The following is a 47,293-nucleotide window of genomic DNA, read 5'->3' as shown; positions in this document are numbered from 1 at the left end:
TTTGAAGCGTGAGTTTATTTACTGCAACCCTAAATTCAAAACCAAACAAGAAGCGTTTGAGAAGTTGTACCGCTATCTCGAGTTCTTTTATAACCGAAAACGATCCAACAGTACCCTTGGCTACATGTCACCGATGCGCTTCGAACAGGAGTACTACAGACACGTTGCCTGAGTTAGGGGGGTCTACTTTCTTGACAGAAGAGCATTTTCCGCTTTAGCGCGAGGCCAGGCGCCGCTGCGCGAGCTGTAAAGCGGATTTTCCGCTTTAGCGCGAGGTCGGGCGCTGCTGCGCGGGCTGTAAAGCGGATTTTCCGCTTTAGCGCGAGCCCGGGCTCAACTCCTCCAGCTTACTTTTTAGCCTGAACTCCCTTAAAAAGCACATGCACACTATCGATGATAAGTACCGCTGCAATGAAATACACGATGCCTTCCGTTAAGCTGCTCCATATGTTGTTTACCGTTTCAAATCCATTGCTGTTGGCAACGATTAGACCCGATTGAACCATTTCGTTCATAAAATCAGGATTCCACACCGCTTGATCCTGGAATACGATAAGTGCTATTACAAAGGAGATGATATTGAATAGTACAAAGTACGCCGAAAGCTTTATCGACCATTTTTTTGTAACCAGCTTCAAACATTCTCTCAAAAGGCCAATCCCAAGCCAAACATACACAAACGGCAAATATTGCTTAAAAACCGCTTCATTCAGAAAAGGGACAAACGTCCTCTCACCTTCTGCAAACCTATGCAATCCGAGCAAATCCCTCGAGAAAATAAACAGCACCATAAACAAAACAGCAAAGATGATTCCCGTGATAGCTTCACTCGATTTAATCTGCGTCTTGGGGTTAGGGATCGGCTGCAGCTGAGAGGGTTTCCATGCTCCTTTGGCTGCATTTCCGATCTGAGCCACATTAACGCCGGCATATTCCATTAAGGCAAAGATGATCGTAACCCATGCAAATCCTTGGATGCTGACTGTAATTAAATAACCGAGATAACTCGTGAACTGCTCAATCACGTTCATAGGATTCAAGAAGAATTCAATCGCGAACACAACACTTAACCCGATCCAAATGGAGTAAGCCACAACCTTCAGAACGGTGAGATACATATCGAATATCTCGGGACTGATCAAATATCGCTTAGTGCTTCTGTACTTGACAGCCAGATCATAAGGATCGCCTAGCTCAAGAAGAATCTCCTCCACATGCTGCTGCGTTATTACCTCTCCGTCCGGAACACGTTCATCCAGCATATCTTCAATTAAGCCGCGCACTTCCTTCTCGATATCCGCTATTTGCTTCTCAGGCAATTTGTGAGTCACTGCGTATACATATCGATTGATCATTTCCATACTAGCCGTCTCCTTTGCGATCAATTAAGCCTTCTAAGCCGGTGACCATGCTTCTCCACTCGACACATAGCTGTTCATATACTTCTTTCCCTAAGGGGCTAAGCAAATAGTATTTGCGGGGGCGAGCTTCATTCGTATCCCAACTGCTCTCGAGCAGTTGTTGCTTCTCCAATCGGCGCAGCAGCGGATATAACGTACCAGCATCGATGTCGAAGCCTTTGTCCTTAAGAACCGAAACCAACGAGTATCCGTATTGCGGCTCGAACAATTGACTGAGCACCCCGATAATAATCGTCCCGCGCCGTAACTCCTGCATTAGCCCATTGATCACTTCATTCGTATCGCTCATAGTATCAACTCCTGCACTTATTATACTGTGTTACACACACTATTGTAAATACCACTATATAGTTCAATTTTTATTATTAACAAAAAAAAAGGCTTAAATACCTTCTGATCAGGTACTCAACCCTTTTAACGAAGCTTGCAAAAATGATTAATGAGACCGCCACCGAAGCTGCACACATCAGCTATAACATTCCATACGACATATTTTGGCAATCATTTCCCCAAAACTAGTAAATTCGATCCATCTTTCGCCAATGAATGGAAATTATATTTAACCCACTTTATAATGTTAACTATATATCGATAAGGAGGTGGTCTCACAGAATCCAGGTTTTCGACGAACAATTGGAAGCGCCTCCATATGAACCTGCAGCTTAGATAAGCTTCCTCAATTTATCGAATCATGTGATATAAAAGGAGGAAATGAAATTTGATGATCCCTAGGACTTACATTCCTACAATGGCTTCTCGTGTTTCTCTGGTACTCATCCTTGCACTGCTTTTCAGTTCGGTAACGTGGACCCCCCTACAACTTCGAGCTATTGCTGCACCGCTGGAACTTAACATGGATTTTGAAAATTATAATACGGGGCCCTTGAATGGACAACAAGGTTGGTCAGCTGACAGCAAAACGACAGTCACCACGACGAATAGTCATAGCGGGACTCGCTCCGTACAAGTCAATGACGATGATAAGACGAAAGCTTTTGGACCTTTTAAAAATTTCACTCCCCTTTCGCAAGGCACTGTGGAGTGGTGGGCAAAGACGGATACCACGGCTAGACTGATCACCCAAATTCAAAGCTACAGCTCTTCTGGTACCCTAACGGCGGAATGGATGGGCTTCAACAGCACAGGCAATTTCGTCTACTACGATGGACCAACCAAGGTTGATACTGGTCCTGCTTATCAGTTGGATAAGTGGTACCGTTTTACGGTGTCGCTGGATGCGGCAACCCATACAAAGACGATCATCATCTCGGATGAAAATGGTCCCCTCTTCACCAAGACAGGTGTAGCGTTCCGTGACCCGGGAATTACCACACTGAACCGAATCCGGTTCTCTACGATCAGTACGGATGTAGGGACCTTCCACATCGATGACATCCGCATCCATGATCGGATTCAGAGCGATATGTCGCAATTGACCGGGATTTCCCTTGTTGACCGGGACTATACTTTATCAGTAGGACAGGCTGTGTATATGCAAGTTATAGGCCAGTTCTCTGATGGGAGCGTGAATATGATTCAACACAATAATCAATTTACATCCAGTCATCCCGAAGTCGCTATCGTGGATACAAACGGTATGATCCAAGCCGTAAACACTGGAGAAACAACAGTATCAGTAACGAATAGCGTGTATTCCACATCGGCTAACATCGTTGTGTACGGGCCAGGCGAAGCGCCGCCTTTCAAACAAATCACTCCTCGAGCGCTGCAGAAGGAAACCGATCTGACTGCACTCACGATTCTTACTCCTGCCGATGCAAGTTGGAAGCAAGCAGGTGAGCAGTTAGCCCAGTTGCTTGAGACGAAGTGGAATATTCATGCTTCTGTGGTGACTTCCGAGACCGAGCATATTGGGGATGGATGGGCAGGCAATGCGGTCGTTCTCGGCAATTTGGGCAACAATCCGCATTTGGCTCGCTTATACGGCTTGTACTTGTCCTACTCGGATGCAGTACACCCCGGTAAAGGCGGGTACCAGCTGCAGACCCTGGTTAACCCATTCGGAAAGGGAGGCAACACGCTCCTGATCGGAGCCACCGATCTTCCAGGCTTAACTGCGGGATTGGATCGGCTTTCTAGCACGATAGCGACCCTCTCATCTCCGATGCTCCCCTGGTTATCGGAAGCTGTGTTGTCGGATGACGCAGCAGCAGCCCTGCCTTTAGGCAAAGAACCGACCGAATCTGACTTCCAGCAGGCGATCGCTGAAGCGGACGGGATGATTGCTAAGCTCGTTCCGAACAGTACCGATGAGCTTGATGCTAATTACTTGCTGCAATTGTTCGGCAAAGTTACGTATTACGGCAAGTTATTTCAGCTAACGAACCATGACAAATACGGTCAGATTTATAGGCATTATTGGAAAGGCTACGCTTCCTTCTTGAATCGGTTCCCTCAAGTAGCACAAGCTCAGCTCACCTCGGTGAGGAATATGTGGACCAATGGGTACGCCACGATAGGGAGCTATACCGTTATGGAGGCTTCACCCGTATTCAACGAGCTTGATCGTAAGCAGATTGCGTCGGCGCTTTATTTGACCTATGAAGCCAATACCCGCGACGGGTACTTGACCAAAGCTCCTGCTACCGGAGCCCGTTACAATCATGACGTATTTCCTGCGCTCTCGATTATGTTCGGCGCGTCTTATTTCAAAAAGTATTACTCCTTCCCGGAATCGCAGAGTTGGTATGAGTTAGGCGACCGGATCTTCACGGGTAATACATCGAACATCAACCTGGATGAAGGCTCTGATTATTTGATGCACGTTCCGGGCGTTACTTTAGAATATGCAATGGCGACAGGCAACACCAGATTCCTAGCCAAAGGCTTGCGGCCTAGCGCGGATCTTAACGTAATGATGATTGACAACCTTGGAACGATGTCTGGCGGCGGCGACGTTTATCCGTTCGGACGAAGCAGCGCTTACTCCTGGAACCATTCACAGGTGCTGAATGCTGCCTCCTGGTTCTTCGGAGAACCGCTGTACCAATACATGCTGGAACGAACGAAGAACGGGCCCTTCGATGGCCAAAACATGAGTGATCTGGACTTCCCCTACCATCGTTTCCTGACCGATCAGACGGTCACTGACGAGATGGATGGAACTTATCCGATGGTTCAATCCTACCCGGTCGAGCAGGGTGTTTATGACGAATTACAAAGCGATACGTCCGAACCGTTGGATGTCCCGATTGAAGAGACGTTCCACAAGTTAGCCTTCCGTGAAGGCTATGATTTGAATGACAGTTATTTGATGCTCGACGGTTTCTCCGCCGGTAAGCATGGCCATATGGACGGCAACACCATCATCAAATACAGCGCCAATGGCCGCATCTTCATCGACGATCGGGATTACATTGAGAAAGCTCCTAAAAACCACACTGGGATGCTGGTAATCAAGGATGGCGTGCAGGAAGCCAAGCCGCCGCTGACCCGTTTGAAATGGGCTGCGGATGCTGACGGTATCGGTGTGAGCCGGAGCGAAACGCCGAATTACAATGGCACCGACTGGAATCGGTCGATTATTAGTCCGGGAGGCCGCTTTTACCTGATTTATGATGACTTAGTGATGAAAGAGAACGGGCGTTACACGTTGGAGAATACATGGCAGACGCTTGGCGGCTTGAAAGTGACCAAGGATCGGTTCGATGTAGAACAGCAGGGTGTCACGATGAGCATTCATAGCCTGGATGATTCAGACCTGCGTGAATATGAGCGCTATGGCCACTTTGTGAAATACTGGAAGACCATTTACCCTTATCCTTACGCGGATGAAGAGCATGTGCTTCGTGAAGTGAAGGAAGAGAAGGAATACGCCGCAGGAGACACAAGCCATTTCATCAACGTGCTATCAAGCACTGGCGAGAACAATCCTGCAATCAAGACCAAACGGCTTAACGAAGACACGGTTCACATTGAAGAGAACGGCAAGGAGTGGTATGCCTCTTGGGGGCCATTGGTTGCTGGACAATTAGCTTCGAACAGTAAATTCTCTCTGATCGGTGATGATGAAGTGCTCTTGGCCGAGGCAACCCGAGTCCGTATTGGAGACGCAACGTTGCAGTTCACGGAGCCTGTTCTGCTGAAGCTGAAGCCGTCGACAGGGGATTGGGAAGCGTACCGTCTGACTAAGGGGATGACCCGTTACGATGACAACGGCAATCCCATCTCCGACGGGACGCTTGATACTGGAACCGTTACTCCGGATCCAAAGCTCATTCGTGATCTCAAGGACGAGCTGAAAAAGAAAGAGAAGTCGATCGAGTGGAAGAAACCGAAGGGTGAGCATGCCAATCCGAACGACAATTGGCACAAGGAGCTTAGCTTTGGGGAGGCCGTTACTAGCTCGACAACAGGAGACGTGGATGGCGATGGGAATCCAGAGCTTGTACTTGGAGGCATCCAAGGCAAAGTGCAGGCCATCGGAACGAACGGTCAGCCGCTCTGGACGTTCCAGAGCTTGGGACGGGTTAACGAAGTGACCGTCCAGGAAGTAAATGGAGCACCTCTCATCTTCGTAGCTACTGAGAATTGGTTCGTCCATGTTCTTGATCCGAATGGAACGGAGCGTTGGCACACGGAGATCCCGAACACGCCTGAGCGCCGCGAGCAGAAAGGGAATTTGATCGGTGTAACGAACATTCGCGTTGCCCATGTCAACGGTCAGGATCAGGAGCCTTGGATTATGGTAGGTACCCAATTCCGTTATTTGTACGGATTTGATCTTCAGGGAAGCCTGCAGTACGAGGATATCGCTTATTTCTACGGTATTGAGGATATGGAGTTCCTTGATCTGGATCAGGACGGCAAGGATGAAGGTTTTCTAGGCTTGGAGTATTATTACTACTCCATTTGGAATGAAAGCAAGCTGACCCGATACGGTGGAACAAAAGCACCAGGACCAGGTTTCAAGGTAGTGGAGCCGCTTGAGACATGGAGCGGCAGTGCACAACCTGCAGTTGCATACGGGACAAAACAGAACAAGGTGCATCTGATCCAGTACAAAGGATCTCCCAAGGAGCTGTGGAGTCGGAACGTAGGCGGAGAAGTCAACGATATTCAAGCCGGAGATTTCGATGGCGATGGAGTGACCGAAATCCTTGTGGCTTCAGATGGCTTCCAGCTATACCTGCTGAATGCAGACGGGAGCGTACGGTGGAAAAAGACGCTCCATGACCGTGTTTTGCGCGCGGAAGCGGTCCAAACCGCAAACGGGGTACAGTATATGGCCGTAACCGACAACGGCGGTGTATACAGATTAAATGAGCAGGGCGAAGTTGTAGCGAAGGATGTATTCGAGGATCTTGTTCAAGGTGTTCATTCCGGAGCTGGCGCGGGGCAGTCGTGGATTGTCCTGGAGAACGGGAGCGTATATCGCTCTAGATAAAAGGTACACGAAGAAAGAGCCATGAGGGTTCATGGCTCTTTCTTGCATGCTTGCAGGGGCTTATGTCAGTTACGATAGTATCCTCCCTTCCTCGTCAAATCCAGCTATTGCGCTTCAAAGCCTTCCATCCAATTTGCCGCATCAGTTAAGTACCTGCCAGGCACCTATTATACGTTCACATCCCCATTTTGCGTGAATTAGGTGCTTCCGAGGTACCTATTGCTGCGTTTAACGTCTTCCATCCCCTTATCTGACTAAAATAAGTACCTGAAAAGCACCTATTGTAAGTTCACATCCTCATTTTGCGTGAATTAGGTGCTTCCGAGGTAACTATTGCTTCATGGTTTTCTGCACTGGTTGCTGAATAACAATTTCATTCCTGCCTATACATACTCTTTATTACAAATGGTTAAAGTAACAGCATGGTTGTACTCTTAACCAAGGAGGGGATTGCTATGGAGAACACACATGAATTTGTAGAAAAATTGCACGAGACACAGGAAAAACAAGAGAAGAATAAAGAGCATCAAGGAAAAGGCAGCCCAGAAAAACAGTTGTCTAATAAACGGCACAGCACTAATAAATAATTCAAAGGATACCGGAGGTCATCAAGATGGGAGAAAAAACAGAATTTCGTCCTGGAGAAGAAGCACCTAATACAGCTCACTATATTGAAATTGGCGAGAATGATGACATCATGCACATTAACAATCCTAAGAAAATCAGCATGAAAGCCGGCGACACGTTTCCTAACACATCCAACCATAATCGTAAATGGACTAAGATGGAAAGCAATTAATATAGGTATTTAATTACGAGGAGTTGAGAAGAACTGTGGCGAATAACAAAAACATGAATCCAGTGTCCGGTCAAACGGTTGAAGAGGATGGCGTATATTCAACGGAATGGGGCCGTGAAGAGCTCCTGAAGCGCGGAGACAAATTCCCGAGCGATCTCATGCTGGGAAATACGGAATGGAATCTGGAATCCCTTCCTACCACTGAACAGCAGACAGTTCTGGAAGATGAAAGTCTGCCTTTGAGAAAAAAGCATGTTCATGTCAGACGAGATAGTAAATGATGCATAATTCCCCCTAAGCTTCGATGCTTAGGGGGAATCACCATTTACAAATGACACACTTACTGCTGGCGAGCGCTACGAAAGCTAGTTAGCATTCACATTACCGATTCGGAATGTATGCGCACCATTCCAACTTATGGAAGGATAAGCCGTCATTCGGGAGCTGCCATCAGACAAGATCTCCCATCCTGGATCCATATTGTTCAGAATGATCAGAGTGTTGTCGCCATCTTGACGGATTTCTTGAATCGTATAGCCATGCGTTTTGCCATCGGGATGATCAACTACAACCGTGCGGCCAACCAAATCTGCAGGTACGGTTGTCTGGGTGACCAATGCATCTACGGCATCTCCATCCAATTTACGCATAACATCTGTGATCGTGCCCGTAATGGTTCCTTCTCCCACCACGGTTTGATTCCCCTTACGCAGAAGGCTGCCTTCGGATAGCATCATCTTGGTAACAATGCCATTCTCCATCCGGATCATCCCGTATTTGCCGACCAGCTCCATATCGCCGACTTTCAGCGTTCGGTCAGGATTGGCTGAGCTAAGGATAATATCAGTCGTCGTTCCATACTGAATCTGCAGCGCCACATCTCCTTCGACCGCTTGCTCCGGCGTAAGCTTTTCCACAGATTCGATCTTTGGCCCCGTGCCTTCGTACGCTTCCATCACATTAATGAACGTACTCGTGAGGTCCGTGCCGCTGCGGCGTACTACAAGCTTAGGCATCCAATATTTGACTGCCTCCGTGTTGATGTCTTTGGCAGTGCCGGACAGTCGGGTTGCGCGAAGCGATGGTGACTTCCCAATAAACAACTCGTTCCCTGCTCCCGCATCGACAAAGCCTGTAATACTGAGCTTGGCTTTTTCCGTTCCGTTCTCTTCGGTTTCGAGGGTTATCTTGTAAGTATCATCCGGGATTTCCGCACGCTTCACATCTTGCACATAAATATATCCATAATAATGGCCCTCAGCCGAACCCGTATCATTCTCCGATTCCGGCATAATCACATCCGTGCCTTCCGGCAGCAAATAGTCGCCATAAGGCTGCATCGGCAGATCCGTTATGAACTCACCATCCCGGTTAGCGTCACCGCCTAACGTGTATTCGTGTCGATTCCCTCCGGATACACGGAAGATGTCCACGACATACCCGTCGCTTGCATCTGCTTCGTTGCCGAATCCAATCATCCACGGCTCACGGCTGTACTCATCCGTTACCGGATATGCACTATCCTGGCTAGCCTTCACGATCTGGACGCCGTCATCGGACTTAATGAAGGATTGAATCTGGCCTCCGTGCTTCCCTTCCCCATCCAACGTCATATCTTGACCATCCACAACAACAGTATTGTGCGCCATAGTCGAAACCGTCCATTTTCTGAAGAACGTATGGGTGTATCCTATATCAGGGAGAAGCTCCTGTCCTTTGGCGAACAAAGTCAGGTTTAACGGATCGAATTGATTATGCCCATATTTCGGTACAAAATTCAGGTACATCTGCTGCTGAGTTGAACCTGCGCCCTGTGTTAATCGGGATATCCCCGAGAAAGGCAATAAATACGAGCCCAAATCCGTCCTTGGCGCATTCGTCTTCTCATTCGCCCACGTATCCATAACCGGAACATAGCTGCCATTCGGATACGCTACTACGTCTTTCATTGTCTGGGCGTTGTTCAAGGCCGGATAAGTCCCTTGCATATCCAGATTGTCCAGACGCTGGCCGTTACGCGGTGAGACATAACCTGCCGGGTCGCTCCAGCCTTTGGCCTCATTCATACTTTGCAGGAGCCCATTGGTCGATTGATTATGATAGGATAGCGTTACTTCTTTCCAGAAGCCATCTGACAAGAAGTTGTTGGCCGCGAAGTCCTGCATCAGATCGACAGCTTCATGCATATAAGACGACACACCGGATGCTTTGGCCATACGGATGAGGCCAAGCCAAGTCGTATATTCCATGTTGTGATTCAACACAGGGAATGAACGGACGAAATCGAAGGAAGGCTTGAAGACTTTATCCACAAGCTTTTTCTCCACATCCTCGCCAATCTCCTGACTGAGAAGCTCGAAGGCATTCGTCTTGCGCACATCACGGTATGCATTGATCAAATAACTCATATTCGTCATTTCACCCGTATACCAACGGTACCAGACACCGCCCCAATAGTGGTAAGGGGGTCCGCTGATTAGCGGGTAGTTGGTCCAATAATAATCATTCGTCGGCATGTATCCTGCATACACGTCTGCCCATCGGTTAAGCAGCCTTGCTGCGCCAAGAGGATCCGTTGCTGCAAGCTTGCCCGTTTCCCTCAGAGCATAGTCCTTCTGGAGATACCAGACGTGAGCACTGATGAAATATTTGCGTCCTTCTTCATCCTCATAGTACGGATAATCCACTGTCTCACCAAGAGGGTTCGTGACCGTCAGCTTCTGCGTCTCTGGATAAGTCGCGTTCGGGTATACCGTTCCGGTTGTTTTGGATACGATTTGGTCGGGATTGTTCACGCTCCAGTTGTACAGTTGGTACGGACGCAGCCCTGGGTTCTCCGGCAATCCTGTGAAGATGAAACCGGTATTCTCAGGAATGAGCTGCATCACATTTTGCACTTGCTGGGAAGCCGGGGCCGAGGACACCGGTTGCTTCTGCTCTGCAGGAGGCGCCTCCGTCGATAGCGAGTCTCCCGCGGCGATAAGTGCGTCACGGTCAAAGCTGAGCTCGAAATATTGATACACACCGTTTCCTTGCCTGAAGCCGGCTTGAAGTCGGTACAACCCTCTAGCAAGCGGCTTTGGATGGCTGAAGGTTACGACTGTGTCCTGATCCTGTTTTTCAATTGCAGGCTCCTCTAATTTCGTCGACACGCCATCTGGAGAGACCCAGGATAGATGAATCTCCGTCCCGCTATGAATAGCGCTGCCCTTCATACGGAATTGTTTGGTTTGGCAGTCCTGGTAGACAAGACTCCAATTGCTCGGACTCCAGGCATTCGCACGGCTGCCGTCTACACCAGACAGAGCAGGCAAACTGGAGAAATAGATCGGCGCCATACGAGCTTGGTTTAGCACATGCGAAACTAGCGCGTAGGAAGTTCCTCCTTGATCGGTAATGTACGAATTACGAATCGGCACCCAAGAGCTGAACGGCTGCGAATTAATGCCGTAATAGCGCAAAACGTTGAACATCCATTGATCACCAACTGTTACAGCGTCCACTCCAAGGGATGCGATCGGAATTCTCGCCTCAAGCGTCCAGGAATCGCTTCCCTGAATAACTTGAACCTCGGCTCCTGTCAGATCCGTCGTTACTCCTCCCCAGTTCGTGCTAATGGTACGACTGCCTGACACAATAGGGATATTCAGACGATACACGGCGTCCGTTACACGGCCCGGTGCCAACAGCACTTCGACCTTCTCAGTCTCGGGTGCAGGACGTGTCTGATCCTTGTGTCCTTTCAGGCCTATATAAAGATTGTCTTCATCGTGGAGAAGCGAAATCTCTGTATCCGAGGATGCGGGTTGATTATCGAACATAGTCAAGAAACCGTCGGCTTGAAAGGCGGATTCCCATATGGATTCCAGATTGCCGTCTACAGTAGGACTGTTCTTGGACTCCGGCACAACACCCCATCGGTCTGCATAGCTTTGTACCTCAGCTCCTGGAGCTTGTCCAGCAAGTCCTTTTCCTTTGCCTTTCGATTGTTCGTCTCCAGCCGCCCATACAACTCCCTCTAGCAGCATCGACCAGACGATCAAGCAAATGACAGCCACACGTAACCTTCTCTTCCTCAGCAACATTATCCACCTCCATCGATATCGATCGCAGGCTTGGGATGTAAGGGCTTTCAGAAGAGTGAATCCGTCCTCGCTCACGATCGTAGTGTTATTTAACCATACTCACTAGGAGAATACATCGAACTATGTATCCATTCATCACCTGTATTATACCTATATTATCGTTCTGTTTTCGACAAATTCTAGCAAGTGGGCGTTATATTCAGATCAAGACCACAACATTTACACCCAGGACAGCATCTTTTCATTGCTTTCTTTTTTCCAACTATGATTAAATGAGCAGTAACGAGCTACTAGTATGGAATAGGGAGGAATTGAGATGAGAACCATTAACCTGGGGATGATTGGAAGCGGAGATATTAGCAACCGTTTCTTCGAGCAAGCCGCTAAGCTGGAAGGGGTTCGTTTCGTTGCTACTTGCGCAAGACGGTTGGAGAACGCAGAAAAGAAGGCAGGCCTATATGGAGTGACCCGTTGGTATGATAATTATCACACAATGATGGATCAAGAAGAGCTGGATGCCGTTGTGGTGACGACCCCCCATTCCGTACATACCGAACCCGTGCTTGCTGCCCTTGAGAGAGGACTTCATGTGCTGAATGAGAAGCCGATGGCTACTTCTTTCGAGGACTGTACCCGTATGGTGGAGCTGGCCGAAGAGAAGGGCAGAATCTTCATGAATTTGCCTTATGATCTGAATCCCGCTTTCCTGGCCGCTTCCGAGTTTGTTGACGAGCAGTACATAGGCAAAATCACAGGTGCCGAAGCCCAGCTCTCCCTGCCAGGACCTCCAAGGGACAACTGGTATTATGACAAATCCATCGCCCACGGCGGAGCGGTTCTCGATTGTATGGTGTATCCAGTCAGCCGTCTGGTCGCCTTGCTCGGACCTGCGGTCAGCGTTATGGCGGAGGCCAATACGTTGATTCCGAAACGGATCGTCGGCGGAGGCAAACAAGTGAACAGCGATGTCGATGACAACGTGACCGTAATCGTCGAGTTCGCGGGCGGACAGCATGCCGTTATCCGCACCTTATGGGGGATGTCTTTCCTCCAGAATAATACGATAATCTATGGTCGCAAGGGTACCGTCGCTCTGAACGACAGTGGCTTCCCGCTGGTTGTGCATTCTCCGGGACTTGCTCTGCCTGATGCCGAACAAGTGACTTGGCGCGGCGTCAAGGATTGTTATGTTCCGCATGACAAGATCAGCTCGATTCCGCAGGAGGATATCATGACGCATTTTGTCGGCTGCCTTCGTTCCGAGGAACAGCCTGTCCAAACGGGCAGACAGCAGCTGCACGTTCATGAGATTATGTTCGGCGCCTACCGCTCCGCGGAATCAGGTAAGCGCTATGAGCTCACTACTACTTTTACGCCTTGGAGTAAATTGCAGCCAGGTATCTTTGATACACGGAGTGAGTTTCTTTGAGTGAGAGAAGCTTTGCTAATAGTGAGGTAAATGTTACTGTTTAAGTCCGCGGAGATCAGTTAGCCACTTCTAGTATAGGTTATTTGAGTGGAATAGAAGGCTATTGCTGAGATAGCAAGTTTTACTACTGGTTATTTGGCCTGGTTTGAGGAAAATCGGTTCACAGTGCGGAAATAAGGGATAGTCAGATAGGCTACTTAGTGCCTGAGTGGTAAACTGGCCGAAATAGACAGCAGTAACATGGCTTATTTGTAAAAGAAGCGGGCAGATGAAGAATCTAGCTAAACAGCATGAGAAGGAACTGCAAAACCTGCAGTTCTGGCGTCTATTTGAGATATATCATTCTTATAAATGAGATAAAGTGTATTATTTATGGTAGTAATTGTGACAATTCGATTTGAGCAATATAGGAAGCATATTATTATATTTTTATCAGATGAATTCCTTGCTGTCAGGAATCATTACTTGATCAATCCAATCTTGAATTGACGTAAAAAGAGTTGCAATAGGCCATCGAGGGTCATCTTCCATATTGCTCTTCCATGTTAAAATGCACTTGAACTACATCTCCTTTGCCAGATTGGGCAAACACATTGTAAACGGCTTTTAATTTAGAACTGCATTCTACAGATGCAGGCAAGTTTGTGATCTTCTCTTGATATTTTTTTATATGTCGCAATGCGGGATAATTGGCCTTAATGAGTTCTTAAGTTACTGGTTGAACCTGGCACTTTCCGGCACGATCTGACTTGTCATCGCTCGATACGTGAATGGCCGTATGACAGCGCCCGTTGCGGTCTTCCTCCCGCTCGACGGTGAAATAGTTTCGCCAGCGGCCTCAGCGAAATTAGATCTTCGGTGTGTTACGAACGTTGATATGTTTTCATGACATGCCCCATCAACGTTCATAAAACCACGCTGTATCCAACACCGCCACGCGTAGATCAATAAGATCCTGCATGCGCGATGCCAGCGTATATTCACAAGTCCAGTAGTTCACCACCGCCGTACCTTGTGAGGTGAAGCGGCAGCCGGGATTGGAAAAGGCGCGGCTGGAATCATCTTCAATGTTGCGGATGTGTTTCCACGTCTTGCCTTCATCATCAGACCATCAGCACCCTCCCATCGCGCGTTTCCTCCACGTGCGGCTCCATCACTCCCCGCATGGGGAGTAGGATTCGGTTTTTCGACTCTTGCCAGGTCAGGCCATCGTCGTCGCTGAACAAAGCCGCACCTCCATGCGCAAATCCTTGGTCACCATCGCTCGTAGGATAATTAGGATGATCAAGCGGTAACAATAACCGCCCAGAGTTCAGTCGTTTCACTACCGCATTGCACAAACTAAAAAACTGTCTTGCAGCAAATTCATTGCGGGGTTTGAAGGTCTCCCCCTCGTCGTCTGATTCCCATACATAAAGTGTTGTGATAGATGGATGCAGGGTATGTTTACGAAAGAACAACAGTAGTGAATTTTGATCCCTCATTCATGGCATATTTTTTGAATCAAGGCTTATATAGTTTGATCAATGCCTGTTTTAAATTCACCTTTTCGTGCATTCAAGGATGGAGTCACCCACTTCATAAACACACGAAGGGGCAAAGTGCCAGAAAAGTTTGACGGATCCAGTTTTTCTCGCTGACATCACCGAAAGCCAATTATTTCAGGCGGTTGTCCAACCAGATGTAGCGACATTTCGGTAGTCATCCCTTTAATAGACGATTCGATCTTCCCCGTTGTTATGCTTTACCCATGGTTCATAAAGGTCGCCGTATTTTCCTCTCAGCTGTTTGAAATCGTTTTGTAGCATTTGGATCATTTTTGTCGTATCTGCGCCGTTCAGTATATAGTTCATTCCTGCTTCAAAAAAAGGCTGGCACATTTGCAGGGTCGAGTCCATATGAATACCGACGCCTTTATTTAATTTCCTGCAGCGCTTGATGACATTGACAATGGTTTCAATAAATTCCGGATGTTCGTACTCTTCTGGAATCCCCATGGAACAAGTAATGTCATGCGGACCGAGGAATACACCATCGACTCCGTCAACCGAAATCAAAGATTCCAGCCGGTCAATCGCTTCCACGCTTTCAATGCCAATAATCAGATATAAGTCTTTATTAAACCGCCTCATATAATCGCTTAATTTAGGGTTCGGCTGACGCGAACCGGTGAGCATATCTTCCAAAAATTTCCCCTTAATCGGGCGATACTTCACAGCCCCCACCAATTCCTTGACCTGATCGACAGTTTCCACATACGGTGCCACGATTCCTTCTGCCCCGCCTTCTATCATCATATTAGCCCAATATTTATCCGGATAAGGAATGCGCACCATTGGTGAAATGCCGTTGTCAGTATAGAGATTACACATCGCTGCCACTTCCGACCGATCGATTGGAATATGTTCCGTACATATAAACACAAAATCCAGATCCATTCCGGTACTCCATTTTGCAGAAAGCGAGTTACCGTGACTAACAATATGTGTTCCGTAAACCCTTTCTCCCCGGGCCAACCGCTCCTTCATGAGCTCGCCTCGCATCGTAATCATCCCTTTTCGTCGAATAGTATTAAAAGTTTGGATTCAAAAATTCATTGTAAAGTCCGAGTAGAACCAAACGCACCCTCCCTCCAGTAACTTTAGCGACTTTATCGTGTAAATCTATCCTTTCCAGTGATGGCTACAATATTTCTTCCCCTCATCGCCAAATCGTACGGTTACCTGTCTACACATAATGTCAAGAGCAGAATGATAATGCCGTTATAAGGGCATCCTATAGTGCTTAACCCCCTCCTAACAACGCTTTCATTATGGCACATTTGTGTAGCAGTGAACATGAATTCTCCACGAAAAAGATGACCTATTCTACGATTCATTTGATGCATTGGATATCCAAATCGTTCCGCTGCACATCCTGGATACATCCCAATATAGTATAATTCAAGTGACTCTGTTCACAATGATATTCAGAAGGGGTTCTCTTATGCAAAATTACGATCATCAGCCGGCTGCGGAAGTGCTTTCCGCCTACTACGCTTACTACCGTAAGCCTTTTCAAAGAAAAGGGATATTTACTTTCCAAAATTATTACATGAGGCTGCAAGTGGAAGGACAGTGCAAAGTTCTGGTTAACAATCAATGGCAGGTTATGAAATCCGGGGATTTACTCATGTTCCGACCGGGGGAGATCACCGAATTCTGGTTCGATCCGAACTATAGCAGGACTGAAGAATCATGCAACGCCAATTATTATATTTTTTGTCAGGGCAGTTGGCTGGAAACATGGTGGAATGCAAAAAAACGCCCACAAAAAGCGAAACTTACGCTGAATGAAAGCTTGCTGGCAATATTTAAAGAAATTGTACTGGAACAGTATAAAATCAGGGATAACTGGAGCGAAGCTTCCGGCTACTTGCTGCGAACGCTGTGCATCCACATCGACCGCGCTCTGGAGACAGCGCATTACAAATCAAAACATCAGTTGCTCATCGCACAGCGTATTAAATATTTCATCAACGAATTTGCTTTCTCAAATTTCAAAGTAGAGGATGTGGCACAGCATGTCAACCTGGGCGTATCGCAAGCGTCCCACATCTTCAAAACTACCTTTGGTGTAAGTATGATATCGTACGCGCTGGAGGTGCGATTATCTGTTGCCCGCAACCAAATGAGGAACACCAACCTTACACTGGAAGAAATCGCGGACATTTCGGGATTCGGCAGTTACTCGTACTTTCATCGGGCGTTTCACAAAAAATATGGCATCTCACCGAGGAATTACCGCAGTTCCGTCGTCATGATGCCTCTGGAAAATATAGCAAACCAAATTGAAGTAGGAGACGACTGACAAGCTTTCCATAATCTTTTCAGCGTCCTATGCTTAATTCTGTAAAGGATTTATATTGATTAATTCAACTGAAGTTAGGACAGACGAATGCTTGCATTGACCTGCCCTTTCCTTATCATATGCATAACTTCGATTCCCGAGACAACGGCTCAATCTCATCGAATCTGCAGGAATAATCTATCACTTCTCCCCTGTTAAAAACCATCCGCTCTGACAGAGAAATCTTGTACAGGAATAGTAGCTGTACAGCCATCCGGCATATTCACAACAATGCTAAATTCGGTGTTCAACTCAAGGAATGCATGCACTGCTCCTTGCACCATAAAGCGGTTATTTGAGTGAGGAAGCTTCCTGCTTTACCACTTCCGCTCCACCTATTATTCTCACAAATATCGGTTGAATGGGTGCCGTTATAATTCGCATGCACTTGATTGCTATAACCTTGGGGAAAATATACGTCTGAGAAGACGATACCATGGCAATTTTCCAAATAATAATTTTGCGGATCGACAATTCCTCCATTAAAGAGAATAATCTCTCTCAAAAGGCTCCGATCTCGGAAAATTAACTGCAGCTTTTGCAGTTAAAAGAGATTCACGAACACACCTATATCCCTTAACCTGAGAGCCTGCATCCTCTCAATGAGGAAACAGGCTCCACTTACTTTTCAGCAGAACAGAACTCTACTTTAATTAACCATAGTAATATTTTTCCCGTAAAAGATCTCGTCCATTTCCCATTTAACGCTTTCAGTTATATCCGCCTGTTCCTCCGCGCTCAGTTTATCTTTGGTATACCCGAACAAATAATTGTTCAGATCGAATTCCCTCAGCTTACATTTGGTATGGAAAATATTTTCCTGGTACACATTCACATCGATCATGTGATACAAATCGGAGATGTCATCAGGGATATAATTCTGGATGGAGCTAATCTCATGGTCGATAAATAGCTTATGGCCGCTAATATCGCGTGTGAAGCCCCGCACTCGGTAGTCCATCGTCATAATATCCGTATCAAAGGAACGAATCAGATAGTTCAACGCTTTGAGCGGAGAAATTTCCCCGCATGTGGATACATCAATGTCTGCCCGGAACGTGCTAATCCCTTCATCCGGATGATACTCAGGATAGGTATGGACCGTTATATGACTTTTATCCAGATGCATGAGCACCGTTTCTGGAAGTGGACCTGGCGATTCCTCCAACGATTCCGTCGTAACCTCTGCAACTGGACCTTCCGATACCAGCATAGTCACACTGGCTCCTTGAGGATCATAGTCTTGCTTGGCCACATTTAATACATTCGCACCGATGATCTCCGCCACACTACGCAGTATCGCAGTCAATCTCTCCGCATTATACTGCTCATCGATATACTGGATGTACGCTTCCCTCTCGGCTCTCGTTTTGGTGAAACAAATGTCATAGAAATTGAAGCTCAGTGACTTCGTCAAATTATTAAAGCCATGTAACGTGATGCTTTGCTCCGGCGTTAGTTTCATACTCCAACCTCCCGTTCTAAACCTACTATTTCCATATCCTGTATAGACAATTCATCCACCTTTTCTTTTAACCAATTTGATGAGGGATAGAAACATTTTCATTCACATGCAAGTATGCCCAAACAGGCTAAATCCCTAACCGATTTGGAATTTCTAGCCTGCAAAATAAAAATCGCCTTCCTTCAAGCCCATTCCAGGCAAGCGGTTAGCGATTAGATGTATGATCTTATATACGTTGCCAAGCAATTGTTCCCCGGATCTACTTGTCCTTCTTTTCTTCACTTTCCTGCTCTTCCGATTCACCCGCAGAGTCGCTTGCAGCAGTGTTACCCTCATCTTGCTTCGTGTCAGAATCCTGCTGTGATGCTTCATCAGGCTCTTGCTGCAGTTCAGCAAGCTCCGCAGTCGTCTCGTCAGCAGCCTCTGACTCTGACTCAGGCTCATGCTCTTGCTGTGACTCCAGGGACTCTTCCCGTGTCTCAGTCAGCTCCTCTTGCGTTGTTTCAACCGCTTCCTGGCCCGCCGTTTCTTTCTTGATACCGTTGGTGTTACTTACCAGGGCCGTCAGATTCGCGATCATCTCCTGCATATGCTCCAGCTGTTCCGTTAGCGCATCGACTTTCTTGTTCAATTTCTTGATCATTTTCTTCTCGCCCATGGTCGGTTAACCCCCTGTTAATAAGAAGTAGTTGTTCATAGCTTAAGAATATCACACTTGTCCTGGGATTGGCTAAAAGATAAGACGGTCGCTTAACAGTGCCCCTCATCGCATCCCACAGAGTTACCTTTATGATTGCAAAGCTTCATACCCGTCCATGATCAGCTCCAGCCTTCCGGTCTCCGGATCCATTATGAAGCCGTGTACCGGAATCGTCTTGGGAACGAGCGGGTGTCGGCGAATCATATCGATGCTGTGCATGACACCATCCTCGACTTTGTCGAAGCCCTTAAGGAACCGCTCCATACGTATTCCCGAATTTTCCAGCGTCTCCAGCACCACCTCGGAAATTCCGTTGGCTTTGAACTTCTCCACCAAGGAGTGTGCGTCCAACTGAGTCATCCCGCAGCCATGGTGACCCACAACGAGTACCTCGCAGGCCCCCATCTCGTGAATCGCGATCAGAATGCTGCGCATGGCGCTCCCAAAAGGCTGCGTCAGAATCGCACCTGCATTCTTGATAATTTTGGCATCGCCGTTCCGCAAATTAAGCGCTTTGGGAAGCAGTTGAACCAACCGGGTATCCATGCAGGTCAGAATGACCATTTTTTTATCCGGATACTTGTCAGTCAAATATTTCTCATATCTCCGGTTCTCCACGAATTGCTCGTTATACTCCATCAATTCACTGATTGTAGACACGATTGTTGCTCCTTTCATCTGCCGCTTGATTGAATTTAACTAATCCACCTTATCGAACCTGACCGCATTGATCTGTTCCTTTGCTTTTACCGCTGCCTCTAATATAGATCTGCGCATATCCGTTTCGGTTATTTTGTTCCCATCCTCTTGTTCGTTCCTATAAGAGTAAAGGATCCCCCTCGAGGAGGATACGATTGCGCCATTGCCATTGTCATCAAAAAATACACGTAAGTCCTCTGCCTTTCCTCCCTGAATCCCAAACCCGGGAACAAGGAATATCGAATGAGGCAGCGTTTCTCGTATTTTCTTCGCTTCCTCGGGGTAAGTAGCTCCAACAACTGCGCCAATAAAGGAGTAATTGTGGATTCCAATGGTCTCATGGGCTAACTTTTCAATTTGCTCCGCCAATCTGAAGTACAGTAATTGTCCATTCTCCAACTTAAGGTCTTGTATTTCGTATGACGAAGGGTTGGATGTCTTCAATAACAAGAATATCCCCTTCTTATTCTCCATTGCCACTTCAATAAAAGGCATATATCCATCACTGCCTAAAAAGGGATTAACGGTGACCATATCACCCGAAATGGGTCCATTTCCCAAAAAAGCATGAGCATATGCGGTTGAAGTTGAGCCAATATCCCCTCTTTTGGCGTCGTTAATGACAATTAATCCTTTTGACCGCGCATAACGGATTGTTTGTTCCAATGCCTGGATGCCGCAACTCCCATACACCTCGTAATAAGCAAGTTGGGGTTTGACAGCGATCACATGATCAGCGACTGTATCTATAGTGATTTTATTAAACTCGTAAATGGCATCCGCAATACTTTCACTAGAAGAGGAGTCTATATTTTTCATTAAAAAATGAGGAAATAAGCTGACATCAGGGTCTAACCCTACAACCAATACACTATTCTTCTTCCTGCCTTCCTCTATCAACACATCAGCAAAATTCAGCATTATAGTTCTCCTCTTGGTTATTTGATCCATTGTCCAGTATAGTTTAGGTTCATATAAGAGATCAACAAAAAAACCACCCCATGGCTTGCTGCCTGAGGTGGGTTATTGTCTTGATTCAATCCCAGCATTTTAAAAAATGACCGGACTTGCTTCTGTCAGGGAGAGCGCCTTGCGGTAATCCGACATTTCACTGTCCAGAACAGTCCTCACTTGGGCAATCTTCCATAACAGATGCTCCTTATCTGTCATGTAATCCATGCTAGGCTCCCAACCCAGCCTCGAATCCTGCTCTACAAGCGGGATGGCTGATTGCGCATTCGCGATTTCCAACTCTGCTAATGCGGCAAGCTCATCCAGGATCCGGTTCGCCTGCTCAGGGTTAGGCTCGTTGAACAGGCGCTGCTTAAGCAGCCACCACTTCTTCATATGAATTGTAGTCTGCACAGCAGTCACGATAAATTCGTTCATGCCCAATAGAAACGCAGCATCAGTATGCTTGCGTTCTGGCGTGAGCGCGATCGCCGCTTCCAGACTGCGATTGCCTTCACGCCAGAGCTCAGCCATCCGCTCCAGGCTGCGGATCTCTACATCAAATCGCGCGTTGCCTAGCGATTGGCGGGCACTCTCCGCAGGGGCGTAGCTCGTGTTCACGATTTCGTTGCCGAACATCGCGTGCCAGGATGCTGGCATTTTCACTCCTTTGCGGAAAACCATCGGATAGGACGGGCCGACCCGGAACGGGCCATACTGGTCTTCATTCGTTGGTATGTAGTGCCGGCTCGCATCGCTCCAATGCTGCCAAGCCTGCAGAACATGCGGAACCGCTTCGGCGCTGAAATCCCGGGCCGCAACAGCGGAATAAATGCTCTCGATAGGCGGACTTGGCTGCCAGTACGTCCATTTGGTTAATTCACTCACGAAGGATGGCGTCCACCCAAAATGATGCGATTCCATCAGACCCGACAGTCCCCAATCCTCCCTTGCCTTGATCAGCGCCTGATGCCTCCTCGCCCATTGGTACGGAATCGGCTGATAAGGAATGACCCCGATATCCCAAGTTAATCCCCCGGTGTTGCACATCGTGTACAGCTTCAAGCCTCGCTCATGAGCGGCTGCTGCTTCGCTGCTGAAATAGCGGCCCGGCCCTTCGAAGGAAGCCGTGTAATCGACGCATACATGAGTAACGTGCTCATGCTTCAATTGCTCGAACATCTCGAAGGTAACTTGCAGCGTAATGTCCTCCGGCATAGAACGGACTAATCTCAGCCGTTCTTCCTCTGGCGCCCAACCCCAGTTATATGTCCAGAACACAATATCAGCATCTGTATTATGCTTGCGGATAACCTTCTTCAGCATGTTCAGCCATTGCGGATAATCGGTGCAGGGCCACCAGCCCGGACTCGGCTTAGTCTGCGGCTTGTCCGCAGGCCAGTCCAATCGAAGCACACCGGTCGTGTTCGGGTCTTTACTCGGGAACTCACAGGATTCGCCGACGAAGATAACGCCTTTGAATCTCGGACACGCCTTGAATATCTTTCCGTACGTACCGTCGTAATATTCTTCCGCATCCGGCTCGTCGGGATGCTTGCGGCTCTTCAGATAACTGTACATGTAGACGTCAAGACCATGCAGATCGGCCCGGTCTACCAGATTATTGAAGTCCTGGTACCCATCCGGACTCTTATCCACATCCTCGACGAATACTAGAATCGCATCGATTCCGGCATGCGCCATCGCATTCAGGTGGGCGTTGGGATATTGATCGAGCCCATAACCGGAATGACTCATTCTTGGAGAGAAAATCGGCTTGCGCGTCGTATCCTGGACCGCGAGGAATGGGGCCTCTCGCAGATTCATCAGGTCCTCCAGGAAGAAGCTTCCCTGCCCGACGCCTCTAGCATCGAAACCGCATACCACTATTCGGTTAGGCATCGCGGTGATACGGTAGCTGCGGGGTTCCGAGAGTGAAGCTCCCCATTCGGGAAGCGCTTCCTTAGTCGTCAGGATGATGCCGTTCATCGTTTCCTCCGCGGCTTTCTCCAAATCACTCGTAAGCTGAAGCCGAACAGATACCCCCATGCTCACAAACAAATAATCCTGCAGATCCTTGGCAACATGCACGATCGCGGGATCTTCATCCTGTGCGAACACGATGTGCCAGCTTTCGTCAATCTGCACTTCATTCGCCTCCGGTACGGCTCCCGCGCTTCGACGGCCCGGTTTGTGCACACTCTCCAACCGCTTGCGAAATGCGTAACGCTGCTCCATCCTTGTCTTCCTCCCTTTCCATTCCCAGGTATGAATCTATATAGTTTGGTGCGATGAAACCGGCCATTAAGCATCTTGCTGGATGGAGGGCCCATAAGGCTCGCTGTCGGGAAGTGTGTGCATTCTCCTGTACTCTCCTGGGGGCATCCCGGTCACTTTACGGAACATGCGGATGAACGAATTGACATTGAAGTACCCAACCTGACCGGCAATATCCTGGATTCTATAGTCCGATTGCTGCAGCAGCTCCTTCGCCTTCTGAATGCGGAACTCATTCAGGAAGTCGGAGAAGTTGACGCCAGTCTTTTCCTTGTAATATTTGGACACGTAACCAGATGACAAATTCAGCTTATCGGCTACGAGATCGAGCGATAGATCCTCACTATAGTGATGTTGGACGTAATCCTGCAGGAAGTCGACAATCCAATCCCGATCCTCGCGTTTTTGATTGATGTCCTGTACGACATCGGTCAAAAAATGCTCAAAGAATCGGATGTATTGCTCGATATCGGTAAAGCCCTCCATCGTCCGGCGAGGCGAGTTGTCGCCGCATAGCGGACGAATATCCAAGTTGAGCGCCGCCAATGTCCTGACAGTTTTGTCCACAACCTCACATGCGAAATCGAGATATTGTCCAGACCATGCTTCTTTCTTCTGCATCCGCAGCAGCACCTTGGTGACCAGAGCGATGACACTCTCCCCTTGGCCTGCCTGCAGGTTGGCTACGAACTCCTGCTCCTGGGACGGCAGGAACCAGATGAACTCATTTTGTGGCTTCCATTGGGTAATAATCTGCGTCTCCCCGTTCAGCTCGCGCTGCCTGACCATCTCGTTGGTCCGCTTGTAGACCTCTCCGAACTCGTCGAAGCCATAGAGCTCCGGTTGTACCGCGATCGTCCAGTAGCAATGCGCTTTGTCGCTGTCGAACAGCAGCTTGAATCGCTGCAGATTCTGAATCAGAGTTGCGTTCTCCTCTTCCATGAACAGCAGGGACAGGACTTGATTTTTCTCCACTTGGAGGGTAACGGTATCACCGAACATGTCCTCGAGAGAGATATGAATGAATTCCTTCAGGAAGTAGACCGCCTTAGCCTGCTCCGCGCTGGACAGATCCGAGAATTGCGGCGTCATCGTCAGATGGAACAGCACAAAGTAGAAAGGTTTGTTCGTGCCTATAAGGCCGTTAGAGCTCGTATAAATGTCCTTTAGCTTGTTCATGTAGCCCAGATGCTTCAACTCGGAATTTTTCTGGTTCAGGTCTTGCTTAATGTCCCGATTCGTCTTCACCATCTGGTTGATCATATCGTGCAGAACGTTGTATTCCTCGATTTTACTATGCAAGAAGCCGTTTGGAGTCGTGTGCCGAATGCTGGAAATAATTTTCTGGATGGGACTGTTGAACTTGAAGCTGACCACAACCGATACGCCTATGCTAATCAGGATAGCTCCGAGCAGAAGCAAGATCAGCACCAAATTCAGCTTCGTGATGCCCTCGGCAATCTTCGTATTGGGGATCACATTGATATAGGTAAGTCCGCTTGTATCGCTTTTATAATAGAAATAGTAGTTGTCATTCAGCTGGAGCAGGTTGGTGCCGCCCTTCAACTGCGCGAGCAGATCCGGCTCGATTATAGTTTTGTCGGAATTGAACAGTACACTGCCGGAAGCATCCGAGATGTAGAACCGGTTGTTCACGGAATTGTGGAACGCTTTGAAGATCTGCTTGGCATCCAGCAAAACCGCAATGTAGAAGTCGGGGTTTACTTTATTTTTGAACACGATTGGAATGAAATTGCCGCTTGAATTCGCTTGGGGCAGCTCAAATGCAGCTTGAGGAAACACCTTGGACCTGTACGTATGCTGAAGCTGGTCGCGCCAGAATGCTGGAGTGTAATCCGAGCTGACATAATAGGAGCTGAACATTTGATTCAACTCGCTAGGCCCGTTCTTCTCTACCACGAAGCCGTTCTTATCGAATAAAATCACGACGTTATTGAGGTACAACTGATCGTTGCGAAGAATGTCCCGAATTTCCTCCGCGACCAGATTGACGGGATCGAACTGCTCCGCATTCCCGAGCTCATTCAGCAGCAGCACCTTCTGATTGAAGAAGAGCCGCGTCACCGCACCCTGAATAATCTGGAGATGATTCTCGTACCTCTCAACTGTGTTTCTCAGGTTTTGATTGTTGTATCGAATAATTTCTTGCTGCATCCTGTTGCTGAAGAACTTGTAAGCGATTAAATTAAAAGAGACGAGCAAGAGAATGACTGCGCAAAAAGCGGCTAACAGTTTAATCAGCAACGAATTTTTCTTAAAAGGTAAGGGAAGTCTGGCGCGCATTTTCGGTCTCTCCTCCTCAGAAGTCCACGGGATAAAGTAGAATGGAGCTTACGCTGTAATTCTCAGACATTTTGATCGTAGCACATTCCGTAATAAGATCAATATTCAATTTTCCTCTTCCTATTCATCTTTAGCTGGATTGCCAAAAAGGTGCATAACATCGGGAACTACAGCTGTACCGATTATTGGCAATCATGGCATGATGAAACCGCAATCGTATATACCATATTTCATAAAAAAAGGGAGTGTGCTTATCGATGAAGCAAGTCAAAACTGGATTGTTACTGAGCTTAGCCATGACGTTTGCGTTAGCCGGATGTACATCGGGGTCAGGAACAACAACGAGCACGGCAACGCCGAACGCGACTGCCAAAGCGTCCGAGCCGCCAGCGGCTTCGAAAGGAATGCCGGACAAATTCGATCCGATGGTCGAGCTTAAGACAGTGAACTTCACCTACGGCGTGGCCAAGTATGGAGCGGGAGACGACATGAACAACAACCCGTGGACCCGCTACTTGAAAGACAAACTCGGGATCAAGCTGACGACGCTGTGGGAAGTCCCGTCGGCGGAACTGGAGCAGAAGACGAACCTGATGATCGCCTCCGGTGACATCCCGGACTTCTTCCTCGCCAATACGAAGCAGTTCGCCCAATTGGTGAAGGCCGGCATGGTCGAAGATTTGACGAAGGTGTATGAGCAGTATGCGCCTGACCTCGTCAAGCAAGTCATTAAGGATGCAGGCTCTGAGCCGCTGGAGGCCGCCACAGTTAACGGCAAGCTGATGGGCATTCCGTTCACGGGCGTTGCCAAAGAATCGGTACCCGTGTTATGGATTCGAGAGGACTGGCTGAAAAAAGTTAATTTGCCTGCACCTAAATCGATGAGCGATTTGTTAGCCATTTCGGAAGCGTTTACAACCAAAGATCCAGACGGCAACGGGAAAGCCGACACCTTCGGGCTCGCGCTTGATAAGGATCTGAGCAATATCAACGGATTCTTGAACGGATTCCATGCCTATAAGGGAATTTGGATCAAGGACAAGGACGGCAAGCTCGCCTACAGCAGCATCCAACCGGAAATGAAGACCGCCCTTGGCAAAATGCAGGAAATGTTCAAGAACGGCCAATTCGATCGGGAATTCGGCGTCAAGGATGGTCCTAAGGTGTACGAAAGCTTCGGCAGCGGCAAGATCGGGATGCTGTTCGGCTCGATCGGCAGCGCGAATGCGCCTTTATCCGCGCAGACTCCCAAGACGGTATGGATCCCATACCCTGTTCCTTCCATTGACAGCAGTCCTGCGCTCTTGCAGCATCCGCTCAATTTGTTCAACAACGGCATCTGGGTCGTCAAGAAAGGCGCCACGCGTCCGGAAGCCGTTCTCAAGATCACCGAGCTGTGGCTGAAATTTTTCTATGAGAATACGTCCGATGACATTTACAAGCAGTACAATTACGACCTCGATTCCAAAGTATCCAATTGGATGAACGCACCTATCAAAATCTACAAGACGTTCAAGAATGCCCAAATCTCCACACATTTGGAGCCGCTTCTGAAAAGCGATAAACCTGCGACAGCGGCCGATCTGGCTAAGCTTACACCGGAGGAGCGAGAAGTGTATCAGAACATCCAGAAGTTCAAGAACGGAGAGGTAGAGCATTGGTACAACAATGCCAGAAGCGGATTGGGCGGGTCCGGAGAAATCGTCAATAACTATGTGAAGAACAACCAGTTCAAGCCTGATTTATTCATCACGATTCCGACGCCGGCCATGGTTCAGAAAGAAGCTAACCTGAAGAAGATGGAATTAGAGACGTTTACCAAAATCATATTGGGCGCATCCCTCGACACGTTCGACCAGTTCGTAAGCGATTGGAAAAAGCTCGGCGGCGAAGACATTACCAAAGAAGTGAATGAGTGGTACAAGAGCAAGTAAGGCTGGAGGTTATCGGAGGGGGATCAGATGGGATCGGATAGAATCAGGCCCGGCTCCCCCTTTTTCTTTTTCACATGTAACTTGTGCTAGATATGCTGAACCCGGAGGACTGAACTATGCTGAAAAAATGGAAGCCCGAGCTGCCGCTTCATCTCATGCTGATTCCAGGATTGTTCATCATGATTGTGTATCATTACGGTCCGATGATCGGAATCTTAATGGCCTTCGAAAATTACATGCCGACATTAGGCATCTTGAAATCCGATTGGGTCGGATTCGATAACTTCACTTATTTGTTCGCCTTGCCCGATACGGCAGTCGTCTTCTGGAACACCTTGATTATCGCCGTCATGAAGATTATTGCGGGACTGATCATGCCCATCGTCACGGCACTGCTGCTGAACGAAATCACGAAGAAATGGTTCCAACGGAGCGTGCAGACGCTTGTCTACCTCCCCCATTTCTTATCGTGGGTCATTGTAGGAGGCATTCTGATCGATATTCTGTCCCCAGCTAACGGAATCGTGAATCAGATGTTAGGCTGGTTCGGTATCGAATCGATCTATTTCCTCGGCGACAACAGCTGGTTCCGCTACGTGCTCGTCTTCTCGAATGAATGGAAAGAATTCGGCTTCAGCACCATCGTCTATCTCGCCGCTCTGACGAGCATCGACCCGACTCTCTATGAGGCGGCCGTCGTCGACGGGGCGGGGCGCCTGCGCCAAACCTGGCACATTACACTGCCGGGCATGCGCCCTATCATCGTGCTGCTCGCTACGCTCAGCATGGGCAGCATTCTGAACGCCGGCTTCGAGCAGGTGTTCATCTTGTACAGTCCGCAGGTCTATGAGACGGGGGACATTATTGACACCATGGTGTACCGGATGGGTCTGCAGCAGTCCCAATACAGCCTCGCTACCGCGGTCGGGTTGTTCAAATCCGTCATTTCCTTGTTCTTGATTACGATCTCTTACTGGCTTGCCTACCGCTTCGCCAACTACCGGATATTCTAAGGAGGGACTTACCATGGTAGAGAACCCTTCTATAGGCAGAAGGTTGTTTGTCATCATCAATTATGTGCTGTTAGCGGCGCTTTCGCTTGTTTGCATTCTGCCTCTCGTCCACGTGCTGGCCGTCTCGCTCAGCAACAGCACCGCGGCGGGAGCGGGCCAAGTCAAGCTGTGGCCGATCGGGTTCAATACAAGCGCCTACCAATACGTGCTGGAGAAGAAGGAATTCATGCAGGCTCTGATGATTTCCGTGAAACGCGTTGGCCTGGGCACGCTTGTGAACATGCTGATGATCATCTTAACGGCGTACCCGTTGTCCAAAGAAACCAAGGCACTGCGGCTGAGAACCGTCTACGTCTGGATCTTCTTCATTACGATTCTCTTCGGAGGCGGATTGATCCCGACTTATATGGTAATTCAAAAGACCGGACTGCTGAATACGATTTGGGCGTTGATTATTCCCAATGCGGTGCCGGTATTCAGTGTTGTGCTACTGCTGAACTTCTTCCGCGGCTTGCCGAAGGAATTGGAGGAGTCCGCTTTCATAGACGGCGCTGGCCACTTCACGGTGCTCTGGAAGCTGTTCGTACCGCTCTCCCTGCCCGCCCTTGCCACGCTGACACTGTTCTCGATGGTAGGGCATTGGAACGCTTGGTTCGATGGCATCATCTACATGAACTCGCCGGACAAATACCCGCTGCAGAGCTATCTGCAATCTGTCGTTATCATGCAGGATCTTGCCGTGCAGTCGCTCACGAACGACGATCTGCTGAAGCAAATCTCGAACAAGACCTTTCGGGCCGCGCAAATTTTCCTCGGAGCGCTCCCTATCTTGCTCGTTTATCCGTTTCTGCAGCGGTTTTTCATGAAAGGGATTATCTTGGGCAGTGTTAAGGGTTGATGATTACGAAAGGCTTCGTACGTAAGTGCGAGAGCGTTGCAATGTTGGCTGGTTGGTTGGATGCAGCCAACCAGCATTTTGCAATTACTAGCGTTGCAACGGCAAGCATTGCAACCAACAAGTATTGTTATCAGCAAGCATTGCGACGAACAAGCATTGCGATCAACATTTGCGACAAGTCTACAACCCTGCAGTATTGCAACCAATAGTGCAACCAACATTGCAACCAGTATTTTAACCAACTAGCTTTTCACGCAAACACGTTCAATCAACGTTGCAACCAGTTTGAACCAGTTTCAACCAGTTTCAACCAGTTTCAACCAGTTTCAACCAGTTTCAACCAGTTTCAACCAACTATTATTTCACCAAACCTATTTTCAACCAACATTGCAATCTACTCCATCTCCCGTCCTCTCTCGCTCAATTTTGTGGTTAGATGTCGACCATTTCGACATCTAACCACAAAAATAGGCCATTTCATGACTCAGATGTCGAAGAATTATACATCTAAACCCTAAAACAGCTCAAAACACCCCCCAATTAGTTCAAAACTCGCCGAAATGGGACTTAGATGTCGAAATTTTATACATCTAAACTTGAAAACTCGCAGAAATAGCCTGTCTGTGTATAAATCTTCGACATCTACTTTCGTTCGCTAAAGGACCGGAGTTCATTGGTAGAACCTTGGTGATTAAGTTAATCAACTGTTACTACTTAGGTCCCGTGGAGATCGATAGCCATGCTAGTATAGGTTATTGTGTGGTTGGAGCGATATAAAACAGGGTTATCTCGTAAGCCGTATACTCTACAGCTTGCGGGATAACCCTGATAATGAAACAGATCGTTTACTTGCTCATGTGCGTCAACATCTTCAGCATAACGGTTACAGCTTCTGCTCTTGTTGTTTGGGCAATAGGAGCAAATACGTTAGCCGCTTGACCTTCAACAATGCCCAGCTTCTTAACCGCTGCTACTGCACCTTTGGCCCACTCCGGAATAACCTCGTCATCGGCGAAGCCGGTTGCGACATTCGCTGCGCTAGATTCACCTAGAGCATTGGCGAGCATCGCTGCCATCTCCGCGCGTGTAATCTCAGCATCCGGACGGAAGCTGCCATCCTCGTAGCCATTAATGATGCCTGCTTGTACTGCCTGCGCCACCGCCTTCTGCGCCCAAGCTCCGATCTTCGCTGCATCCGTGAAGGTCAGTGCCGCCCCTTCGCCCTGCAGCTTCAACGTATTCATCAGCATCACAGCAAATTCCGCACGTGTCACGGTATGATTCGGTTTAAAAGTTCCGTCGGAATAGCCCGTAACAATTCCGCTGCTTACCGCTTGCTTGATGTTGGCCTCAGCCCAGTGCCCAGAAATATCACTAAAGTTAATCGTCGGTTTCGTCTCTGGTGTTGGAACAGTTGTTGGTTGACCTACAGCAAATACCGCGAATTTCGTAAAGTGGTTTACGTCCACGGTGATTCGATCCACATTAACCTTCCCACCAGTGACTTCTACCCATTCCTTCTTCGCTTCGTCATAATAGAATATAGCTGGCCGTTGACCATTCTTCATGATCGCGGGGTCAAAGGATAAAGTCAGCGTTACAGGTTTGCTGAAGTTCTCCGAGAAGTTTTTCAGAATCTCATAGATCGGGCTGGCTAGAACCTCTTTATTCGTTAAGAGCTTTTGAGTGTCCATCAGTTTTTCGATCGTTAACTTCAGTTCTTGATCTATAGCGCCTACCGGAATAGAGATGGTGACCGCATTTTCTAATTTAACCTCCCCTGTCCTGCCTACAGGAAGCGTTAACTTGCCATCCGTGCTTGTGACGATGCTAGTTGTTGGTGGCATTGACCCACCACTGCCACTGCTATTGTCTGTGTTGCCGCTCGTTGCCTGTGCTCGGTTCACGTTCACGGTATACGTTTTCTTACTTGTGCCATTTTGAGCAGTCACGACAATCGAGATGGCGTTGCTGCCGACAATCAAGCTGGTTGCACTACTCGGTTGCCCGCTAGCTACCGCTATTCCGTTCACGGTCATAGTAGCGTTCCTGTCGCTCACACTGGCCGTTACGATCAGGCTGGATACGCTGTTGGCTACATCAACGGTGTAGTCTAATGTTCCAGTGTTGAACGCCAGCGTTCCGCTCGATAGCGCCAGTCCACTCAAGTCTGCGTTGCTGCTGGCTGGATTTGGCGGCGTAATAGCCTCGACGATAAGATCCTGGACGGCAACCGTACTCGCTTGTCCAGCAACGACCTTGTACGTACCTGCAGCTTCGCTGCTCGCTAGGGTGAACGAACTTGAATACTGTCCATCCGTCACTTTCGCAATCGTATAGAAGGCTACGCTGTTGCTAGGACGAAGCACTTTAACAATAACCTCAGAATAAGTAGACGATCCTGCTAGGGTCACGGAATCACCAGGGTGAATGGGTGATATCGCGTTCACTGTAACTGAATTGCTGGCCAATGCAGGGAGTGGAATTAGCCCTATGATCAGCATGAGAGATAAGATCAGACCTTTTTGAAGTTTCATTTTAATGATCATATTATTCTATTTCACCCCTGAATTGTTGTTCAATCAACTTCAGATCGAATTCAGCTTGCGGCAGTTGTGTAGCCAGATTCAAACCAACATGAGTGGCATCATTGTTAAATTGACTTACCACATATACATGTACGCTATAATCAGCTGTAGCAGCGTCTGTCACATTGAAATTGGCCGAATAGGCTCCTGTGTTTAATTTCAATCTGGAAGCTACAATGCTGACTGCTGTCGTTCCATTCATTAACACGAATACAACCGATTGCGTTCCATAAGTCTCATTCCTGTAATAACTGTAATCATCCAAGTTATTGAGCACATTTACCGTTGCTAGAAGTCCGCCTTGTGTGCTGAGGGCTGGCTCTGTCATATAAAACAATTTCGATGAATTAATTGCTTCGCCATCAATAAATTTACTACTATAACCATCCGCATCGATTGAAATTTCATAATTTAAACCTTCTTGAAAAATCCCTTGGTTAACCGTAAGCTTGCCTTCCGTTAGTGTATATTCCGAGGCATTCAATACTCTGCGAGTTTCATTCCAATAATCATCTACGATGACATCTCTTACTTTGCTGCGCCATGCAGCATCGTCTTCGAATACGAATTCACTTGCTGCATTACTGAAGAAAAATCCCGTCAAATCAGGCGTGTTGTATGCATAAAGTTGATTAATCGCTGTGTTCCCCACATTGTTGTGTACATCTCTTAATGCGTTCGCTTCAATCTTAATTACATATGTTGGATTCTTCTTCGCCTCCTGGAATAATACGACTACTTTGTCCCCTTGAATGGACAAGACATCCTGTGCGCCCAAGGCTGAGAAGGTTGCACCTTGATCCGTGGATATCGTAATCTTTTCTTTCAAATGAGATGTTCCAGCGACCAGCGTATTGTCTGCTAATTCAGCGTTGAATGATAGGTTTAACCAACGACCATTATTTAAAAATCTTCCGTTGTTAAGTGACAATGATTGAACGGGGCTGAACCAATTAGTCCTAAAACTAGCATTGAGAACGTTCCCGGATCGATCTTTAATAGATCCATTTGGAAATTGAAAATAATGGTCTGATCCAGTCAATGGCGCTGCAAAATGAAGAATCAGTTTATTCTCTGAGAATGTCAGAGTCGAATTATAAGAATCGGGAATACCATTCCCCCACCCCAAATTAGGTATATAACGATATATGGAAGCTTTTAATGTCGATTCATCGGTCCTATTATTCTCTATCTTCTCATCAAAAACAAATACGATATCCTGATTATGATTGGCGATATAAGACTCTATGAATTTAGGCGCTGTACCATCGCCCCCTCCAGCGTTAGCTGGTATCATAGCGGTTACAGCACTATCGAACGAAACGTTCCCATAACTGTCCTTAAGGGTGCCACCGTCAATGACAATTTGATTATTAGGTCCCGAGAGGGGCAGTCCAAAACGGATGACAAGCTTCCCTGATTCAATGGATACCGTATCGTCGCTGAGCAACGAATTCCAATCATCCTTTATTAAATAAATATTATTTTTTATGTCTACTGTATTGGCTAGAACATCCTCGTGAAAGGTAATCGTTACCGTATGGTTCTCATCACTAATTGCTGAGCTTTGAATAACTGGAGGGGTTACGTGTAAAGTCATCTCCGCATTGAGATTACCCGCTGCATCCTTCAACGTGCCGCTCGCGATTCTAATAAGCGTGCTCGTGCCTAGAATGACCTTCATATCGTTATCCATGGATAACCGAATCGAATTCGAATTGGGATTTTGTGCTACAAACATAAGTTGCGGAAGGGATATAAAGTTGATTCCATCCGTCGCAATACTCATTTGGCTTCTCAAATAAGCGGCAGTATCCTGATTGCTTGTATTCAATGAAATGTTCTCATTAAAATTTAAATACACATTGCTTCCATTAAAAGATGTAGATCCTACATATTCAGGGGACTGAAGGTCCAGTGGTTGCGTTGTAGCGTTGCCCATATACGAACCCGGTGTTCCCGACGATTCAAAATAGGCACCTTGAATTTGAATCTGATTACCGGTTCCTATTAATGGGCTATCCAAATTAAGAGTGAACACGGTTTGATTATTGCCAGCGTTAGCTGTCAGCACAGCAGAACCCGTATTTACAGCGGAATCAGCCGCAACGCTGACAAATTCATTGGAACCCGTTCTTTTCACATATACAGCATCCGTTACGCTTACTCCAGCCTGAACAACCAAAGATACATTCGTAGTCACAGTAACGGTTCGATGATCGGCCGTGGTTTGAACACTTGTGATATTGGAATCCGTAAGGACAAGGCCCGACACTGCATACGCCTTGCTTCCTCCTGGCACAAGCACTCCCGTCACACCTCCCAGCACCATCAACATGATCAGGAAGATTGCCATACCTTTTTTCTGAATCTTTCTCATTTCTATTTCTCCTTCTCCACTTGAATTTTTCCACTCTACTTCGCAACTTTTGTCACACCTTTCCTACTGTAAGCCTATTAGGAACATAAAAAAATCCCCCGTTCGGGGGATAGCCATACAATAATATGGGGGATAAGCTCTATGTAAGTGTTTCTAGTTGTTGGACAAGCTGCAGCGCTTGTACTCGATTGTTCACGCCAAGCTTCCTATACATATTTTTGATATGCGACTTTACGGTTTCGCTCGTGATGTTCAGGTGATGAGCCATTTCTTTGTTCGACAATCCATTGCCTATTAATAGTAATATTCTCACTTCTTGCTCCGTTAGGGTTTCTTTAAGTGATCGTTCCTCTTCCGACGTGACATGTAAAGCTTGAAGCAACTGCTTCACATAGGCCAAAGAAACCGGGTGTGTACTTCTTGAGTTGCTGCTTCGCTGTACCTTCAAATAAGAGGATAGCATCTCCGCCATCACCGGGCCTTCGTCTATGAAGCTGCGAATGTACTCCTCTGGTTCCGCCAAGTGCAGAGCCGTCTCCAGCTTCACGAGAGCGGCCTCTGATTGACCCGCCCGCTGGAGATTTATACTTTGTATAATCAATACTTTGATTCGATCGCGAAGACGATCTTCCTCGTGTAATACAACATATAATCGTTCCAAGAGGTACGACGCATCTTCGGTTCGTTCACACTCGACAAGAACTCTGGCCAAAGTTAGATGCTCGGCCATACGATTCAATGAAACCTCATCCGTATGCGCCAGACCGCACCTTTGCAGCCAATCCAGAGCATACTGGGGAGTGCCTTGCTGAAGAGCAAGGTTAGCTTGCTCGGCCTCGATCTTCAACACAAATAATTCATGATCGGGGGAGTCAATCTGCGATTTCAACTGTGTGAGCAGCTCTAAGGCCTGATTCGGATTGCCTTTGGCTTGCTGAATCCGCGAAGCGCTAATGGCCGTATGAATCAGAATACGCGCAAAGGGCTTCATGTCCTTGCGTCCTAGTACCCGACTGATATACAACTCCGCCTCTTCCAGCCGATTCCACTCGTATAGTAGTTTGCTATAAGAAGCGCATAATAGACCGAAGAAAGGATAATCTTGTTTATGTTCCCAAGTGGTAATCCATTTCAATAAGAATGCTTCCGCTGCATGAAGATCGTTGATGAACGCCAAATGATCGTCGAACGAATCATAACCTTGATATCGGTTACGCCCCATCGTTTGAAAGAAGCTGCCTTCCGGCATATATCGTTCTACCCACTCGAGGTCATCCGATGTTCGATCTAGATCTTTTTGCAGATAAGAGGTGATCGCACTGAAAAAGTAAATATTGCCCATCACCCTGCTCCACTCCGCATTGGGTATTCTCCCCTGCAGCGATTGAAACCGGACTTTGGCTTGCTCCACTCGGTTGAATGCCGTCTCCCAATGTCCGACTCCGAGCAAAACGGATATATAAAACAGTTCGATCATAGGTTTCTCTGCAAGGGAATTTTCCGGCAAGGCGGACACCCATCTGATCAAGGAAACACTTTTCAATTGAATTAAAGTATGAAGGTTTTTCTCGATCAACCGGACAGCATCCGCGAACTGTTTCCCTTCTAAATAATGCTCCACTGCCTCTTCATCCAACCCATGCTTCTCCAACCAATGCGCCGCGCTGATATGGGCTTGTCCCCATTGGTCCGGGTCGTTTCGGAACAAGATGCGCTGCAGAAAATCAGATAGCAATTGATGATACCTGTACCAGTTCCTCTGATCGTCCAATGAGATGATAAACAAGTTCAACTGCTCCAGCTTTTCCAATTGCTCTTGACCGTTCATAAGACCCGTTACAGCCTCGCATAAAGAGCGGTTCATTCGGGTTAAGATGGACGTCTTCAATAAAAAGTCGCGCGTGGACTCCGATTGAAGACGAAACACTTCTTCCAGTAAATAATCAGAGATATGATGTTGGTGGCCGCTGAATTGATGAATGGACTGTGCTATATTATTGCTGCGCTTCAGAGAGATCGCCGCCAGCTGCAGCCCACTGATCCAGCCTTCTGTCTGATGGAACAGCTCAGTCACCTGCTCCTTCGATAGCAATAAATCCGTTGTATCCCGGAAGAAGTCGAGCCCCTCATCCAGTTGAAACCTCAAATCCTGCATGTCGATTCGATGTAATTCACCTTTTGCCAGAAGCCTGATAGTAGGTATCGCCAATTCCGTACGACTTGCAATATATAGATGGATATGGGGAGGCAGATGCTCAATCAGATAGCTCAAAGATTGGTGAATATCAGCAAGCTCAATGAACTGAAAATCGTCGAGAATGATAACCAGTTCATTAGCTAATCGATCTAACTCGTTCAAGAGCGCTATGATCGTAGTCTCCGCAGACACCGAAGGCCCTTTCTCTAGGAGAGAAGAGACCGCTATGCCAAACCCGGGAACTATCTCCTGGATGGAAGCTGTGACGTAATTCCAGAACTGAATCCAATCATTATCCTGCTTTTCTAATGAAACCCACGCCACAAGGCTATTACATTGTTTCACCCATTCGCTTAACGCTGTTGTTTTCCCGTAACCGGCCTGTGCGGAAACAAACGTCAACTTGGCTTCCATTCCCTCATTAAGCTTACGCATCAACCTCGGACGGGATACCAAAAGGTTACGTACATGGGGGATATGAAGTTTGGTACTTACAAGCAATGGAAATCCCTCCGTAAATCATGATGCGATAGGTGGAAACCAACTTTATTTATATAGAATTATCGGCTTTAGCAACTCATTCTTTCATTATACTGGCAGTTACCTCTTTGTTCCATAATTCGATCAATCTCGGGCGAATAGTCCCCCTCTTTCAACGACATTAGGAATAAAGGATGATTTGTGTAAGCACGATAAATAGTTCTACTGACCTAGTTTTGCGGATATGTGGTTCCATAACAAGAAAGAACAGCGGGTTCGAATAGATCGAGCCCAACTGTTCTTTCTTGTGCTTAGGAATATCATTATTGTCGATCTCATTCGCTCCGGTATACACGCCAGAGGCGACAACGGCATGAAGATTCGGGAATCGCTCCGGTCTGACCAATTGCTGACCAATACATCATGATAGCTCCTTAATCCTGTTATTTATTCGCATCCCTACACATTCTCCAGCAGCTTAGCTTCTCCTCTGTTGACCCAGTAAATCTGGTCGGAGACAGGGTTAGGCATAACACGGCAGCTTCGGTTCACGACATCCTTGAACCTCGACTTCTTTGCCAGACGAAGCGCTTCTGACAAGGAGTCCATTCTCTCATTGGAGCGCAAGAGCAAAGTAGTCTTACGGTTCGTGTAAGCGATCAGGAAGGAACTACTCGGCATATGGGTGAGCGACATTTCTGGAAGAAGGAACTGACATTCCGGAGGATAAGGATTATCCATGTACACCTCTACGTAACAGGATGCGCGGAACGGACTTTGCATCGTCATTCGAGACGGAGTCCATCCGCTAGAGCGCAAATTGTGATAGGCCAGTTGTTTGACCTTTTCCTCTGTTAACCTCGGATGCTGCTTCAACAGTTCCCTACTTATAATTTTGGAATAAGTGTCCTTGATCTCAAGGAAGATCACACTTAGTCCTGGCAAGTATTCGTCACTTACGATGGACATGTTATTCCCTACGGCATCCAAGTATCGTCGTTCCCTGATCGCTGGATAAATATAAGACGGGTCAATCTTTACCTTACCGTTGTTGGCCCGAAGTCCCGCAGCAGAGGCGATGATCCCGTTCAAATAATCGATGGCCGCGTTCAGATCTCCCGTTACCTTGTACGTCTGGAACGTATTATGCAAGCTCACTTGCAGCATCCCATTATTCGTATTGTCGTCAATAGCAACTTCCAATAGCAGGGGCTCCCCCTCTACCTGCTGAATGTGAACTTGCAAGCTATCGCTCAGGTGTCGAATCATCATCTCCGCGAACTCCTGAGGGCTCTCATATAATCGTACTTGCTGCATCATTATTAAACATCCTCTCTTATGGACTATTCTGTGGAACAAGAAACACCCCTGACAGAACGCTCATAAGCGTCCTGCCAGGGGTGTGCTTCACCACCGAAATAAGTTACCCTTATATTACCATATCAGATGGGATTAGGGAAGTTACTATTTTTATCGTCTAGTGCTCTTTCACTTTTCTTTGCCAGAACCGCGCTCCTTGTCGGGATCATGACCATTCTTTAGTCCAGGTTTCACACTAAACTCCAACTGCGCAGACACGGACCCTGCAGCAGGATGGCTCACTTGCACAAGAATAACAGCTGTTCCTTCCCCCTTAGCCGTCACTAGGCCTTGGTCGTCGACGCTGACAACCGCATTATTGCTGCTTACATACTGAATAGTTGCCAGGCTCAAATCTACTGCCGCACCCAAGCTGTTCGTACCGTAGACCGACATGGTGACGGTTCCGAAGCGCTTCAATACCGTTTCGTCAGCATGCAGCGTAATACTCTGCAGAGTGACGACCGCTCCGTCAAATTGAGCGATAGCCGCCTCCAGTGCGTTCGTCGCTTGTTCTACCGTTTGTCGATCTGCGTTTAATGTGTTTTTCACAGCATCGGCTGTATCCTTCGCACCTTGCAGCATTTGCCACTGGGTCTGCGGTACCTGCCCCAGCTGCTCCCCAATCGGTGTTTTGTTCAGTTTGCTTCTGGCCGAACGAAGCGCATCCAGAAGCTCCGTCAAATGCTCTTCATAGGGAGGCGTATATGTCCACAGGTCAGCACTGTTGTCTGAGAAATAGAACGTGCCGTAATCGTCGCGGTTCAAATAATTGCCGTAGGCCCCGTTCAACAGAATGAATTCCATCGTGGCCGGCTTGACCATGAAGAACTGGCCTCTTGACGTGCCGTACATGTTGCCGTCCAGACCGGGCTGTAGAAATCCGTAAGTCCAGACAGTGCCGCCCTCTTTGTATCGGCGTAATTTGGCGATCTTGGACACGACTTTCCGCGTGCTCGGGTCAAACTTGAATATATTGTCCTCTGCAACGCCCCAGATCAGGCCGTCGGGACCTAGTGTTAACCCGGTCACGCCCTTGCGTCCAGCAACGGGAGCGGCCTGGTATACGATCTTTTTGGTTGCCGGATCGTAGATGAACAGCTTTCCTTCCGTTTCCGTAGGTCCACTCGTTCCAAGTCCGCCAAAAATCGTCGTGCCGCCATACACCAGCCCATCCTTGTATAGCAGAGATACGATACTCTGATTGAGAATGAGATTGTTGAATACTTCCAGCTGCCTGGTCGGGAAGTCGTACACGGCCATTGCACCCTGCAGGGAGCTCGGCGCGGGAACGTTACCGACAAACAATTGATCCCTGTCCGCTGCGTATTCCATAGCGAACGGACGGTCTTGAGCGAATGGGCGAAGGTCGAACAGTTGAACCGGATTCGAATCCGACCAAGGCTGCGCAGGATCATAATCCAGGATCCGTGAGCCCGCATAGGCCCCGATCAGCATATGCCCGTTGCGAATGGCCGATGATTCTACCTGTCCCAATGTGCTCGTATCGGAGATACTGCCATCTGTCGGGTCATAAGCCGTGAATCCGGACATATACCCGGCGACATATATGTTCCCGTCCGGACCATTATGGATACTCTGAATGAGGGTGGGAGCGCTGTAAGAAGCAGGCTTCGCATATGCGATGCCGGTCGACAGGTTGTAATACTCGATGTTGCCGTGTCTGCCGACCGCCACAAATGTCTGCCCGGGCCATTCCGGACTTCCGAGATCGACGAATTTGCCGTCCGCAAAGTTCGTTCCATCCTCCACGTTCGTGAGCTTCTGAAACGAAATACTGGCGGAATCATAGACATAATAATCGGAAGCGTAAGAGAACAGAGCCCGCCCCGGCTGTCCGGGAATCGCGATCGCCCTCTCCGAATGAATATCCATGCCAGTCGGGTTATAATACTCTACGGCATCGTCTTCGGCACGAATGATCAACAGATCTCCGTTGGAGAACTTAACGAACAGACGATTATCGACGAAGGATAATCCGTACGGCCATGTGTACGTATCTCCTCCACCTGGAATACGCTCCCCAAGCAGTTCCTTCTTGGTGCCGTCCGCCAGGTTCATTTTATAAATGCGGCTCTTCGTCCCTCCTACACCTACGTACAAAACATCCCGACTCGCGTCATAGGTTAAGGAGCGAACATACCGCTGCTCTGGATCCGGCTGTCCCATATCGCGGATTTGACTGCTGACAGGATCGAATTCATAGAGCCGTCCTCCCGGATACGTCCCGACATACATTTTGCCGTTCGGTCCTGCAACCATTGAAAAGACGTGTGACTCGCTGCCGAAGCGGCCGAGGTACTCAAAGCTGTTGGCACCCGGAGTATATCGGTATAAGCCCCCGTCGTAATGCGTGCCTATGTACACGCGCCCGTCTGTGGCGACCTTCACGCCCCATGCGGCTTCTACGCCAGGCAGCGGATAGGACCGCAGCACTTCCCGGGTCAACACATCGATCACGGCAAATGTCGCGAGCACCTCTCCCCGCCCTTTGAACAGGGTGTAGATGACTGTTGTTCCGTTCTCGTTCCCTACAGCTCCATCTTCGTTAATCATACCTTCCACTACGCTGCCGATTCGTTCGAACGTCCCAATGGGATTCAGCTCGATACGGACGGCGTCCGAATAACCGCGGGCTGTACCGACACCGGTGGAATAAATAAGGATTTTGGCTGTAACCGCATTGATCGGCACTACAGTCGAAGTGGCGTTCTTCATCCATTGGCCGTCCGTCGTAGTTAGAAAATTACCGGACTCGGCAACCTTGACACCTGCTCCGTCGAAAAACCGGATGTATAGCCCCATGGCGCCGCGTTCTATGTTCATCATGGTGGACACTGCATAGTTAAGTCCAGGAACGACCTGGAACGGAGCGCTTTCGAAGCCGAGCAAGGCGTTGGGATTAGTATCGTCCAAAAGCAAGCTTCTGGCACCTTCGTACGTCACCGCCGTAGATAGCTCGTAGGCCACGTTCTGCTCCCCCGCTCCATAGACCTGTGTCCAGTCCGCAAGGATTGTTTTGGTTGTCACCTGCTCGAAGCCTTCATTAGAAATAGCAGGAGTCGACTGCACAACCCGAACAGCGTCTGCATATCCGCGCCCTCTGCCTGTTCCAGTGGAATAAATAAGAACCGTGGCCGTTGCAGTATTGGCAGGCGGTGTGAAGGAGAGCGTCTTATTCTCCCACTGACTGTTCGAGACCGTCAAAAAGCTTCCTGTCTCTCCTATTTTGACACCTGCCGAGTTATAGTACCGTGCGTAATAACCGAGAGTCCCGCGTTCCACCTTTGTCATGACAGACAAAGTATAGTTGATGCCTGGAACTACTGGATAGGGAGCGCTTTCAAAGCCAAGCGCCGTGGTCGTGTTATTGTCATCCAACAGCAGGCTCTGACCTCCTTCAAAAGAAGCAGCCGATGATGTATCATAAGACATGTTAGCCGCTCCTGCGCCGAACGCTTGCGTCCAGCCCGGGATTAACGTTCCCGCCTTACTTTGTTCAAATCCGGCATTCATTACCGGGGATTCCAGCTCAACACGAAACGCATCTACCTTACCGCGTGCTTGGCCGGAAGCCGATGAATATACAAGCAGCTTGGCCGTAAAGGCATTGGCCGGTACAAGGTTGGAAACTTCATTCTTCACCCATTCTCCGCTCGTTGCTGGGGTCCATTCGCCTTTCTCTTCGATCTGAACGCCAGCAGTATCGTAGAATCGGATGTACATCCCTAACGCACCACGTTCCACATTCATCATTGCGGAAACGGAATAGTCGGCACCCGAAGAAACACGAAAGGCAGCGCTTTCAAAACCTAGCCCAACTGATGGATTGTTGTCGTCGAGGAGCAAGCTTTTGCCTCCTTCAAAGGGGGCATCCGGTGAACCCTCGAAATGGACGTTTGGTTGTCCAGAACCAAACACCTGCGTCCAACCAGGAATTGTGGGTTCCGATGTGAACGTCTCAAAGCCCGCATTAGAGACAACGGGGGGTGCTGCCGGTGTTGCCGTACTCCCTACGGCGGCCGATGCAACGGCGGGGAGGAGGGAAATGATCAGACTGGCGATCAAACAAAAACGGACCGAACGTAACAATAATCGATTAATGAGGATCAACTCCTTGTTCTCTGATTTACATCTGACTCACCATTAGTCTATACTAGTAAAATGAAGGGGTCAATCCCCTTTCCAAGCCAAAACTAAGTAAAGGTGTTAATTATATGTCTGAGCCACAAATCCGAAAAACGTTCCGCGTCCGATTGGACGAAATGATCACCGTTTTGCGCGGGGAAATCGCAACAGGAAAACGCCAGGCCGGTGAATTTCTGCCGTCTGAACGCGATCTTGTCCGACAATTCCAACTCAGCAATAAATTGGTCCGTGTGGCCTTGGAGCAGCTTGTTTCTGAAGGGCTGGTTGTCAAAATTCCCCGCGTCGGCAATAAGGTCGCAGAAACTTCCGACGCCCATCCGATCAGCCTGCGCTTCGGCTATCACACCTCTTTGGATAACGAAGCGGATATGGCCATCCTGCTCGCGGAGTTTCATCGTCTTCACCCGAATATTATTGTTCAGCCGATACCGCTTACCTATCATGATTATTACAGCACCGTTAGGGAATATATCGAAACCGGCCTGATCGATGTCGTATCCATGAACTACAACAACTTCCTGAATTTCCAGTCGAACAACAGCCTGAACCTGTTTGAAGCGTACGAGCCGGATTCCCGCATGTACCCGTTCTTGAACGAGGTGTTCGTCCACGAAGGAGTACGTTTTGTTCAGCCGTTTATTTTCTCTCCGCTGATTCTGTGCTACAATCGCGACCATCTCCGTGAAAGCGGGATTGCCGAGCCGTTCCGCCCCGCTAGCTGGAATGATTTACTCGCAGCTGCGATGAAGTTAACGGTTGAGAATGAGCGGTTCGGCCTTTACTTTTTCCTTCTCTCGACGAACCGGTGGCCTGTCTTCTTGCTGCAAAGCGGAGTGGAGTTACTTCCAGATCGAAGCAATATAGAGGAATGCGCCGAACGCATCATGGAAGGACTGAGCGCTTGCCGTGACATTTTGTATGCAGACAATGCGTTCCCGGTCTTTCTGTCGGAGAGCAATGCGGTGGCTGAGGAGCTGTTCCTCAATGGCAAAATATCTATGCTGATTACATCCTACTTCGCTCTAAGCGGGCTGCGCGATTCTGATATCCGCTTCGATCTCGCACCCTTACCGCACTTGCGTGAAGATAAGACGTTGCTGATGACAATAGGTCTCGCTATTTGCAAAAAGTCCAAAGCCAAAGTGGCTGCACGAACATTAGTCGACTTTCTCGTATCGGAACATGCCCAGCTGCTCATTCGCCAAAATTCGTTAAGCATTCCCGTCGTGCAGAAGGCCGCAGAATGGATCGGAGAGGAGACGTCTTACCGCCCTCCCCATCATGCGTTGTATAGGGATATTGTCCAGACTTACAGGTCGGTTTCGGATATGCGCATCAGTATGGCCGAACTGGAAGCGATTATCAAAGAAGCCCGATTGTTCTGGGCCAAGCTTAACAATGAAACCGTTATGCGGGAACGTATCGCACAAATATTACGTCATGGGCACAGTTAATGCGGTGCTGGCTGCACGGAAACTAAATGCTTGTCAACGAACAAGGAAATATGTAGAATCTACAAGGATATAATAATAAGACTACGTGAACCATTGGAGGAAAAGCTGCAACATGAGACGTGAAATTGGAGTTCACGAAAGACCACCCCTTGGGCAAAGCATGATGCTGAGTCTGCAGCATCTGTTCGCCATGTTCGGTGCAACAGTATTAGTCCCGAATCTGCTCGGTGTTGATCCAGCGATCTGCCTGCTGATGAACGGAATCGGCACCCTGCTGTATCTCTGGATATGCAAAGGGCAAATCCCTGCCTATCTTGGATCTAGCTTCGCCTTCATTGCCCCGGCTGGCGCGGTCATCGGCAATCACGCCTCCACAGGTGAAGGCTATGCAGCAGCGCTCGGCGGATTCATAATCGCAGGCGTGGTATTCACCATCCTGGCGCTGATCATCCAATTCGCCGGTACCCGGTGGATTAACATCATATTTCCACCTGCTGCGATGGGCGCTATTATTGCAGTTATCGGATTGGAGCTCGTGCCAGTCGCGGCCAATATGGCTGGCTGGATTGCACCAGCAGGTGCTGCCGACTGGTATGCTGACACATCCGCCATCGTCCTCTCAACCGTTACGTTGGTCGTGACGATCCTGGGCTCTGTGTTATTCCGGGGCTTTATGCGGATCATTCCAATCCTGTTCGGAATCGTAACAGGATACGTCATCGCCTGCATTATGGGGCTCGTAGACTTCAGTCCAGTCTCAGAGAAATCCTGGCTAGACGCGCCGACCTTCACCTTACCAGCATTTGAGTGGGCAGCCATTCTGACAATCGTACCTGCTGCGCTAGTTGTCCTTGCGGAACATATTGGACATCTTATCGTCACTGGCAACATTGTGAAGAAGGATTTGTCCAAGGATCCCGGGCTTCACCGTTCTTTGCTGGGCAACGGCATATCAACGATATTGTCTGGCTTCATCGGCTCCACTCCGAATACGACTTACGGGGAAAATATCGGTGTGTTAGCCATCACCCGAGTGTATTCCACATTCGTTATCGGCGGTGCGGCAGTCATTGCCATTGTGCTCTCGTTCCTTGGCAAATTCTCGGCGCTGATCGCCAACATTCCCGTTCCCGTCATGGGGGGCGTCTCCTTGCTGCTGTTCGGTGTGATCGCCGCATCCGGCTTCCGGATGCTGGTAGAATCCAAGGTTGATTACGGGAAGCCGACCAACCTGTTCCTGACGATGATCGTGCTGGTTACTGGACTCAGCGGCGTGAAGGTTACCGCAGGCAATTTCTCCTTGTCCGGCATGGCTCTAGCTACCGTAGTGGCCATCGTGTTCAGCCTTCTGTTCAAGCTGTTCGAGGTCTCAAGGCTATCTAATGATCACGAAGCTTCAGGACATTAATCATTAACGACAACAAATAAGACCCGAATGAACCCTGTGCGGTACATTCGGGTCTTATTTGTATTAGAACAACAAAGCAATAACCAGGAGATCAAATAGCACGAGAGGTAATACGAACGGAAAGAAGGATGTATGCACTTTCTTACCATCATGAACGGAAGAAACCTTGAGATGAACCTTTTTCCCGTCTACCCTCATGATTTTACCCGTATAGGTTCGCCCATTCTTGGCTTTGATTTTCACTGTGCGACCCATATACATTTTGCACTTCTTGTAGTTAGAAATGGCTGACATATGATCACCCCCTACTTGTCAGAGTTGTCCATTATATGCTCTGAGGCGGTTGGGGGTGTGGGTTCGTGTTAAGGTCGCTAAGCTGCCTATTCAATAATCGCATTGCATGATCTGTGATGGGGAGTGAATGAATTCGTTGCAACCTCTCGATGTGAACCACTCTCCGAACACGATCAAAGGCAATTATTTTACTCAAATTCACAATAATGCCTCGAGCCACACGCAGAAACCCTCTTCGTCCCGTCAAGCTCATCCAATCCTCAACCTTTTCTACCGTTCGGTATTCACCTTCATGAGTATAAACATGTATCCTGCCCTGACCATTCGTCTGGAGATAGATTACTTCTTGCTCCAGATTCAGGACTTTCATTTCCCCATTGGAAGTAATTCCTGAGATATGCATCGTGCTCTCCTTGTCAAAATTATTAATAAATGGTTACTAATGGAGTCAATAGAACACATTAACAATGTACAGTATCGTCCAGGAGCATGAGATTTCAAGATTTGCATGGAAGCAGGTTCAGCCTTTTCAATACTTGACTATCCTCTCGTTACGCATTTGCGTACCAATTCTTTTTTTATTATATGGTACCTTACAGCTTACAGTCAATTTTGATTCGGAGTGATTCATTTTGTCTAAGAAGGTTGTTGTCAAAATAGCTAATTTGATCGCGGAACGAGGCATCTCTTTACGTGAATTATCCCGTTTATCCGATGTAAGACACGCTGCGTTGAGTGAACTGGCTAACGGCAAACGGGCGAATATAAACTACTCCCATGTAGAACGAATCGCGGAAGCATTAGGGATAAGTGATATTCGTGAAATAATCGATTTAGCTGATAGTAGTGAAGCACCAAGTTCAGGGGAATGAGTTAGCGTAAAAAGGCTGTCCGCACTTGTGCGAGACAGCTTTTATGTTGTTGTAACACGCTTTTACCCACTTCAAGAATAGGATTATTTCACAGACTGTGTATGCCGACATTTCGGAAAGGTGCTACATCCCCAAAATGTGTTTCCCGTTCTGCTCACTCGTTTGACTAATGATGCTCCACACTCACAAATCATCGCTCCTGAAGAGGCAGCTACCTGTACTTTCATAGTACTTATCACGACTGCCCCAGCTTGCTTTACAACGGGTCGTTCATATTGGTTAGCTACAGTCGGCTGCCATTTGCCCCATGAGCGAAGCTTATGATCTAATAAGGCGCCATGCCAATAATCCACCTTGAACTGCTCGGCCTCCTTCTTCGCTGGAGCCGTTAAGTCTGAAGTGGTTATGATTAAAGATAATATACAATTATGATTCCTCTTGGCTGCAACCAACTCCCGAACTGTCTGCACAGGTACAAGATTATGTACTGCATAACATTTGGCCTGGACTGCCGTCTTTTCACCGCGGGAATCAACAATGACGAGATCTACGCCTCCATCATTGCCCCCAACCCCTACTTCTTGGACTGTAAATCCCTGATCTCGGAAATATAGGGCCAAAAGACGCTCGAACTCTGCTCCATTCAATGTCTGAAATGAGCTACGTAATAGATCGTCGTCCGGACGGACACGAAGCGATTGGGAGGTGTAGGGCTGAGTCTTTTCTTGAACTCTTTTCGCATTGGAGCTAGATATACTAGACGTCTTCCGTCTCGTTCCGAGAACAAACCAGACTCTCAGCACCAGCAGGAGGAATACGAT

General features: G+C 48.0%; 33 protein-coding genes (1 of these 33 cut by a window edge). 13 read left to right on the top strand and 20 right to left on the bottom strand.

Annotation, left to right across the window (positions count from 1 at the left end):
• Nucleotides 1-347: 347 nt before the first annotated feature.
• Both AC58QD_RS21485 and AC58QD_RS21480 read right to left on the bottom strand, forming a co-directional pair.
• Entirely contained in the window at nucleotides 348-1,361 is a 1,014-nt protein-coding gene (locus AC58QD_RS21485; protein ID WP_497337053.1) for a hypothetical protein, read from the bottom strand.
• A gap of 1 nt (nucleotide 1,362) precedes the next feature.
• Nucleotides 1,363-1,710, bottom strand: coding sequence for a PadR family transcriptional regulator (locus AC58QD_RS21480; protein ID WP_497337052.1), 348 nt, complete (start codon nucleotides 1,708-1,710; stop codon nucleotides 1,363-1,365).
• A gap of 432 nt (nucleotides 1,711-2,142) precedes the next feature.
• On the opposite strand from AC58QD_RS21480, the gene AC58QD_RS21475 reads away from it, so the two are divergent.
• The 4 genes from AC58QD_RS21475 (at nucleotide 2,143) to AC58QD_RS21460 (ending at nucleotide 7,908) form a co-directional block, all read left to right on the top strand.
• On the top strand, nucleotides 2,143-6,828 hold the full coding sequence (locus tag AC58QD_RS21475; protein ID WP_497337062.1) for an Ig-like domain-containing protein: 4,686 nt from the start codon (nucleotides 2,143-2,145) through the stop codon (nucleotides 6,826-6,828).
• Between the two features lie 455 nt (nucleotides 6,829-7,283).
• Nucleotides 7,284-7,415, top strand: a complete 132-nt coding sequence (locus AC58QD_RS21470; RefSeq protein WP_497337051.1) for a DUF4023 domain-containing protein — start codon at nucleotides 7,284-7,286, stop codon at nucleotides 7,413-7,415.
• Nucleotides 7,416-7,441: 26 nt separating this feature from the next.
• Entirely contained in the window at nucleotides 7,442-7,627 is a 186-nt protein-coding gene (locus AC58QD_RS21465; protein WP_497337050.1) for a YjzC family protein, read from the top strand.
• 35 nt (nucleotides 7,628-7,662) lie between these two features.
• On the top strand, nucleotides 7,663-7,908 hold the full coding sequence (locus tag AC58QD_RS21460; protein WP_497337049.1) for a hypothetical protein: 246 nt from the start codon (nucleotides 7,663-7,665) through the stop codon (nucleotides 7,906-7,908).
• An 84-nt stretch (nucleotides 7,909-7,992) separates the two neighbouring features.
• On the opposite strand, the gene AC58QD_RS21455 is transcribed toward AC58QD_RS21460, so the two are convergent.
• Nucleotides 7,993-11,712 (bottom strand): heparinase II/III domain-containing protein, encoded by a 3,720-nt coding sequence (locus AC58QD_RS21455; RefSeq protein WP_497337048.1) that lies wholly within the window; start codon nucleotides 11,710-11,712, stop codon nucleotides 7,993-7,995.
• A gap of 316 nt (nucleotides 11,713-12,028) precedes the next feature.
• Here AC58QD_RS21455 and AC58QD_RS21450 point away from each other — a divergent pair, with 316 nt between their 5' ends.
• On the top strand, nucleotides 12,029-13,141 hold the full coding sequence (locus tag AC58QD_RS21450) for a Gfo/Idh/MocA family protein (RefSeq protein ID WP_497337047.1): 1,113 nt from the start codon (nucleotides 12,029-12,031) through the stop codon (nucleotides 13,139-13,141).
• Between the two features lie 1,103 nt (nucleotides 13,142-14,244).
• Here AC58QD_RS21450 and AC58QD_RS21445 read toward each other — a convergent pair.
• A complete protein-coding gene (locus tag AC58QD_RS21445) occupies nucleotides 14,245-14,466 on the bottom strand; it encodes a sialidase family protein (RefSeq protein ID WP_497337046.1) in 222 nt (73 codons plus the stop codon).
• Between the two features lie 384 nt (nucleotides 14,467-14,850).
• Nucleotides 14,851-15,669, bottom strand: coding sequence for an HpcH/HpaI aldolase family protein (locus AC58QD_RS21440; RefSeq protein WP_497337061.1), 819 nt, complete (start codon nucleotides 15,667-15,669; stop codon nucleotides 14,851-14,853).
• Nucleotides 15,670-16,126: 457 nt separating this feature from the next.
• Between AC58QD_RS21440 and AC58QD_RS21435 the strand changes: the two genes are divergently transcribed.
• Nucleotides 16,127-16,990, top strand: coding sequence for an AraC family transcriptional regulator (locus AC58QD_RS21435; RefSeq protein WP_497337045.1), 864 nt, complete (start codon nucleotides 16,127-16,129; stop codon nucleotides 16,988-16,990).
• Between the two features lie 688 nt (nucleotides 16,991-17,678).
• Here the strand turns inward: AC58QD_RS21435 and speD are convergent.
• The 6 genes from speD to AC58QD_RS21405 all read right to left on the bottom strand — a co-directional run bounded on the left by speD (nucleotide 17,679) and on the right by AC58QD_RS21405 (nucleotide 25,425).
• Nucleotides 17,679-18,494: an adenosylmethionine decarboxylase gene (gene speD, locus AC58QD_RS21430; RefSeq protein ID WP_497337044.1), complete on the bottom strand. Its 816-nt coding sequence runs from the start codon at nucleotides 18,492-18,494 to the stop codon at nucleotides 17,679-17,681.
• 259 nt (nucleotides 18,495-18,753) lie between these two features.
• On the bottom strand, nucleotides 18,754-19,152 hold the full coding sequence (locus AC58QD_RS21425; RefSeq protein ID WP_497337043.1) for a hypothetical protein: 399 nt from the start codon (nucleotides 19,150-19,152) through the stop codon (nucleotides 18,754-18,756).
• Nucleotides 19,153-19,281: 129 nt separating this feature from the next.
• A complete protein-coding gene (locus tag AC58QD_RS21420; protein WP_497337042.1) occupies nucleotides 19,282-19,854 on the bottom strand; it encodes a beta-class carbonic anhydrase in 573 nt (190 codons plus the stop codon).
• A gap of 39 nt (nucleotides 19,855-19,893) precedes the next feature.
• Complete coding sequence (pyrF, locus tag AC58QD_RS21415; RefSeq protein ID WP_497337041.1) at nucleotides 19,894-20,814, bottom strand: orotidine-5'-phosphate decarboxylase; 921 nt, start codon at nucleotides 20,812-20,814, stop codon at nucleotides 19,894-19,896.
• A 129-nt stretch (nucleotides 20,815-20,943) separates the two neighbouring features.
• Complete coding sequence (locus tag AC58QD_RS21410) at nucleotides 20,944-23,082, bottom strand: hypothetical protein (protein WP_497337040.1); 2,139 nt, start codon at nucleotides 23,080-23,082, stop codon at nucleotides 20,944-20,946.
• Between the two features lie 66 nt (nucleotides 23,083-23,148).
• Nucleotides 23,149-25,425: a helix-turn-helix domain-containing protein gene (locus tag AC58QD_RS21405; RefSeq protein ID WP_497337039.1), complete on the bottom strand. Its 2,277-nt coding sequence runs from the start codon at nucleotides 25,423-25,425 to the stop codon at nucleotides 23,149-23,151.
• A gap of 257 nt (nucleotides 25,426-25,682) precedes the next feature.
• Here AC58QD_RS21405 and AC58QD_RS21400 point away from each other — a divergent pair, with 257 nt between their 5' ends.
• From AC58QD_RS21400 to AC58QD_RS21385, 4 genes are all read left to right on the top strand, one after another.
• Nucleotides 25,683-27,359: an extracellular solute-binding protein gene (locus AC58QD_RS21400; protein WP_497337038.1), complete on the top strand. Its 1,677-nt coding sequence runs from the start codon at nucleotides 25,683-25,685 to the stop codon at nucleotides 27,357-27,359.
• A gap of 116 nt (nucleotides 27,360-27,475) precedes the next feature.
• Nucleotides 27,476-28,372 carry an ABC transporter permease gene (locus AC58QD_RS21395; RefSeq protein WP_497337037.1) on the top strand — a complete coding sequence of 299 codons (897 nt, stop codon included), beginning with the start codon at nucleotides 27,476-27,478 and terminating at the stop codon, nucleotides 28,370-28,372.
• A 13-nt stretch (nucleotides 28,373-28,385) separates the two neighbouring features.
• A complete protein-coding gene (locus tag AC58QD_RS21390; RefSeq protein WP_497337036.1) occupies nucleotides 28,386-29,270 on the top strand; it encodes a carbohydrate ABC transporter permease in 885 nt (294 codons plus the stop codon).
• Nucleotides 29,267-29,479, top strand: coding sequence for a hypothetical protein (locus AC58QD_RS21385; protein WP_497337035.1), 213 nt, complete (start codon nucleotides 29,267-29,269; stop codon nucleotides 29,477-29,479). Before AC58QD_RS21390 ends, AC58QD_RS21385 begins: the two co-directional genes overlap by 4 nt.
• A 636-nt stretch (nucleotides 29,480-30,115) precedes the next feature.
• Here AC58QD_RS21385 and AC58QD_RS21380 read toward each other — a convergent pair.
• The 6 genes from AC58QD_RS21380 to AC58QD_RS21355 form a co-directional block, all read right to left on the bottom strand.
• Nucleotides 30,116-31,819: an S-layer homology domain-containing protein gene (locus AC58QD_RS21380; protein WP_497337034.1), complete on the bottom strand. Its 1,704-nt coding sequence runs from the start codon at nucleotides 31,817-31,819 to the stop codon at nucleotides 30,116-30,118.
• 1 nt (nucleotide 31,820) lies between these two features.
• On the bottom strand, nucleotides 31,821-34,238 hold the full coding sequence (locus tag AC58QD_RS21375) for a hemoblobin-interacting domain-containing protein (protein ID WP_497337033.1): 2,418 nt from the start codon (nucleotides 34,236-34,238) through the stop codon (nucleotides 31,821-31,823).
• A gap of 139 nt (nucleotides 34,239-34,377) precedes the next feature.
• On the bottom strand, nucleotides 34,378-36,936 hold the full coding sequence (locus AC58QD_RS21370; protein ID WP_497337032.1) for a winged helix-turn-helix domain-containing protein: 2,559 nt from the start codon (nucleotides 36,934-36,936) through the stop codon (nucleotides 34,378-34,380).
• A gap of 160 nt (nucleotides 36,937-37,096) precedes the next feature.
• A complete protein-coding gene (locus AC58QD_RS21365; protein WP_497337031.1) occupies nucleotides 37,097-37,321 on the bottom strand; it encodes a hypothetical protein in 225 nt (74 codons plus the stop codon).
• A gap of 53 nt (nucleotides 37,322-37,374) precedes the next feature.
• Complete coding sequence (locus AC58QD_RS21360) at nucleotides 37,375-38,235, bottom strand: DUF1444 domain-containing protein (protein ID WP_497337030.1); 861 nt, start codon at nucleotides 38,233-38,235, stop codon at nucleotides 37,375-37,377.
• A 168-nt stretch (nucleotides 38,236-38,403) separates the two neighbouring features.
• On the bottom strand, nucleotides 38,404-42,408 hold the full coding sequence (locus AC58QD_RS21355) for an immunoglobulin-like domain-containing protein (RefSeq protein ID WP_497337028.1): 4,005 nt from the start codon (nucleotides 42,406-42,408) through the stop codon (nucleotides 38,404-38,406).
• 104 nt (nucleotides 42,409-42,512) lie between these two features.
• Here AC58QD_RS21355 and AC58QD_RS21350 point away from each other — a divergent pair, with 104 nt between their 5' ends.
• Both AC58QD_RS21350 and uraA read left to right on the top strand, forming a co-directional pair.
• The gene (locus tag AC58QD_RS21350; RefSeq protein WP_497337026.1) at nucleotides 42,513-43,898 is read left to right on the top strand and encodes an ABC transporter substrate-binding protein; all 1,386 of its coding nucleotides are present in this window, start codon (nucleotides 42,513-42,515) and stop codon (nucleotides 43,896-43,898) included.
• 112 nt (nucleotides 43,899-44,010) lie between these two features.
• The gene (gene uraA, locus AC58QD_RS21345; RefSeq protein ID WP_497337024.1) at nucleotides 44,011-45,306 is read left to right on the top strand and encodes a uracil permease; all 1,296 of its coding nucleotides are present in this window, start codon (nucleotides 44,011-44,013) and stop codon (nucleotides 45,304-45,306) included.
• A gap of 63 nt (nucleotides 45,307-45,369) precedes the next feature.
• Here uraA and AC58QD_RS21340 read toward each other — a convergent pair whose 3' ends face one another.
• Nucleotides 45,370-45,600 (bottom strand): hypothetical protein, encoded by a 231-nt coding sequence (locus AC58QD_RS21340; protein ID WP_497337022.1) that lies wholly within the window; start codon nucleotides 45,598-45,600, stop codon nucleotides 45,370-45,372.
• A gap of 31 nt (nucleotides 45,601-45,631) precedes the next feature.
• A complete protein-coding gene (locus tag AC58QD_RS21335; protein ID WP_497337020.1) occupies nucleotides 45,632-46,003 on the bottom strand; it encodes a LytTR family DNA-binding domain-containing protein in 372 nt (123 codons plus the stop codon).
• Between the two features lie 229 nt (nucleotides 46,004-46,232).
• Between AC58QD_RS21335 and AC58QD_RS21330 the strand changes: the two genes are divergently transcribed.
• Nucleotides 46,233-46,472 carry a helix-turn-helix domain-containing protein gene (locus AC58QD_RS21330; RefSeq protein WP_497337018.1) on the top strand — a complete coding sequence of 80 codons (240 nt, stop codon included), beginning with the start codon at nucleotides 46,233-46,235 and terminating at the stop codon, nucleotides 46,470-46,472.
• 83 nt (nucleotides 46,473-46,555) lie between these two features.
• On the opposite strand, the gene AC58QD_RS21325 is transcribed toward AC58QD_RS21330, so the two are convergent.
• On the bottom strand, nucleotides 46,556-47,293 hold the 3' portion of the coding sequence (locus AC58QD_RS21325; protein ID WP_497337016.1) for a restriction endonuclease. 168 nt of this gene lie beyond the right edge of the window; 738 of the gene's 906 nt are visible here — the last part of the coding sequence; its start codon lies off the right edge, out of view; the stop codon is at nucleotides 46,556-46,558.

The sequence above is a fragment of the Paenibacillus sp. J2R1T-4 genome, assembly GCF_059692235.1.
The sequence above is the reverse complement of the archived record's forward strand: the minus strand, read 5'-3'. Positions and strand labels throughout refer to the sequence as shown.

Excerpts from the sequence above, each read along its gene's own strand:
- AC58QD_RS21395 (WP_497337037.1), top strand. The coding sequence starts at position 27,476 with ATGCTGAAAAAATGGAAGCCCGAGCTGCCGCTTCATCTCATGCTGATT.
- pyrF (WP_497337041.1), bottom strand. The coding sequence starts at position 20,814 with ATGCTGAATTTTGCTGATGTGTTGATAGAGGAAGGCAGGAAGAAGAAT.
- AC58QD_RS21480 (WP_497337052.1), bottom strand. The coding sequence starts at position 1,710 with ATGAGCGATACGAATGAAGTGATCAATGGGCTAATGCAGGAGTTACGG.
- AC58QD_RS21405 (WP_497337039.1), bottom strand. The coding sequence starts at position 25,425 with ATGCGCGCCAGACTTCCCTTACCTTTTAAGAAAAATTCGTTGCTGATT.
- AC58QD_RS21475 (WP_497337062.1), top strand. The coding sequence starts at position 2,143 with ATGATCCCTAGGACTTACATTCCTACAATGGCTTCTCGTGTTTCTCTG.
- AC58QD_RS21340 (WP_497337022.1), bottom strand. The coding sequence starts at position 45,600 with ATGTCAGCCATTTCTAACTACAAGAAGTGCAAAATGTATATGGGTCGC.
- AC58QD_RS21350 (WP_497337026.1), top strand. The coding sequence starts at position 42,513 with ATGTCTGAGCCACAAATCCGAAAAACGTTCCGCGTCCGATTGGACGAA.
- speD (WP_497337044.1), bottom strand. The coding sequence starts at position 18,494 with ATGAAACTAACGCCGGAGCAAAGCATCACGTTACATGGCTTTAATAAT.
- AC58QD_RS21435 (WP_497337045.1), top strand. The coding sequence starts at position 16,127 with ATGCAAAATTACGATCATCAGCCGGCTGCGGAAGTGCTTTCCGCCTAC.
- AC58QD_RS21390 (WP_497337036.1), top strand. The coding sequence starts at position 28,386 with ATGGTAGAGAACCCTTCTATAGGCAGAAGGTTGTTTGTCATCATCAAT.
- AC58QD_RS21440 (WP_497337061.1), bottom strand. The coding sequence starts at position 15,669 with ATGAAGGAGCGGTTGGCCCGGGGAGAAAGGGTTTACGGAACACATATT.
- AC58QD_RS21470 (WP_497337051.1), top strand. The coding sequence starts at position 7,284 with ATGGAGAACACACATGAATTTGTAGAAAAATTGCACGAGACACAGGAA.
- uraA (WP_497337024.1), top strand. The coding sequence starts at position 44,011 with ATGAGACGTGAAATTGGAGTTCACGAAAGACCACCCCTTGGGCAAAGC.
- AC58QD_RS21335 (WP_497337020.1), bottom strand. The coding sequence starts at position 46,003 with ATGCATATCTCAGGAATTACTTCCAATGGGGAAATGAAAGTCCTGAAT.
- AC58QD_RS21360 (WP_497337030.1), bottom strand. The coding sequence starts at position 38,235 with ATGATGCAGCAAGTACGATTATATGAGAGCCCTCAGGAGTTCGCGGAG.
- AC58QD_RS21410 (WP_497337040.1), bottom strand. The coding sequence starts at position 23,082 with ATGGAGCAGCGTTACGCATTTCGCAAGCGGTTGGAGAGTGTGCACAAA.
- AC58QD_RS21455 (WP_497337048.1), bottom strand. The coding sequence starts at position 11,712 with ATGTTGCTGAGGAAGAGAAGGTTACGTGTGGCTGTCATTTGCTTGATC.
- AC58QD_RS21375 (WP_497337033.1), bottom strand. The coding sequence starts at position 34,238 with ATGAGAAAGATTCAGAAAAAAGGTATGGCAATCTTCCTGATCATGTTG.
- AC58QD_RS21400 (WP_497337038.1), top strand. The coding sequence starts at position 25,683 with ATGAAGCAAGTCAAAACTGGATTGTTACTGAGCTTAGCCATGACGTTT.
- AC58QD_RS21425 (WP_497337043.1), bottom strand. The coding sequence starts at position 19,152 with ATGGGCGAGAAGAAAATGATCAAGAAATTGAACAAGAAAGTCGATGCG.
- AC58QD_RS21380 (WP_497337034.1), bottom strand. The coding sequence starts at position 31,819 with ATGATCATTAAAATGAAACTTCAAAAAGGTCTGATCTTATCTCTCATG.
- AC58QD_RS21450 (WP_497337047.1), top strand. The coding sequence starts at position 12,029 with ATGAGAACCATTAACCTGGGGATGATTGGAAGCGGAGATATTAGCAAC.
- AC58QD_RS21485 (WP_497337053.1), bottom strand. The coding sequence starts at position 1,361 with ATGGAAATGATCAATCGATATGTATACGCAGTGACTCACAAATTGCCT.
- AC58QD_RS21465 (WP_497337050.1), top strand. The coding sequence starts at position 7,442 with ATGGGAGAAAAAACAGAATTTCGTCCTGGAGAAGAAGCACCTAATACA.